Source organism: Microbacterium sp. Soil_C_42 (assembly GCF_057656735.1).
The window spans coordinates 1-57,671 of the sequence record NZ_JBDGJU010000007.1; the positions used below are offsets into that span (position 1 = coordinate 1).

General features: G+C 70.2%; 48 protein-coding genes. 33 read left to right on the forward strand and 15 right to left on the reverse strand.

Going from position 1 to position 57,671, the window contains the following annotated elements:
* Positions 1–62, forward strand: a 62-nt coding sequence (locus AC3A46_RS06410) for a GMP synthase (glutamine-hydrolyzing) (protein WP_487664499.1), incomplete at its 5' end; no start/stop codon positions are given.
* Between the two features lie 43 nt (positions 63–105).
* Positions 106–1,458: a glycosyltransferase gene (locus tag AC3A46_RS06415; protein ID WP_487664371.1), complete on the forward strand. Its 1,353-nt coding sequence runs from the start codon at positions 106–108 to the stop codon at positions 1,456–1,458.
* Positions 1,459–1,509: 51 nt separating this feature from the next.
* Here the strand turns inward: AC3A46_RS06415 and ligD are convergent, their stop codons facing one another.
* Positions 1,510–2,757 (reverse strand): non-homologous end-joining DNA ligase, encoded by a 1,248-nt coding sequence (ligD, locus tag AC3A46_RS06420; protein ID WP_487664372.1) that lies wholly within the window; start codon positions 2,755–2,757, stop codon positions 1,510–1,512.
* Positions 2,758–3,020: 263 nt separating this feature from the next.
* On the opposite strand from ligD, the gene AC3A46_RS06425 reads away from it, so the two are divergent.
* Complete coding sequence (locus AC3A46_RS06425; RefSeq protein ID WP_487664373.1) at positions 3,021–6,146, forward strand: S8 family peptidase; 3,126 nt, start codon at positions 3,021–3,023, stop codon at positions 6,144–6,146.
* A gap of 117 nt (positions 6,147–6,263) precedes the next feature.
* Here the strand turns inward: AC3A46_RS06425 and AC3A46_RS06430 are convergent, their stop codons facing one another.
* The 7 genes from AC3A46_RS06430 to AC3A46_RS06460 form a co-directional block, all read right to left on the reverse strand.
* Positions 6,264–6,683 carry a hypothetical protein gene (locus AC3A46_RS06430; protein ID WP_487664374.1) on the reverse strand — a complete coding sequence of 140 codons (420 nt, stop codon included), beginning with the start codon at positions 6,681–6,683 and terminating at the stop codon, positions 6,264–6,266.
* A gap of 92 nt (positions 6,684–6,775) precedes the next feature.
* Positions 6,776–9,811: an alpha-mannosidase gene (locus tag AC3A46_RS06435; RefSeq protein WP_487664375.1), complete on the reverse strand. Its 3,036-nt coding sequence runs from the start codon at positions 9,809–9,811 to the stop codon at positions 6,776–6,778.
* A gap of 25 nt (positions 9,812–9,836) precedes the next feature.
* Positions 9,837–10,733 (reverse strand): carbohydrate ABC transporter permease, encoded by an 897-nt coding sequence (locus AC3A46_RS06440; protein WP_487664376.1) that lies wholly within the window; start codon positions 10,731–10,733, stop codon positions 9,837–9,839.
* A 1-nt stretch (position 10,734) separates the two neighbouring features.
* Positions 10,735–11,670 carry a carbohydrate ABC transporter permease gene (locus AC3A46_RS06445; RefSeq protein WP_487664377.1) on the reverse strand — a complete coding sequence of 312 codons (936 nt, stop codon included), beginning with the start codon at positions 11,668–11,670 and terminating at the stop codon, positions 10,735–10,737.
* 7 nt (positions 11,671–11,677) lie between these two features.
* Positions 11,678–13,030: an extracellular solute-binding protein gene (locus AC3A46_RS06450; protein ID WP_487664378.1), complete on the reverse strand. Its 1,353-nt coding sequence runs from the start codon at positions 13,028–13,030 to the stop codon at positions 11,678–11,680.
* 107 nt (positions 13,031–13,137) lie between these two features.
* Complete coding sequence (locus AC3A46_RS06455; protein ID WP_487664379.1) at positions 13,138–14,355, reverse strand: ROK family transcriptional regulator; 1,218 nt, start codon at positions 14,353–14,355, stop codon at positions 13,138–13,140.
* 110 nt (positions 14,356–14,465) lie between these two features.
* Complete coding sequence (locus AC3A46_RS06460) at positions 14,466–15,389, reverse strand: Bax inhibitor-1/YccA family protein (protein WP_487664380.1); 924 nt, start codon at positions 15,387–15,389, stop codon at positions 14,466–14,468.
* Between the two features lie 155 nt (positions 15,390–15,544).
* On the opposite strand from AC3A46_RS06460, the gene AC3A46_RS06465 reads away from it, so the two are divergent.
* The 3 genes from AC3A46_RS06465 to AC3A46_RS06475 all read left to right on the forward strand — a co-directional run bounded on the left by AC3A46_RS06465 (position 15,545) and on the right by AC3A46_RS06475 (position 18,820).
* Positions 15,545–16,555: a glycerophosphodiester phosphodiesterase family protein gene (locus AC3A46_RS06465; RefSeq protein WP_487664381.1), complete on the forward strand. Its 1,011-nt coding sequence runs from the start codon at positions 15,545–15,547 to the stop codon at positions 16,553–16,555.
* Positions 16,556–16,694: 139 nt separating this feature from the next.
* Positions 16,695–17,726: an ABC transporter ATP-binding protein gene (locus tag AC3A46_RS06470; protein WP_487664500.1), complete on the forward strand. Its 1,032-nt coding sequence runs from the start codon at positions 16,695–16,697 to the stop codon at positions 17,724–17,726.
* Positions 17,723–18,820, forward strand: a complete 1,098-nt coding sequence (locus AC3A46_RS06475) for an ABC transporter permease (RefSeq protein ID WP_487664382.1) — start codon at positions 17,723–17,725, stop codon at positions 18,818–18,820. Before AC3A46_RS06470 ends, AC3A46_RS06475 begins: the two co-directional genes overlap by 4 nt.
* A 36-nt stretch (positions 18,821–18,856) precedes the next feature.
* On the opposite strand, the gene AC3A46_RS06480 is transcribed toward AC3A46_RS06475, so the two are convergent.
* Positions 18,857–19,432 carry an NADPH-dependent F420 reductase gene (locus AC3A46_RS06480; protein ID WP_310248942.1) on the reverse strand — a complete coding sequence of 192 codons (576 nt, stop codon included), beginning with the start codon at positions 19,430–19,432 and terminating at the stop codon, positions 18,857–18,859.
* A 95-nt stretch (positions 19,433–19,527) separates the two neighbouring features.
* Between AC3A46_RS06480 and AC3A46_RS06485 the strand changes: the two genes are divergently transcribed.
* On the forward strand, positions 19,528–20,013 hold the full coding sequence (locus AC3A46_RS06485) for a MarR family winged helix-turn-helix transcriptional regulator (protein WP_311292798.1): 486 nt from the start codon (positions 19,528–19,530) through the stop codon (positions 20,011–20,013).
* 341 nt (positions 20,014–20,354) lie between these two features.
* Positions 20,355–21,545: a glycosyltransferase gene (locus tag AC3A46_RS06490; protein WP_487664383.1), complete on the forward strand. Its 1,191-nt coding sequence runs from the start codon at positions 20,355–20,357 to the stop codon at positions 21,543–21,545.
* Between the two features lie 149 nt (positions 21,546–21,694).
* Here the strand turns inward: AC3A46_RS06490 and AC3A46_RS06495 are convergent, their stop codons facing one another.
* The gene (locus AC3A46_RS06495) at positions 21,695–22,480 is read right to left on the reverse strand and encodes an alpha/beta fold hydrolase (RefSeq protein WP_487664384.1); all 786 of its coding nucleotides are present in this window, start codon (positions 22,478–22,480) and stop codon (positions 21,695–21,697) included.
* 346 nt (positions 22,481–22,826) lie between these two features.
* Positions 22,827–23,876, reverse strand: coding sequence for a LacI family DNA-binding transcriptional regulator (locus AC3A46_RS06500; protein WP_487664385.1), 1,050 nt, complete (start codon positions 23,874–23,876; stop codon positions 22,827–22,829).
* Between the two features lie 106 nt (positions 23,877–23,982).
* On the opposite strand from AC3A46_RS06500, the gene AC3A46_RS06505 reads away from it, so the two are divergent.
* The 5 genes from AC3A46_RS06505 to AC3A46_RS06525 all read left to right on the forward strand — a co-directional run bounded on the left by AC3A46_RS06505 (position 23,983) and on the right by AC3A46_RS06525 (position 30,276).
* Positions 23,983–26,076 carry a beta-galactosidase gene (locus AC3A46_RS06505; RefSeq protein ID WP_487664386.1) on the forward strand — a complete coding sequence of 698 codons (2,094 nt, stop codon included), beginning with the start codon at positions 23,983–23,985 and terminating at the stop codon, positions 26,074–26,076.
* Between the two features lie 44 nt (positions 26,077–26,120).
* Positions 26,121–27,473, forward strand: a complete 1,353-nt coding sequence (locus AC3A46_RS06510) for an ABC transporter substrate-binding protein (protein WP_487664387.1) — start codon at positions 26,121–26,123, stop codon at positions 27,471–27,473.
* Between the two features lie 106 nt (positions 27,474–27,579).
* Positions 27,580–28,539 carry a carbohydrate ABC transporter permease gene (locus AC3A46_RS06515; protein WP_487664388.1) on the forward strand — a complete coding sequence of 320 codons (960 nt, stop codon included), beginning with the start codon at positions 27,580–27,582 and terminating at the stop codon, positions 28,537–28,539.
* Positions 28,536–29,453 carry a carbohydrate ABC transporter permease gene (locus AC3A46_RS06520; protein ID WP_487664389.1) on the forward strand — a complete coding sequence of 306 codons (918 nt, stop codon included), beginning with the start codon at positions 28,536–28,538 and terminating at the stop codon, positions 29,451–29,453. The genes AC3A46_RS06515 and AC3A46_RS06520 overlap by 4 nt, the downstream gene beginning before the upstream one ends.
* 163 nt (positions 29,454–29,616) lie before the next feature.
* A complete protein-coding gene (locus AC3A46_RS06525; protein WP_487664390.1) occupies positions 29,617–30,276 on the forward strand; it encodes a TetR/AcrR family transcriptional regulator in 660 nt (219 codons plus the stop codon).
* A gap of 90 nt (positions 30,277–30,366) precedes the next feature.
* Here the strand turns inward: AC3A46_RS06525 and AC3A46_RS06530 are convergent, their stop codons facing one another.
* Positions 30,367–31,899: an ABC transporter substrate-binding protein gene (locus AC3A46_RS06530; protein ID WP_487664391.1), complete on the reverse strand. Its 1,533-nt coding sequence runs from the start codon at positions 31,897–31,899 to the stop codon at positions 30,367–30,369.
* A 158-nt stretch (positions 31,900–32,057) separates the two neighbouring features.
* Between AC3A46_RS06530 and AC3A46_RS06535 the strand changes: the two genes are divergently transcribed.
* The 15 genes from AC3A46_RS06535 (at position 32,058) to AC3A46_RS06605 (ending at position 50,575) form a co-directional block, all read left to right on the forward strand.
* Positions 32,058–33,089 (forward strand): Gfo/Idh/MocA family protein, encoded by a 1,032-nt coding sequence (locus tag AC3A46_RS06535; RefSeq protein ID WP_487664392.1) that lies wholly within the window; start codon positions 32,058–32,060, stop codon positions 33,087–33,089.
* Complete coding sequence (locus AC3A46_RS06540) at positions 33,089–34,009, forward strand: TolB family protein (RefSeq protein WP_487664393.1); 921 nt, start codon at positions 33,089–33,091, stop codon at positions 34,007–34,009. The genes AC3A46_RS06535 and AC3A46_RS06540 overlap by 1 nt, the downstream gene beginning before the upstream one ends.
* Positions 34,009–34,476 carry a heme-degrading domain-containing protein gene (locus tag AC3A46_RS06545; RefSeq protein WP_487664394.1) on the forward strand — a complete coding sequence of 156 codons (468 nt, stop codon included), beginning with the start codon at positions 34,009–34,011 and terminating at the stop codon, positions 34,474–34,476. Before AC3A46_RS06540 ends, AC3A46_RS06545 begins: the two co-directional genes overlap by 1 nt.
* 127 nt (positions 34,477–34,603) lie before the next feature.
* On the forward strand, positions 34,604–35,002 hold the full coding sequence (locus AC3A46_RS06550; RefSeq protein ID WP_487664395.1) for a carbohydrate kinase family protein: 399 nt from the start codon (positions 34,604–34,606) through the stop codon (positions 35,000–35,002).
* Positions 35,003–35,048: 46 nt separating this feature from the next.
* Positions 35,049–35,864: a polyphosphate kinase 2 gene (ppk2, locus tag AC3A46_RS06555; RefSeq protein WP_487664396.1), complete on the forward strand. Its 816-nt coding sequence runs from the start codon at positions 35,049–35,051 to the stop codon at positions 35,862–35,864.
* Positions 35,865–36,091: 227 nt separating this feature from the next.
* Positions 36,092–37,138 carry a LacI family DNA-binding transcriptional regulator gene (locus AC3A46_RS06560; protein ID WP_487664397.1) on the forward strand — a complete coding sequence of 349 codons (1,047 nt, stop codon included), beginning with the start codon at positions 36,092–36,094 and terminating at the stop codon, positions 37,136–37,138.
* Between the two features lie 131 nt (positions 37,139–37,269).
* Positions 37,270–38,631 carry an ABC transporter substrate-binding protein gene (locus AC3A46_RS06565; RefSeq protein WP_487664398.1) on the forward strand — a complete coding sequence of 454 codons (1,362 nt, stop codon included), beginning with the start codon at positions 37,270–37,272 and terminating at the stop codon, positions 38,629–38,631.
* A 66-nt stretch (positions 38,632–38,697) separates the two neighbouring features.
* On the forward strand, positions 38,698–39,732 hold the full coding sequence (locus AC3A46_RS06570) for a carbohydrate ABC transporter permease (protein WP_487664399.1): 1,035 nt from the start codon (positions 38,698–38,700) through the stop codon (positions 39,730–39,732).
* The gene (locus AC3A46_RS06575) at positions 39,729–40,619 is read left to right on the forward strand and encodes a carbohydrate ABC transporter permease (RefSeq protein WP_487664400.1); all 891 of its coding nucleotides are present in this window, start codon (positions 39,729–39,731) and stop codon (positions 40,617–40,619) included. The genes AC3A46_RS06570 and AC3A46_RS06575 overlap by 4 nt, the downstream gene beginning before the upstream one ends.
* Positions 40,616–41,350 carry a hypothetical protein gene (locus AC3A46_RS06580; protein ID WP_487664401.1) on the forward strand — a complete coding sequence of 245 codons (735 nt, stop codon included), beginning with the start codon at positions 40,616–40,618 and terminating at the stop codon, positions 41,348–41,350. The genes AC3A46_RS06575 and AC3A46_RS06580 overlap by 4 nt, the downstream gene beginning before the upstream one ends.
* Complete coding sequence (locus AC3A46_RS06585) at positions 41,347–43,470, forward strand: glycoside hydrolase family 36 protein (RefSeq protein ID WP_487664402.1); 2,124 nt, start codon at positions 41,347–41,349, stop codon at positions 43,468–43,470. Before AC3A46_RS06580 ends, AC3A46_RS06585 begins: the two co-directional genes overlap by 4 nt.
* Positions 43,463–44,362, forward strand: coding sequence for a family 43 glycosylhydrolase (locus tag AC3A46_RS06590; RefSeq protein WP_487664403.1), 900 nt, complete (start codon positions 43,463–43,465; stop codon positions 44,360–44,362). Before AC3A46_RS06585 ends, AC3A46_RS06590 begins: the two co-directional genes overlap by 8 nt.
* Entirely contained in the window at positions 44,359–45,360 is a 1,002-nt protein-coding gene (locus AC3A46_RS06595) for a hydroxyacid dehydrogenase (RefSeq protein WP_487664404.1), read from the forward strand. The genes AC3A46_RS06590 and AC3A46_RS06595 overlap by 4 nt, the downstream gene beginning before the upstream one ends.
* Positions 45,361–45,385: 25 nt before the next feature.
* Positions 45,386–46,966: a glycoside hydrolase family 43 protein gene (locus tag AC3A46_RS06600; protein ID WP_487664405.1), complete on the forward strand. Its 1,581-nt coding sequence runs from the start codon at positions 45,386–45,388 to the stop codon at positions 46,964–46,966.
* Positions 46,967–47,083: 117 nt separating this feature from the next.
* Positions 47,084–50,575 carry a hypothetical protein gene (locus AC3A46_RS06605; RefSeq protein WP_487664406.1) on the forward strand — a complete coding sequence of 1,164 codons (3,492 nt, stop codon included), beginning with the start codon at positions 47,084–47,086 and terminating at the stop codon, positions 50,573–50,575.
* A gap of 55 nt (positions 50,576–50,630) precedes the next feature.
* Here the strand turns inward: AC3A46_RS06605 and AC3A46_RS06610 are convergent, their stop codons facing one another.
* The 3 genes from AC3A46_RS06610 to AC3A46_RS06620 all read right to left on the reverse strand — a co-directional run bounded on the left by AC3A46_RS06610 (position 50,631) and on the right by AC3A46_RS06620 (position 52,606).
* The gene (locus AC3A46_RS06610; protein ID WP_487664407.1) at positions 50,631–51,113 is read right to left on the reverse strand and encodes a hypothetical protein; all 483 of its coding nucleotides are present in this window, start codon (positions 51,111–51,113) and stop codon (positions 50,631–50,633) included.
* 57 nt (positions 51,114–51,170) lie between these two features.
* Positions 51,171–51,638, reverse strand: a complete 468-nt coding sequence (locus AC3A46_RS06615) for an Hcp family type VI secretion system effector (protein WP_487664408.1) — start codon at positions 51,636–51,638, stop codon at positions 51,171–51,173.
* A 107-nt stretch (positions 51,639–51,745) separates the two neighbouring features.
* Positions 51,746–52,606: an O-acetyl-ADP-ribose deacetylase gene (locus AC3A46_RS06620; RefSeq protein WP_487664409.1), complete on the reverse strand. Its 861-nt coding sequence runs from the start codon at positions 52,604–52,606 to the stop codon at positions 51,746–51,748.
* A gap of 56 nt (positions 52,607–52,662) precedes the next feature.
* On the opposite strand from AC3A46_RS06620, the gene AC3A46_RS06625 reads away from it, so the two are divergent.
* From AC3A46_RS06625 to AC3A46_RS06645, 5 genes are all read left to right on the forward strand, one after another.
* Positions 52,663–53,340: a response regulator transcription factor gene (locus AC3A46_RS06625; RefSeq protein ID WP_487664410.1), complete on the forward strand. Its 678-nt coding sequence runs from the start codon at positions 52,663–52,665 to the stop codon at positions 53,338–53,340.
* Positions 53,333–54,628 (forward strand): sensor histidine kinase, encoded by a 1,296-nt coding sequence (locus AC3A46_RS06630; protein ID WP_487664411.1) that lies wholly within the window; start codon positions 53,333–53,335, stop codon positions 54,626–54,628. Before AC3A46_RS06625 ends, AC3A46_RS06630 begins: the two co-directional genes overlap by 8 nt.
* Positions 54,629–54,684: 56 nt before the next feature.
* The gene (locus AC3A46_RS06635; RefSeq protein WP_487664412.1) at positions 54,685–55,455 is read left to right on the forward strand and encodes a PepSY domain-containing protein; all 771 of its coding nucleotides are present in this window, start codon (positions 54,685–54,687) and stop codon (positions 55,453–55,455) included.
* A 94-nt stretch (positions 55,456–55,549) separates the two neighbouring features.
* Entirely contained in the window at positions 55,550–56,212 is a 663-nt protein-coding gene (locus AC3A46_RS06640) for a YoaK family protein (protein WP_487664413.1), read from the forward strand.
* Positions 56,213–56,354: 142 nt separating this feature from the next.
* Positions 56,355–57,383 (forward strand): NADPH:quinone reductase, encoded by a 1,029-nt coding sequence (locus tag AC3A46_RS06645; protein WP_487664414.1) that lies wholly within the window; start codon positions 56,355–56,357, stop codon positions 57,381–57,383.
* Positions 57,384–57,671 lie beyond the last annotated feature (288 nt).

Sequence of the window (57,671 nt, forward strand, 5' to 3'; positions counted from 1 at the left end):
ACGTCAATCGCGTCGTCCTCGACGTCACCTCGAAGCCGCCGGGGACCATCGAGTGGGAGTGATCGTCTGACGGATGCTGCAGACACGCTGCCCGAGGCTGACTACGTGCTGCTGGGCAGCCGGGTGGCATTGGGGCTCGACGGCGGGTTCGCCGTCGCCGTCCCCTCGCGACTGCGCCTGCTCGCGTCGGCGGGAGCGCCGGATCCGCTGCAGCTGAGCGTCGACGGGGCCTCGCCCGAGGTCCACGCCGCGCAGCGGCAGGCGTTCGTCGACGCCGGTCTGCTCGACAGCACGGCCTCGGCCCGCAACCTCTTCGACGACATCGTCGCGGATCCGTCGTGGCTCTTCGCCGCCGGCGAGCCGCACACGGACGGCCCGTTCGAGGGCGAACAGCGGGTGATCGCGGATGGTTCGGGCTCGGAGATCGTGTCGCTTCCGGTGTTCCGCGACAACCCGACGTGGCACCTCACCGACGCCCCGCTCGTCGTGCACGCCCCCGACGGCGACCGTGTGCTGCGGGGCTTCCGCGGTCTCTATGCCGCCTGGCTCACCCACCTCGCCGACGAGCGGCGCGCCGCGGCCGCAGACCCCGACCGGCTGCTCGTGGTGATCTTCGAGTCGCGCCAGATCGGCGAGGCCCTCGTCGACTGGGACGACCCGCGCGTGCGGCTCGTCCACACCGTGCACAACTCGCACCTGCCCGAGCCGTACGACGACCCCGACGCCCCTGTCACCGGCATGTGGCAGCGGTGGCTGTCGACGTTCGACCGCTACGACGCGGTGCTGTGGCCGACCGCCGCGCAGCGCGACGAGGTGGCCGCGCGGTTCGGCGACCCCGGCACGTTCCACGTCGTGCCGAACACGATCGAGCTCGGCACCCCACCGCCGGATGCGACGTCCCGCGATCCGCACCGCGTCGTCATGCTGAACCGCCTCGCCCCGCAGAAGCGCGTCGACCTCGCGATCCGGGCCTGGCAGCGGGTGGCCGAGGCGATGCCCGAGGCGCGGCTCGACGTCTACGGCGACGGCCCGCTGCGCGGCGAGCTGCAGGGGCTGATCGACGAGCTGGGGGTCGCAGCATCCGTGACCCTCCACGGAGCCACCGCCGATCGCGACGCGATCTTCGACCGAGCCGCGCTGTTCGTCACGTCGACGGCGTTCGAGGGCCAGGGCCTGTCGATCGCCGAGGCGCTCGCCCGTGGGCTGCCGGTGGTGTCTTTCGACGCGCGCTACGGCCCGCGCGAGGCGATCGCCGACGCCGGCATCGTGGTGCCGCCGGGCGATGTCGACGCCTTCGCAGACGCGATCGTCGAGCTGCTGACCGACGGCGACCGCAGGGCTGAGCTGTCGTCCCGCGCACGGACCGCCGCCGCTGCGTTCGCGCCCGACGCCGTGCGTCCGGCGCTGGTCGCTGCGCTCCGCGCGGCGGTCGAGAGTCCCTCGCGTCGCGTCCGGTAGCCGCCGCGCTCCGCCGTCGGGAATGGAATGGATGCCGCGACGCGAACGGGATCAGCGGTCGAGGAGCGGACCGGGCCAGGTCTTGCCCGCCCACGGGTCGTAGTCGGCGAGAAGGTCCTCCTGCGGCGGCCGCTCGGCCTCCGGCACGTGCTGGAGGTTGACGCGCACGCGGTACCAGAGCGAGCTCGAGCCGCGCATGCCGTCGATCAGCACGTCGGCGGGATGCAGCTGCTCCACCACGGTCGGGTGCGTGCTTTTCCACGCGTCGAGAGCCTGGACCGCCTCGGGCTTGGTCTTCGTCCGCGCGATCTCGATGAGCGGCATCGTCGACTGTCGCCGGCCCGAGCCGTCGCCGCCGCGCGGCGGCTTCTCAGCCGGTCCCAGCTCCTCGGCGAGCCGCAGCAGCCCATCGAGGGTGCCGACCGCGTCGTCGATGCCGACGTGGGGGTCGCCGATCTCGGCGTACCGGCCGGGCACGGTGAGCACCGTGAACTCGGCCGGACGCCGCTCGCGCACCTCGTCCCAGTCGAGCGGGGTGGAGACGCGTGCGTCGGGCAGCGGGCGGATCGAGTACGCGGATGCGACGGTGCGGTCCTTCGCGTTCTGGTTGAAGTCGACGAACACGCTCTCGCCGCGTTCCTCCTTCCACCATCGGGCGGTCGCGAGCCCGGGCGCGCGGTTCTCGACCTCGCGGGCGAGGGTCTCGGCGGCCAGGCGCACCTGCTTGTAGTCCCACTGCGCAGCGATGCGGACGAGGATGTGCATGCCGCGCGAGCCGCTGGTCTTCGGCCAGCCGACGAGTCCGACGTCGTCCAGCACCTCGCGGGCGACGAAGGCGACGTCGACGATCTGCGACCAGTCGACACCCGGCATCGGGTCGAGGTCGATGCGCAGCTCGTCGGGCTGGTCGAGGTCTTCGGCGCGGACGGGATGCGGGTTCAGGTCCAGACACCCGAGGTTGACGACCCACGCGAGGCCCGCAGCATCCCGGATCACCGCCTCTTCGGCAGACGTGCCGCGCGCGTACTGCAGAGTCGCCGTGTCGATGAACTCGGGGTGATTCTCGGGGACGCGCTTCTGGAAGAACGGCTCCTGGTCGATGCCCCGCGGGAAGCGCTTGAGCACCATGGGGCGCCCGCCCGCGCCGCGGAGCGCGCCGTCGGCGACCGCGAGGTAGTAGCGGACGACGTCGAGCTTGGTGATCCCGGGCTCGGGGAACACGACCTTCGTCGGGCTCGAGATGCGCACCTCGTGCCCGGCGATCTCGAGGATCTCGGCTTCCGACTTCGCGGGCGTCACCCGGCCAGGCTAGCGACGGCCCTGGACATCGACCAGAGGAGCGATGTGAGAACGGAGGTCGTCGACGATGCTCGCGGTGAGATCGATGCGCATCCGACAGCAGAGACGACGGCCGCGCCGCATGCGTCGATTCGAGCAGTCGGAGGCCTCGCGACTGCGTTCTCTGCTCAACCTGGGAGTTTCCTGTTGACGTTTTGGTGAATCCCACCTAGCGTGCCGCTCACAACCCTCGCGGCCCCACACACGAGAAGGCAGGACCTCCCTTGTTCCGACGTCCCCTGGCGGTGGTCGGCGCGCTCGCGCTGGCCATCGCGACCCCCACCGCGGCCATGGCCGCGGCACCGGAAGACGACCCCACACCGAAGCTCGAGCAGTCCGAGGCCCGCGGACCCGTCGGCACCTCCTTCCGCCCGCACAGCGTCGGCGCCGACGGACGCGTCACCGTCATCGTCGAGATGGCGGGGGACCCCACCGCGGTCGCCGAGGCCAAGAAGGGCAGCGACCTCTCGAAGTCGGAGCGCGCCGCCATCAAGCAGTCGCTGAAGACCGCGCAGGACGCCATCGGCGGAACCATCGAGCACAAGGGCGGCCGGATCCAGGCCAAGATGCAGTCGGCGTACAACGGCATCCAGGTGTCCATTCCCGCGGATCAGGTCGACGCCGTCGCGGCGCTGCCCAACGTCGTCGCCGTCCACCCGGTCAAGACCTACACGCTCGACAACGCCGTCTCGGTCCCGTTCCTCGGGGTGCCGGGCGTCTGGCAGGACACCGGCTACACCGGGGAGAACATCAAGGTCGCGATCATCGACACCGGCGTCGACTACACCCACGCCAACTTCGGGGGCGTCGGCACGACCGAGGCGTACGCGGCGGCGCGGGCAGCCGAGACCCAGCCGGCGGATCCGGCGCAGTTCGGCCCCGACGCGCCGCGGGTGAAGGGCGGGTGGGACTTCGTCGGCGACACGTACAACGCCGACCCGGACTCGGAGGACTACCAGCCCGTCCCCATGCCCGATGCGAACCCGCTCGACTGCAACGGGCACGGCAGCCATGTCGCCGGCACCACGGCGGGAAGCGGCGTCGCGGACGGCGAGACCTACGCGGGCCCGTATGACGCGAGCACGCCGGGCCAGACCTTCGACATCGGACCGGGCGTCGCGCCGCAGGCCGATGTGTACGCCCTCCGGGTCTTCGGCTGCGGCGGCTCGACCGATGTGGTCGTTCCCGCCATCGACTGGGCGGTCGACAACGACATGGACGTCATCAACATGTCGCTCGGCTCGCCGTTCGGCCGCGGGGACGACGCCGACGAGGTGGCCGCGGCCAACGCCGTCGGCGCCGGAGTGGTCGTCGTGAAGTCCGCCGGGAACGAGGGGCCGAGCCCGTATCTCGCCGGCAACGGCAACGGCGTCGTCAGCGTGGCGGCCGTCGACAGCACGGAGAGCTTCCCCGGCGCGACGATCACCGTCGACGGGGTCGCGATCCGCGCGATCAACGCGAACGGCGCCGTGCTGAGCGGTCTTCCCGCGATGACGGTCGTGCGTCTGACCGACGACCCCACCACCTCAGGCGAGAACGAGGCCCTGGGATGCTCGGTCGCTGCGTACACCAAGGCGGGGGTCGTCTCGGGCGGTAACCAGCTCGCCGTCTCGACCCGGGGCACGTGCGCGCGGGTCGCGAAGGCGGTGTTCGCCCAGAAGGCCGGCGCGGCGGCAGCCGTGATGATCAACTCGACCAACGACTTCCCGCCGTTCGAGGGCACGATCACCGAGAACCCCGACACGGGCGAGCAGTACACCGTCACCATCCCGTTCCTGGGCGTGCGGTCGTCCGACGGGCCGAAGCTCGTCGACGACCGGCCGGCCACCGTCGTTCCGACACCGCTCGCCAACCCGGGCTTCCGCGGCTACGCGTCGTTCAGCTCGAGCGGGCCTCGCAGCGGCGACAGCGCGCTCGGCGTCGACGTCGCGGCTCCCGGCGTCTCGATCGTCTCGACGGGCGTCGGCACCGGCAGCGGCCCGGCCACCCTCTCGGGCACGTCGATGGCGGCACCCCACGTCGCGGGCGTCGCGGCGCTGGCCGTGCAGGCCCACCCGTCATGGTCGGCGGCCGAGGTGTCGTCGGTGCTCGTGGCGACGGCCGATCCCGAGGAGGTCGCCGGTCAGAACCCCGTTCGCGGCGGAGTCGGCCTCGTCGACCCCGCCCAGGCGGTTGCGCAGAACGTGACGGCGACCGGCGACTCGTTCAAGACCACCGACGGGCGGCTGCGCGAGACGGCGCTGAGCTTCGGATTCCAGGAGAGCGCCGGCGCATTCCAGGGCACGAAGACGGTCACGCTGACGAACCACGGCAGCGAGGCGGTCACCTACGACGCCACAGCGCAGGCCTCGGCGCAGTCCGAAGCCGCCACGGTCACCGTCAGCCCGGCGCAGGTCACGGTGCCCGCCGGCCGATCGGCGAAGGTCACGGTCACGCTCAGTGCGGCGACCGCGGCGGCGGGCAGCTCGGCGGCGGGAGGCTTCGCGTTCTCCGAGTTCTCGGGCGACGTCGTGTTCACGTCGGCCGCCGACACGCTGCGCGTCCCGTACCTGCTGGTGCCCCGGTCGACGACGGATGTCTCGGCCCAGGGCGACCTCAAGGTGACCAAGAAGTCGCAGCCGGTCGACGGCGAGGTCTCGGTAGAGCTCACCAACAAGAAGGCCTCCTTCGCCGCGGGTGCGTCGTTCTACACGTGGGGGCTCGAGGACGGCAAGGACGCGCCGAAGTCGTTCGCCGACACCGGCTACGACCTCCGCGCGGCGGGCGTCCGCTCGTTCCTGTACAACGAGGACTTCGGCCAGCTGGTGGTCTTCGCGCTGAACACCCACGACCGGTGGTCCAACGCCGCGAGCAACCAGTACGAGGTGCACGTCGACACCGACCGCGACGGAGAACCCGAGTGGATCGTGTTCGCGGCCGACGGCGGTCTGGTGACGGCCGGCTCGGTGAACGGCATCACACAGGTCTTCGCCTACGACGTGGAGGCCGAAGTCACGTACGCCACCGGCTTCAACGCCTCTGCGCCGACCGACAGCAGCACGATCCTCCTGCCCGTGTTCGCGGCCGACCTCGGGCTCACCGAGGAGGCGGGCACGTTCGACTACGCCGTGCAGGCGTCGTCGCTCGTGAACGACGGCTCGGACGTCATGGACGGCGTCGCGACCTGCAACCCGTTCACCCCGGCGCTCGGCAACAGCCAGTCGGCATCGGTCCCGGTCGGCGGCACCATCCCGGTGCCCGTCGCGGTGGACGCCGAGGCGTTCACCGAGCAGAAGCCGCGGGGGGTGATGGTCGTCGTGCTGGACAACCCGGCCGGTGCGGGCGAGGCGATCCTGGTCAAGGCCAAGTAGCGCACCGCGCACCGCGCAACCGACAGAGGTGGCGTCCCGTCGCAGGGCGGGGCGCCACTTCGTCGGCACGGACGGAGACGGATGCTGCCGCCCCCGGCGGCAGCATCCGCTTCCGGTTCAGCGGGTGCAGAGTCTGGGCGAGTCGGTCGTACCGAACCGGTAGTCGTAGGTCGTGCCGTCGACCTCGACGACGACCCGCATGCCGTCGACGATCGCCTGCGTGTAGGAGACGCCCGGGGACGGGCAGCCGAGGGCTCCGTTGTTCCACGTGACGGCGTGGGCCGAGACGAGTTCGGGTGGGCCGGTGACGCCGCGCGCGGCGAGGTCGGCGACGATCGCGTCCCAGCGGGCGGGTGGGACCTGCACCGCCTCGCCGGTCGGCTCGATCGGCCCCCGCGGTGTCGGGACCAGCGGCGGCTCGGCCGATGCCGAGGAGGACTGCGGTGAGGACGGAGTCGTCTCGGTCATGGGCGCTCCCGTGCATCCGGTGAGGCAGAGCAGCACCACAGCGCCCACCGCCGCGAGTCGTCGAGCCATGCCACTCCTCGAATCGTGTTCAGCCTAAGCGCCGTGCCGGCAGAACAGAACGGCCGCCCGGAGCGCCGGGCGGCCGTTCTGGGCGCGGCGCGTCAGCTGTCGAGGCGGGCGAACCTCAGCGTCACGATCTGGAACGGGCGCAGGTCGAGGCGCACCGCATGGTCCTCGACGGCCACTGCGTCTGCCGGCACCTCCCGCTCCAGCAGGTCGACCTGCCGCACGTCCTCGACCGCGAACCCGGCCGTGAGCGTTGCGTGCGCGCGCGCGCCCAGCGCCTCGTACAGGCGCACCACGACGTCGCCGCTGCCGTCCTCGGCGAGCTTCACAGCCTCGACGATGACGCCCGGACGGTCGATCGCGATGAGGGGCTCGATGGCTTCGGCCTCGGTGCGCGCGACCCGCCGCGGCGCCAGATTGAAGCGGTACCCTTCGGCGATCGCGTCGGTGACGTCGGCGCCCACCACGAGGCCGACGCGCAGCTGATGGCGGCCCTGGTCCTGCATCGGGTCGGGGAACAGTGCCGCGCGGATGAGCGACAGGCGCGCGATCGTGATCGTGCCGCCGCGCTCGTCGCGCTGCTCACGGGTGATGTCGTGCCCGTACGTGGAGTCGTTCACGATCGCGACGCCGAAGTCCGGCTCGGCGACGCGGATCCACCGGTGCGCGACGGTCTCGAAGCGCGCGGCATCCCACGACGTGTTCGTGTGCGTCGGACGCTCGACATGACCGAACTGGACCTCGGAGGCGGCTCGGTCGGCGTGGAGGTCCAGCGGGAAGGCGAGCTTCAGCAGCTTCTGCTTCTCGTGCCAGTCGAGCTCGAACGCGAAAGAGACCACACGGGAGCCCTCGGCGAGGCTGATGCGCTGGGTCACCGTCGAGTCGCCGAAGCGCCGCTGGACGACGACGGCCGCGCCGTCCACCCCGATCGAGGCGACCTCGGTGAGGTCGCGCACGGTCCTGCGATAGTGCACGTCCACGTCCCACGCGTCCCACTGCGTCGGGGTGTCGCGGTGCAGCTGCAGCAGGCCTGCGGCGCGCCCGGGCGGCACGACTTCGCGGCCCGTCGCGAGGTCGACGGCCGAGACGACGAGCCCGCGCTCGTCGACGGTCGCGCGCACGGTCCCGTTGTCGAGGACCCATCCGCTGCCCTCCGCCACCGGCGTCACCTCGACGGCGGCGGTCTCCGGCCCGGCGCCCAGCGACACCACGCCGTCGCGCACATGCGGTGCGGCGTTGGCGACGAGCGTGTGCGTGCCCTCGCCGGCCAGGGCGCGCAGGCTGTCGGCGATGATCTCTTCGAGCTCGCGCGCGACCCACGCGTAGTTGCGCTCGGCGTCGTGATACACCCAGGCGATCGACGAGCCGGGCAGGATGTCGTGGAACTGCTGGAGCAGCACCGTCTCCCACGCGCGCTGCAGCCGCTCGGACGGGTACGGGATGCCGCACCGCACGCTCGCCGTCGTCGCCCAGAGCTCGGCCTCGCGCAGGAGGTGCTCGCTGCGGCGATTACCTTGCTTGGTGCGCAGTTGGCTGGTGTAGGTGCCGCGGTGGAACTCGAGGTACATCTCGCCCGACCACACCTCGGGGTCGGGGTACTCGGCCTCGGCGGTCTCGAAGAAGCGGCGCGGCGTGCTGTGCACGACGCGCGGCGACCCCTCCAGCGACCCGGTGCGGGCGATTGCGGCCGTCATCTCACGGGTGGGGCCACCACCGCCGTCGCCGTACCCGTAGGGCAGGAGCGACACGGTCCCGTGCCCCTTGTCGGCGAAGTTGCGTTCCGCGTGGGCGAGTTCGGCCGCCGTGACGCGCGAGTTGTACGTGTCGACCGGGGGGAAGTGCGTGAACAGGCGCGTGCCGTCGATGCCCTCCCACTGGAACGTGTGGTGCGGCATCCGGTTCGTCTCGTTCCACGAGGTCTTCTGCGTCAGGAACCAGCGAGCACCTGCGGCCTTCGCGATCTGCGGGAGCGCGCCCGAATACCCGAACGAGTCGGGCAGCCACACCTCGGGGGTATCGAGGCCGAACTCGCGCAGGAAGAAGGACTTGCCCGCGACGAACTGCCGGGCCATCGCCTCGGAGCCCGGCATGTTGGTGTCGGACTCGACCCACATGCTGCCGACCGGGATGAATCGGCCCTCCGTGACGCGGGCGCGGATGCGCTCGAAGAGGTCGGGGTAGACCTCCTTGATCCAGGCGTACTGCTGGGCGCTGGAGGCGACGAAGACGAAATCGGGGTCTTCGTCCATCAGCGACAGCACATTCGAGAACGTGCGCGAGACCTTGCGGACCGTCTCGCGCACCGGCCACAACCAGGCCGAGTCGATGTGCGCGTGACCCACCGCGTGCAGCGTGTGCGCCGAGGCCGACGCGGGGCTCGCGAGCACGGGCGCCAGCACGGCCCGGCCGTCGGCCGCCGTTGCGGCGACGTCGTCGGGATCGACGGCGTCGATCATCCGCTCCAGCGCGACGAGGATGTCGGCTCGCCGCGGCGACCCTTCGTCCAGCTCGACGGCGAGGCCCTGCAGCGCGAGCGTGTCGGCCAGCAGGTCAGCGACCTCCAGGTCGCGCAGCCGCAGCTCGAGCTGCCGCAGTGTGTAGATCGGGTCCTCGCCCGCCGTGGCGGGGTCTCCGACGGGCGTCGGGGCGAAGACGAAGAGGCTGCCGACGTCGGGGTTGGACGCCGCCTCGATGTACACGTCCACCTCGCCTGCCTCGCTCACGGCCTCGGAGACCGAGTTGTTGAGCGGCGCGATGCCTCGCAGCGGGTGTCCCGCGGTGCTCCACACCATGGCTTCGCACTGGAAGCCGGGCTGGCCCGCAGTGAAACCGAGATCGACGACGAGCTCGGGGCGCGTGCGCGCCGGCAGGGTGCCGTCAGCCTTGCGCCATTCCGCCGGCACGACACCCTGCACGCGGAACCACGTCGTGCCCCAGGGGCGGCCCCACGACTCGCCGGCGGCGATGGGGGAGTACTCGGCCGCCGCGGCGGTGTCGAACGGGACGGGCTCGCCGGGGGCATCCCACCGAGTCGCTTGCAGGGGAGTCGACGCGCAGTAGAGGTTCGGCCGGAGACGCTCGGCGACGAAGCGATCGACGCGAAGAACGGCGAGAGAGGAACGGTCGTGCATACCTGTGCTTTCGGATGAGCGGGCGTCAGCCCTTGACGGAACCGGCGAGTGCGAACGACGCACCGGAGAGCTTCTGGACGATGACGTACAGCACCACCATCGGCGCCGCGTAGAGCACCGAGTAGGCGGCGAGCTGACCGTAGGCGACGGTGCCGTACTGCCCGAAGAAGTTGAAGATCGAGACGGCCGCGGGGAACTTGCTCGACGTGAACAGCAGCACGAACGGGACGAAGAAGTTGCCCCACGCACCCGTGAACACGAAGATGAACACCACGCCGATGCCGGGCCGCATGAGAGGCACGACGATGCGCGCAAGCGCCTGCATGGATCCCGCACCGTCGACCCACGCCGCTTCTTCGAGCGAGATGGGCACCGAGTCCATGAAGTTCTTCAGCATCCAGATGGCCATCGGCAGTGACGTCGCCGCCATGAAGAGGATCACGCCCCACGTCGAGTCGAGAAGCCCGAACGACACGAAGAGGGCGTAGACGGGCACCATCATGGCGGTCAGCGGCAGCCCGGTGCCGAACAGGATCGCGTACATGAACGGCTTCTGGTACCGGGCGTTGTAGCGCGACAGCGGGTATGCGGCCAGCAGTGCCAGCATGACGGTGATGAGTGCTGTGCCGAGCGAGATCACGATGGAGTTGAGCAGCGGCTGCCACGCGAGCTCCCACGTCATGATCTCGGTGTAGTTGGCGAGCGTCCACGTCTCCGGCAGACGCATCGACACCGTTGCGTCGCCGTCGAACGAGGCGAACACGACCCACAGCAGCGGGACGAGGAACAGCAGCCCGATGAGAGCGAGAAGGATGGATGCGGTCGCCGTGTGCGTCCGCTTGCGCGGGGCCGACACGCTCAGCGAGCGGCGCCCGGTGACGATGGTGCGGGTCTCGGTCTGGGTAGCGATCTGCGTGGCCATGTCAGTCGACCTCCGGCTTGAGAGCGCGGATGTAGATGATCGAGAACACCGCGCCGATGAGAAGAGTCACAGTGGCGATCGCGGTGCCGTAGCCGACCTGTGCGAACTTGAACGCCTCCTGGTAGGCGAGCACCGGCAGGGTCGCGGACGACGAGCCCGGGCCGCCTCCGGTCATGACCCAGATGAGGGTGAACACGCCCAGCGTCTGCAGCGTGGTGAGCAGCAGGTTGGTCGAGATCGAGCGGCGGATCACGGGCAGGGTGACGCGAGTGAACCGCTGCCATGCGGTGGCGCCGTCGATGGTGGCCGCCTCCATGAGATCGGGTGGCACCTCCGCGAGCGCGGCGTTGTAGACCATCATCGAGAAGGCGGTCCCGCGCCAGATGTTCGCGAGGATCACCGACAGCATCGGGAAGTAGAAGAGCCACGCGGTGTTCTCGAGCCCGAACCAGCCGAGTGCGACGTTGAGCGTGCCGTCCTTGGCGAAGAAGGCGTACATCGCGAAGGCCGCCACGATCTCGGGCAGCACCCAGGCGAGGACGACGACGCCGCTCACGAGGGACTTCAGAGGTTTGACCGAACTGCGCACGAGCACTGCGAGCAGCATTCCGAGCACGTTCTGGCCGATGACGGCCGACGCGAGCACGAAGACCACGGTGAGCACGAACGAGTTCCAGAACTCGGCCGAGCCGAACAGCTCGACGTAGTTGCCCAGTCCGATGAACTGCGGGTTCGCCGCGCGCGGGCCGGTCAGGGCGCGGTCGGTGAGGGATCCGTACAGCGAGTAGATGATCGGCCCGAGCATGAACGCGGCCAGCATGAGCACGGACGGAACGAGCGGCAGGAGTCGTGAGAGCGAGCGGCCGGGGCGGCGCCACGACCGGGGAGCGGATCCCCGGTCGCGGCGCGCCAGACCGTCGGCGGTGACGGTGGTCATCGTGCGATCAGCCGGCCTGCGTGTTCTCGTCGCCGACGATGCCCACGAGCGACTCGTCGTACGTCTTCTGCGCTTCCTCCGGCGAGGCCTGCCCGGTGATGACGGACTCGGTCGCGACGGGGATGTTCGACGAGATCTGCGAGTAGTCCGGCGTGGCGGGGCGGAAGTGCGTGTAGGCCACGAGAGACGAGAAGAACTCGAACGACGCGTTGTAGTCGAGGTACGCCTGGTCGGAGGCCACATCGGAGCGCACCGCGATCTGCCCGGCCTCCTGGTGGTAGGTGAGGGCGTTCTCGGGCGTCAGGGCCTGGGCGATGAAGTCGAACGCGGCCTGCGGGTCGGACGCGTGCGCGCCGACGGCCAGAGTCCAGCCGCCCGACATCGAGACGAACCCGTCGCCGTCGCCATCCTGGGTGGGCATCGCAGCGAGGCCGAGGGTGTCGTTCCACTCCGGCCATTCGTTGTCGCCGGAGATCCAACCGCTCGGCAGCCACGAGCCGTCGATCGCGATCGCGAGCTTGCCCTGGGGGAGCAGCTCGTTCTGCACCTTCGAGCCCCACGCCGCGTCCAGCGCGTCAGCCGGGTCGGGCCCGAGGCCCTCTTCGAACGCGGTCTGGTAGAACGTGAGCGCGTCCAGGAACCCGGCGGAACCGGTGACCCACTTGTTCGACGACGTGTCCATCAGTTCGTCGTCGGTGCCGTACAGCAGCATCTCGAAGCCCTGCATCGACGTGGCCTCGCCCTGCGCCTTTCCGGCGTAGATGTTCAGCGGGATGACGTCGGGGCTTGCCTTCTTCACCGCGCGCGCCGCGTCGAGGATGTCCTCCCACGACTCGGGCTGCCAGTCGGCGGGCAGCCCCGCGGCCGCGATCAGCTCCTTGTTGAAATAGATGCCGCGTGTGTCGGTGCCGAGGGAGACGCCGTACGTCTTGCCGTCGTCGCCGAGGCCGGCCTGCTTGGCGCCGTCGTCATACAGGCTCCAGTCGTCCCAGTCGGCGAGGTAGTCGTCGATGGGCTGCAGGTAGCCGGCGGCGGCGTCGGAGCGGATCTGGAACGTGTCCTCGTAGATCACGTCGGGCGCGGTGTCGGCTGAGCCGTTCATCAGCGCCAGCTTGGTGAAGTACTGGTCCTGCTCGGCCTCGATCGGAACGAGCTCGACCTTGCGATCGGGGTACTCCTCCTCGTACTCGGCCTTGACCGTCTGCATCAGCTCGTCCATCGCCGTGAACGACGCGGTCTTCTGGTAGGCGATGCGCAGCGTGTCGCCGCCGGCGCCTGCGTCGCCGCCCGCGCAGCCGGTCAGCCCGATGGTCAGGCTGCCGATCGCAAGGACGCCGAGCCCGATGGCCGATCTCTTCATGAAAGCTCCTTTGCTCACTCTTGAGGGATGCGCAGACCTCGCGCAGGTGTTAGTCAAACATATTTAATAAATGTGTCAAGGGTCGACCCCGCGCCGAGAGGTCGTCTTCAGGAGCGAGCGATCATGAGGTCCGACGCGCGGGCGGTGAACGCGCCGTCGAGGACGAGGGATGCCGCACCCGCGGCGGCCAGGTCGGTCCCGAGTCCCGCCTCACGCAGCACGAGCGGCCGCGTGGTGGCGATCTGCGGCACGGCGGGGAGCGCGGTCTCGATTCCGGGACGGAGTGCGTCGCCGAGCCTGCTCCACACCGGTCCTCCGATCACGAAGGTTCCCGCGTCCAGGATGTTGTTCAGCAGCACGATCGCCCTGGCGAAGATGCTCGCGGTCCGATCTCGCACTTCGAGCGCCCGGCGATCGCCGTCCGCGATGCGGGCGCGCAAGTCGTCGATCGCACCCCACACCGCGGTCGGCGCGACCACGGGCGAGGAGGTGACGCCGGCGTCGAACAGCAGGCGCTCCGGCGCGACTGAGACGCCGAGACATCCACGCCGGCCACAGGGGCACTCTGGCCCGTCGGTTCCCATGAGCAGGTGGCCGATATCGCCCGCGTTGCCGGTCCGGCCCCGTACGGCCTCGCCGTCGACGGCCATGCCGAGGCCGATCCCTGCGCCGTAGTACACGAGCGCGGCGTCATCGAGCGCATGGTCCGCGTCGGCCCAAAGCTCGCCGACCATGGCCGCCACGACGTCCTTCTCGACGACCACCGGATAGTCGGTGGCCCGGGCGAGCAGCTGGCGCAGGCGTGTGTGGTGCCAGCTCGGCAGCAGCGGCGGCGTCAGCACGGTCCCGGCATCGTGGTCGATCGGCCCCGGGGCGGCGACGCCGATGCCCAGCACGCGATCGAGAGGCACCTCGGCAGACTGCAGCAGAGCGTTCGAGTCGCGGGCCAGCGCAGCGATCAGCGCGTCGGACTCGGTATCGGCGGCAGGCGGTCGCTCCATGTGGGCGACGACGCCGCCCGAGAGATCGACGACGACGAACGTGTCGACGGAGGGATCGAGATGGATGCCGACGGCATACCGCGCCGTCCGGTTGAGCTGCAGCGGCGTGCGGGGCTTTCCGCGGCCCGCCACGACCGGGTCGCCTTCGACGACGAACCCTTCGCCGGCGAGCCGGCGGGCGACGTTGCCCAGGGTCTGCGCCGACAGCCCGGTGCGCGCCGCGAGCTCGATGCGGCTGAGCCCGGAGGGCGAGCGCCGGATCAGGTCGAGCACGAGGGTCTGGTTGTAGGTACCCACCGCGGGCATGTTCGATCCGCGCTTCATCGCTCCTCCCCCCTGTCTCAGCGCAGGTTACCCGCAGGAGGCCCGGGAACGCGAAGAGGCCGCCCGGGAGATCCGGGCGGCCTCTTCGAACCGAAGCGAAGCGCGGGGCGTCAGTTGTTGCCGCGCGCGATCGCGAGGATGCGCAGGATCTCGAGGTACAGCCAGACGACGGTCACCATGATGCCGAACGCGCCGAGCCAGCCGAACTGGCGGGGAGCGCCGTTGCGCACGCCCTGCTGGATCTGGTCGAAGTCGAGCACGAGCGAGTAGGCCGCCATGATGACGACGAAGACGCCGATGAGGACACCCCACGGGATACCGAAGAGCGGGCTCTCGTTGCTCAGCATGCCGAACGCGCCACCGGCGATCGGCACGTTGAAGAGCATCAGGAAGATGTTGATCAGCGAGAACACCAGGTAGCCGATCATCGCGATCATGAAGACCTTGGTGGCCCGCTTCGACGCGCGGATCTTCCCGCTGGCGAACAGGGCGAGGGTGACGCCGACGACGGCGAAGGTGGCGAGCGTCGCCTGCACGACGATGCCGGGCCACAGGAACTCGAAGAAGGCCGAGATCGCGCCGACGAAGAGACCCTCGAAGGCGGCGTAGCCGAAGATCAGTCCCGGGCGGATCTTCTTGCGCGACGTGAAGATCACCGCGAGCGAGAGAACGAAGCCGCCGAGCGCACCGATCATCCAGGGGAGGATCGACGGGTCGGGGTTCGCCGGCGTCACGCCCGCCATCGTCCACACCCAGCCGACGGCCGCGGTGACGAGGAGGATCGCGAAGAGGCCGACGGTCTTCCAGATGGTGTCTTCGTACGACATGCGGCCCGTCTCGACGGCACCTGCGGACGGTGCCGCGTACATGCCTTCGAGCTGCGCCTGGGCCGCAGCATCCGTTCCGGCGCGCTGCGCCGTCGCGAACTGCGACTGCCCGCCCAGGTTCGCCGCCTGCGAACCGCCGGGGTAGGTCTGAACGGCCTTCGGGTCCTGGAAGGCCGGGTTGTTGAACGCGGGGTTGTTGAGGGCCACTGCTCTCACACTCCAATGTCAAGGGAATCCCAGCACGATGCTGTTGATCAACACTATCCGACGGGCCGTGACCGGGCACGGGTTCGTGCTGTGAGAGGACTATGAACGGTCCCATGCCCCCGGGCGTCTCGGGCGCTCCTGGTTACGCTGAAACGGTGCCCCGTCGTCATCCCCTCGTGATCGGACACCGCGGTGCGCCCGGCTACCGGCCCGAGCACTCGCGCTCGTCGTACGCGCTGGCCTTCCAGATGGGCGTCGACGCGGTCGAGCCCGACGTCGTGGTGTCGAAGGACGGTGTGCTCGTCGTGCGCCACGAGAACGAGATCTCGGGGACGACCGACGTGGCGGCCCGCCCCGAGTTCGCGGACCGTCACGCGACGAAGTACGTGGACGGCGCCGAGCTGACCGGCTGGTTCACCGAGGACTTCACGTGGGACGAGCTGTCGACGCTGCGATGCCGCGAACGGATCGCGGACGTGCGGCCCACGAGCGCGAGCTTCGACGACGAGCAGCCGGTGCTGCGGCTGCGTGACGTGCTCGACGCGGCGCGCGACGCCTCGCTCGAGTTCGGCCGCGAGATCGGCGTCGTGCTCGAGATCAAGCACGCGACGTACTTCGCGTCGATCGGGTGGGATGTCGCGGCGCTCGTCGACGCCGAGCTCCGCGAGGCGGGCTGGGCGTCGGGCGCGCTGCCGCTCACCATCGAGTCGTTCGAGTCGACCGTGCTGTTCGCGCTTCAGGAACGCGGCATCCGCGGGTCGTACGTGTATCTGCTCGAGGACGCGGGGCGTCCGTTCGACCTCTTCAGCGCACACGGCAAGGCGTCGCTGACGTACCGGCAGACCGCCGCACCCGAGGGGCTCGACGGGCTCGTCGGGCGCGTGGACGGGATCAGCGTCGACAAGCGCACCATCCTCCGCCCCGACCGGCTCGGGCGCACCGCCGGCCCGTCGGGCGTGGTCGCCGACGCGCACGACCGCGGGCTGCGCGTGTTCACGTGGACGTGCCGTCCCGAGAACCGGTTCCTGATCGGACAGTTCCGCACGCGCGGCGGCCCGGCCGCGTTCGGCGAATGGGAGTCCGAGTGGGCGGTCATCCGCGAGGCCGGCGTCGACGGCGTCTTCGTCGACCACCCCGACCTCGGCGTGGAGTTCTTCCGCGCCTGAGCTCGTCGCCGCGGCGCGAGGGTGGGATCGTGCGGGACGACTCGCGGGCTCGTCGACGGGATGCCGCGCGACTTGACACTCGAAGTCTCTTCAAGGCTCGGCGCGCCGACGCCGGGTCGCTAGGGTGGGGCGCGTGAGCATGCCGAGTCCGGCCCCTCAGGCCCCCGGAATCCCCGCCGAGCCCGGCATCGTCGTGCAGGGCGTGCGGCGCGCGTTCGGCGAGGTGCAGGCCGTCCGCAACGTCACCCTGAGGGCTCACGCCGGCCGGGTCACCGGCCTCGTCGGCCCGAACGGCTCGGGCAAGACCACGCTGCTGCTGATGCTCGCGTCGCTGCTGGCGCCCGACGCCGGATCGATCCGCATCGACGGCGTCGACCCCGTCACCGACCCGCAGGCGGCCCGGGCGCTGCTCGGCTGGATGCCCGACGCGCTCGGCGCCTGGAACTCGCTCACGTCCCGCGAGACGCTGGCGGTCACCGCGAGGCTGTACGGGATGCCGCGGGCCGAGGCATCCGTGCGCGCCGACGCCCTCTTGGGCGAAGTCGGCTTGATCGACCTCGCCGACGCCCCCGCCCGCGTGCTGTCCCGCGGGCAGAAGCAGCGCCTCGGACTCGCGAGGGCCCTCGTGCACGACCCGCGCGTGCTGCTGCTCGACGAGCCGGCCTCGGGTCTGGACCCGCAGGCCCGCATCGACCTGCGGCTGCTGCTGCGGCGGTTCGCCGCCGAGGGGCGCACCGTGCTGGTGTCGAGCCACATCCTGTCCGAACTCGAAGAGGTCGTCGATGACGCCGTCTTCCTCATGGCCGGCGTGACCGTCGACCCCGCCCGCGTCGAGGCGGCCTCGCGCCGTGCGCGCCCTTGGCGGGTGCGGCTGGCGGGGGCCGAGGCATCCGTCGCCGTCGCGCAGGTGGCGGGCGCACTGCGGATTCCGGCAGAGAACCTCGGTGTCGACCGCCGCGACGTCGTGGTGTCGTTCGAATCGGAGGATGCCGCGGCCGTGGCGCTGCGCGACCTCGTCGGCGCCGGACTCGACGTGGTGGAGTTCGCGGCGGCGCAGGGCGCCCTCGAGCGCACGTTCCTCGACCTCGGCGACGGACGACCGCCCCAGGCCCCACCGCCGTCGTCCGAGCCTCCGGCACCGGCCGAGGACGAGAGCGAGGCGACGTCGTGAGCGGTCAGCGACTCGGCACCATCGTCGGCCTCGAGCTGACGCAGCGCACCCGCAGCATCGCCTGGTACGTGCTGCTCGGCGTCTTCGCCGTGCTGCTCGCGATCGTGACCGGGCTCTCGTTCCTCGCGTGGGGGTCGGCGTACCGCCCCGGTGGGGCGATCTACTCCACGATCGTCTACATCACCCTGCTGCTGGTCGTGCTCGTCTCGCCCACGCTGAGCGGCAACGCGATCAACGGCGACCGGGACGCCGCGACCCTCGCACCCGTCCAGGTCACGCTGGCGAGCACCCTCGAGATCCTGATCGGCAAGTTCCTCGCCGCCTGGGTCACGGGCCTCGCGTTCGTCGCGGTGTCGGTGCCCTTCCTCGTGATCGCGATCCTCGGGGGCGGGGGAGCACCGGCGACGATCACGGTGTCGCTGCTGGTGCTCGTCTTCGAGGTCGGCATCATCTCGGCCATCGGGGTGGCCCTCAGCGGCATCCTGTCGCGTCCCCTGTTCTCGGTCGCGACGACGTATCTCGTGGTCGCGGCGCTCGTCGTCGGCACGCTCATCGCGTTCGCACTCGTCGGCATGACGATGCGCTCCGAGGTGACGAGCCACTTCCGCTCGATCGAGTACGACCAGTACACGGGCGACGGCTACCCGTGCCTGCCCGGCGAGACGCCCAGCGACGAGAACCCCTGCGACGACGACATCGAGGTGCGGTGCGGTGAGTGGGAGACGTCGACGCACGAAGTCCCGCGGCTCGACCGGGTGTGGTGGCTGCTCGCCGCGAATCCGTTCGTGATCCTCGCCGACGCGACGCCGACGCAGTACGACGAGTACGGCAACCCGAACGACCTGTTCGGCCAGATCAAGTTCGGCGTGCGGGCGGCTCAGCAGCCGCCCGAGCTCGAGCAGCGCTGGGACGACTGCACACCCGGGTCCGAGGGCGACCAGCGCACGCCGGCGGAGGTCGTCGACCAGTCGACGCCGAGCTGGTTCGTCGGCATGACGCTGCAGCTGCTGCTTGCGGCGGGTCTGATGTGGTGGGCGTGGGCGCGGACACGCACCCCCGCCGGCCGTCTGCCGGCGGGGACGCGCATCGCCTAGGAGCGGGTGTCGGGCCCTCGCTTCGCTGGGCTGGGGTCAGCGCACGAGCGCGAGGCCGCCGGTCCAGCCGATCTGCTCGCCCACGGCGAGGGTCAGCTGGAGGAAGCCGATCGACTCGAGCTCGTGGGCGCGGGACAGTGTGCCGGCGTCGACGGCCACGAGTCCGCCCGCGGTGATGGCGGCGATGAGGCCGGCCTTGGCGTCGGCGTCGTCGCCCGCCACGAGCACCGTGGTGGTGGCGTCGCCCTCGCGCCCGCTCACGAGCGTCGCCGCGAAGTTGGTGTTGAAGGCCTTGAGCACCTTCGCCTCGGGGAGCGCGGACTGCAGTTCCGCGGCCGCCGAGCTGCCGGCGGGCACGACGAGGGCGTCGAAGGTCGAGAAATCGAGCGGGTTCGTGATGTCGACGACCGTCTTGCCGGCGAGCTGCGGGCCGTAGGCGGTGGCGATCTGCGCGAGCGCCGGGTAGGGAACGGCGAGCACGACGATGTCGCCGTTCACGGTGGCGCCGGTGTCGGCGCTGCCGATGTGCTGGATGTCGGCGCCGCCGCGGGCGAGCACACCGCTGATGGCCTGGCCCATGTTGCCGTTACCGAAGATCGTGATCGTGGTCATGGCTGTTCTTCTCCTGTCGGACGAATTGCTTGTAGCTTCAAGCATCTGAGGGAAGACAACTCGCTTGTCGCCACAAGTATTCCTAGAATCGGAGAATGAACAGGCCGCGGTTCTACACGGGCGACGAGCAAGACACCTGGGTGCCGTTCGCCGCACTCCTCGAACTGCTCCCACGCGAACTCGACGCCCAGCTCCTGCGTGACGAGGACCTCACGCACTTCGACTACTTCGCGCTGTCGATGCTGTCGAACGCCGACGACCACCGCCTCCAGATGAAGGAGCTCGCGTCGATGACGAACGCGACGCTGCCGCGTCTGTCGCACGTGATCTCGCGGCTCGAGGCGCGCGGCCTCGTGCGACGGGAGCGCAACGCCTCCGACGCTCGCGCGACCGACGCCGTCATCACCGCGGACGGCCGCCGCAAGGTGCTCCAGGCGACACCGGGCCATGTCGAGACCGTGCGCTCCCTGCTGCTCGACGTGATCACGCCCGAGCAGGCGGAGCAGCTGCGGGAGATCACCGCCGCCGTGCTCGCCCGGCTCGACCCCGACGGCCGGATGGCGGCGAGCCGCCCGCGCTGACCCGCCAGCCCTGAGCCGCCCGCCCTGGGGCGCCGCGGTGCGCCGGGCCGCCGCCGCGAGCGTTCACATCGCGTGCTCTCACCGAGAGCACGCGTTGTTCGCGTCCATATCGCGTGATCTCGGTGAGAGCACGCGATATGGACGAGGGGGAGCGCACAGACGCGCAACTCGAAGACCCCGCGTGCGTCGAGCGTTCACCCGATGCACCCCGGCTGTTCATCGACATCGAGGCGCGCGGCCCCGACGATGGATCGACCGGCACCGGCGCCGACAGTGACCGGCCGGAACGAAGGTTTCCGGCATCCGATCCGTCCGTCGTCCCTCCACCCGAGAGGTGCCACATGACCCTTCGCGTGCTGTCCTTGTACGAAGGCTTCTTCGCCGGCGGGGCGAGGATCCTTCACTCCGACGTCGTCGCCGGGCTCCACGCCGGTGGCGAGCAGGCCCATGCGGCGCTGTCGCTGTCGGCGCAGGCGCGCCGGGACGCCACCGTCCAGTTCGCCCACGACGACCCTCGCTACCGGCGGCTCGCCGCGGCGGGCGTCGAGATCACTGCGCTGGGCGGCACGGCCGGCGCGGATCCGATGGACCCATCCTCGTTCCGCGAGCTCGACCTGCACCGCGCCGCCGAGGCGATCTCGCAGGCGGATGTCGTGCTCTCGCTCAAGGAGCAGCCGCTCGGTCTGCTGCTGGCGTTGCGCGCCCACGGGCTGATGCCGTCGGTACCCGTCGCCGCCTGCCTCCACCGCTCGGATCCGACCCACTCCGGACCGGCGCTCGGATGGCTCCGCGAGGCGGCCGAGACCGGGCTGCTCACCGCCACGATCTCGTGCGCGCGCTCGACTGACGAGGCCTACGCACAGCACCTGCCCTTCGGCCTCGATCGGCGGGTCGTGCCGAACGGCATCGACATCGACGTGTTCGGTCCGGCCGCCGACGACGTCGAGAGCAGCGCGCTGCGCGTGAGCCTCGGCATCCCGCTCGATGCTCCCGTGGTGCTCCTCGCCGCCCGGTTCGATGCGATGAAGGACCCGGGGCTGTTCCTCCGCGCGGCCGCGCGCCACGCCGCAGCGCGGCCGGATGCGCACTACGTGCTGTGCGGCGCGGGCATGACCCCTGACAACGCGGGCTTCGCTTCGCTGATGACGGATGCTGCGGCCCCGCCCGGGCGCGTGCACGCCCTGGGCATCCGCGGCGACATGCCGGCGCTGTACCGGATCGCCGACATCGTCGCGCTCACGAGTGCGTTCGGGGAAGCATCGCCGCTGTGCCTGCTCGAGGGGGCGGCGTCGGGCGCGACGCCGGTCACCACCGACGTCGGCGACGCGGCGCAGAGCGTCGAAGGGTTCGGGCTCGTGACACCGCGCGATCCCGACGCCATCGCCGCCGCCTGGGAGGCCGTGCTGCACGATCGGGCGAGCCACCGCGATGCCGCGCTCGCCGCCCGCCCGAGCCTGTCGCGCGGCCGGATGATCGACGAGTACCGCCTGGCGATCGAGAGCCTGGCCGAGCGGCGCCGCCTCGCGGCGTGATGGTCGTGGCGTGAGGGGCGGGGTCGACGTCTGCGCCGCGCTCGGGGGGTTTCGCCTCTGCGTGTCGACTCGCAAGCTCGCTCAACGACCGCGTCCCTCGCTCGCTCGACGACGGGAGGCGGCGTCCGCGACACGTGAGGGTCGCTCGCTCAACCCCCGGGAAGGAGGCGTTCGGCCAGGACACGCGCCGTCGCACCCGGGTCGGGGCGGTGCATGACCGACTCGGGGACGACGACGAGCTCGGCGCCGTCGATCTCGTCGGCCAGGCGGTCGGCGGCGGTGGTCAGCATCGGAAAGGTCTGGGCTCCGCGCAGCACGGTGACCGGGGCTGAGACCGAGAGCATCTCTGCGCTCGGCGTCGACGCGGCGCGCACGAGGTTGGTGTCGTACACCGTGGACTGCGCGAGCGGGACGAGGCCCGCGAACTGGTCGCTCGCCCGGATCTGCTCGACCATCTCGCGCGGCAGGCCGACGCCCTCGAGCTGGAAGGTCACGATCGCGTCGTCGGCGCGGCCGTCGTCGACGAGGGCCTGCAGGCGCTCGGCGAGGTCGTCGGCCGGCTCGTCGGCGCCGAACCGCAGCGGCGGCTCCGACAGGAACAGCGCCTGCACCGGAACCCCGCGGGATGCGGCGAACAGCGCCAGCACCGCGCCCGACGAGTGCCCGAGCACGGCCGCATCGCCCCCGGCCCCGTCGATCACCGCGGCCAGGTCTTCGACCTCTTGCTCGGGCGCGGAGTCCCGCGCGTCTCCGCTCGAGCCGCGCGCGCGGCGGTCCCACGTGATCGCCCGGAAGCCGGCATCCGCCAGGGCCGTCGCGAGTCCCGCCGCATCGGCGGCCGTCGACATGGCGCCGTTCACGATCACGACGGTGGGTCCGTCACCGCTCTCGTCGTAGGCGATGGGGGTTCCGTCGGCAGAGGTCACGATCTTCATGGGCGCCAGCCAACCACCGGCGTCCGACATGCGACAGGGGCGCAGCATCCGTCGCCCGTCCGATTCAGCGCGACCGGATCGCGAGGAACCGGATCGGCACCTCGATGAGCTCGACGGGACCGTGCGCGGCCTCGCCGTCGCGATCTCTCGCAGCATCCCCGCGAGGCCACTCTTCTGCTCCGCAGTCACCTTTGGCGGTCGGAGCGTCCGAAAGGCCGCCGAAAGCGACTGCGGAACATCAGGAGAGCCCGGCGCGGGTGCACAGGGTCGGAGGATTTCGGCGACACGCCGGCGACGGATGCCTCGCCGCGGCGTGTCGCGCATTCTCTCCGTTTCTGTGCTCGCGTCAGCGGGCCGGGGCCGGGGCCGGGCCGGAGGATTCTCGCACCACGACGTGCGGGATGTCGATGGGCACGGGGCGCGCCGGAACCCCCTCGATCTGGCCGATGAGGGAGGCGACCGCTTCGCGGCCGCGCGCGACGTGGTCGACCCGCAGGGTGGTGAGCGGGGGATCGATGTAGGCCGACTCGGGGAGGTCGTCGACGCCCACCACGCTGACGTCGGCGGGAACACGGAGACCGCGTCGCTTGAGGGCGAGGATGGTGCCGATGGCCATCTGGTCGTTCGCCACGACGTACGCGGTCGCGTCGGGGAGATCCGCGAGGCCGGCGATGGCGTCGTAGCCCGATCGGGCGGACCAGTCGCCGGTGAGCTCGCCGGCGTGGACGAGGCCGAGGTCCTCGACCGCCGCGGCGAACGCGCGCGCCCGATTGCGGCCCGCGGACCAGTTCGCCGGCCCGGCCACGTGGGCGAGTCTGCGGTGCCCGAGGTCGCGGAGGTAGGCGATGAGGGCCGGCATGCCGACGCGGGAGACGTCGGTCTTCGCCAGGCGGGTGTCGTCGGCCTCGCTGTGGACGTAGGTGGGCATCGTGAAGTGCGCGGCCTCGAACGCGTGGACCATCTCGTCGGTCGACGCGAGGGCGAGGACCCCGGCGAGGGTGTTCGGCCCGATCAGTGCGAGCGACTTCGCGATCGAGTCGCGGTCGTGGGCGTCGAGGGAGATGACGTCGAGCACGTAGCCCGCCTCGCGTGCTTCCATGGTCGCGCCGTGGGCTGTGAGACTGGGGCCCGTCTCGGACTCGTCGTGGACGAGAGCGCCGATCCGGTGGGACCGCCCAGACTTCAGGCTGCGTGCGGACAGGTTCGGCTGGTACTCGAGCTCGACGAGTGCTGCCTCGACGCGCGCCTTCGTCTCGGGGCGGATGCCCGGGTAGCCGGTGAGGAATCGGCTGACCGTCTGGTGCGACACGCCGGCCGCCTGTGCGACGTCGTAGATCGTCGCGGCGCGCGCCGACGTCGCAGGCGTCCCCAGTTGCGGCGGGGTCTCTTTGCTCACGATTCCCGATTGTCCCTTGACAGCGCGTTGTTATCGGAAACATACTAACTCCGCCCTGATGTTTTCGGAAACATCGAACACCCTCTTGACGACAACGGAGTCCCCGATGCATCTCGACCGATCCGGCATCCTCTTCGGCGCCGCGTACTACGCGGAGTACCACCAGAGCGACCGCGTCGATCAAGACCTCGACCTGATGAAGCAGGCCGGGTTCACGGTCATCCGGGTGGGCGAGTCGGTGTGGTCGACGTGGGAGCCCCGCGACGGCGAGTTCGATCTGGAGTGGCTGCAGCCGGTGCTCGACGGCGCGCACGCCCGTGGCATCGCCGTGGTGCTCGGCACCCCGACGTACGCCGTTCCGCCGTGGCTGCAGACCGCCTACCCCGAGATCGCCGCCGACATCCGCACCGGCGAGCCGATGCCGTGGGGCGCTCGCCAGGAGGTCGACTACTCGCACCCGGCCTTCCGCTTCCACGCCGAGCGCGTCATCCGCGCCGTCGTCGGCCGGTACGCGTCGCACCCGGCGGTGATCGGCTACCAGGTCGACAACGAGCCCGGCATGGTGCTCTTCCACAACCGCGGCTCGTTCCAGCGGTTCGTGCGCCGGCTCGCGGCCCGGTACGGCGACGTCGAGACGCTCAACCGCGAGTGGGGGCTCACCTACTGGTCGCACCGGCTGTCGGACTGGTCGGACCTGTGGACGCCCGACGGCAACTCGCTGCCGCAGTACGACCTCGCGTGGCGTCGCTACCAGGCCGAGCTCACGACGGAGTTCATCTCGTGGCAGGCCGAGATCGTGCGCGAGTACTCGACCCCCGGGCAGTTCGTGACGACGTGCATCGCGTATCCGCGCCCGGCGCTCGATGACGAGAAGCTCGTCGAGGCGCTCGACGTCACGGCGGGCAACCCGTACTACGCGATGCAGGACCACCTCGACGCGACGATGGATCTGGCTCCGGTCACGCCGTGGACGACGAGCGGCGTCCCCGCGATGTTCCGCCAGGCCGACCGCTTGTTCTCGTCGAACCAGGCCCGCTTCCTCGTGACCGAGACCGACGCCCAGTCCATCGGCGGGTCGGAGTTCAACCTCCCGCCCTATCCCGGGCAGCTGGCGCAGGCGGCGTTCGCGTTCGTCTCGCGCGGGGCGGCGATGATCGAGTACTGGCACTGGCACACGCTGCCGTACGGCACGGAGACCTACTGGGGCGGCATCCTTCCCCACAGTCTCGAGCCGGGTCGCGTCTACCGTGAGCTCGCGGCCGTCGGTGCGGACTTCGCCGCCATCGGCGACCTCCTCGACGGCTACGAGCCCGATGCCGACGTGGCGATCCTGTGGTCGAACGACTCGCGCTTCGCCCTGGAGTTCTTCCCGACCTTCCCCACGGCGACGGGACAGCCCGATCGCACCAGCTACACGCGCATCTTCGACGCGTACTACCGCGGTGTCATCGACGGCGGCGCACAGGCGCGGGTGCTGCATCCCGATCAGGCGCTCTCCTGGGGCGCGAAGGATCTGGCCGCACGGTTCCCCGTGCTCATCGCGGCCGGCTTCTACGTCGCGACCGACGCCCAGCTCGACCTGCTGCGCGAGTACGCCGCCGCCGGCGGCCACCTCATCGTCGGCATCCGCACCGGCTACGGCGACGAGGAAGCGCGGGCGCGCGTCAGCGTGGCTCCGGCGCGGCTGACGGATGCTGCGGGCGTGAGCTACGAGGAGTTCTCGAACCTGCGCGACCCGCTGCCGGTCACATCGTCGTCGGGAGACCTCGCTCTGTCGGATGCCGCGGCGGCGACCCTGTGGGCGGACGGGCTTGTGCCGGCCGATGCCGACACCGTCGTGCGCTACGTGCACCCGCGCTTCGGCGACTTCGCGGCGGTGACGAGCCGGGAGCACGGCGATGGGCGCATCACCGTGGTCGGCACGGTCCCCTCCGCCGCACTGGCGGCCGACCTCGTGCGCTGGGCCGTGCCGACGACCGTCGCCGACGCGATCGCCCCGGAACGGGCGCTTCCGGTCACGGTGAGCTCGGGCGCGCTCCCGGACGGCCGCCGTGCGTGGTTCGTCTTCAACTGGAGCGGCGAACCGCAGGCGTTCACGCCCGCCGTCGACCTCGCGGACGCCGTCACGGCGGAGGAGCTCTCCGCCGGCACCGAGATCTCCCTTCCGGCGTGGTCGACACGCTGCCTCATCGGAAGGTGAGCACCCAAGGGATCACGCGATCCCACCGAGAAGAAAGAGCAATCATGAAGAAGGCACGCAGAACAGCAGCGACGCTGACCGTGGGCGCGGCCACGGTCGCGGTGCTCCTCACGGGCTGCGCCCCGAGCGGCAACGACGGCGGCGGCGAGCAGGGCCCGATCACGCAGGATCAGATCGACGAGGCGATGAGCACCCCGACGGAGCTCACCTTCTGGACCTGGGTTCCCGACATCCAGAACGAGGTCGATCTCTTCGAGGAGAAATACCCCGACATCTCGGTGAAGGTCGAGAACGTCGGCCAGGGCCTGGCCCACTACCAGAAGCTCCGCAGCGCGATCGAGGCGGGCGAGGGCGCCCCGGATGTCGCGCAGATCGAGTACCAGTACATCCCGTCGTTCGTGCTTCCCGAGTCGCTCCTCGACCTCACCCCGTACGGCGCGGACGACCTCGCAGACGACTACGTCGGCTGGGCGTGGAACCAGGTGTCGCCGGGGGATGAGGTGTGGGCGATCCCGCAGGACGTGGGGCCGATGGGCAACCTGTACCGCGAGGACATCCTCTCGGCGGCGGGCATCACCGAGGCTCCGGCCACGTGGGACGACTACGCGACCGCCGCGAAGGCCGTCAAAGACACCACGGGCTCGTACATCTCGAACCTCGGCGCGACGCAGGCCGGGCAGATGATCGGGTTCTTCTGGCAGGCGGGCGTCAAGCCGTTCGGCTACGACGGTGAGGAGACCGTGACGATCGACGTCAACAGCGACGACGCGAAGAAGGTCGCCGACTACTGGACCGGCCTGATCCAGGACGACCTCATCTCGACCGACGTCGACTTCAACGACAACTGGTACCAGGGCCTGGCCAGCGGCAAGTACGCCGGATGGCTGACCGCCGCGTGGGGCCCGATCTTCCTTCAGGGGACGGCCGCCGACACCTCTGGGCTGTGGCGCGCGGCGCCGCTGCCGCAGTGGAGCGCCGGCGAGGAGGTCTCGGGCAACTGGGGCGGCTCGTCGGACGCGGTGCTCGCGTCGAGTGAGAATCCGATCGCCGCGTACGAGCTCGCGAAGTTCATCAACAACGACAAGGAGTCGGCGATGATGCTCGCGACCGAGCAGTTCCTCTACCCGCCGCAGGTGTCGGTCCTCGAAGACCCGGCATTCGCCGACCAGGAGTCGGAGTTCTACGGCGGCCAGCAGGTGAACAAGCTGTTCGCGGAGATCTCCACGACCGTCGACACCGACTTCCAGTGGCTCCCCTTCATGGACTACGTGTACTCCACCTATGAAGAGACCATGGGCACGGTGATCGCGGAGAAGGGCGACATCAGCGCCGCCCTCGACACCTGGCAGGACCAGCTCGTCACGTACGCAGAGGACCAGGGCTTCACCGTCGAGTGAGCCCGAAGGGTGCCCGCCCGGCGCGGGCACCCTTCGCCTCGGCCGATCGCACCGCCTCCGTGGTGCGATCGGGCGGTCCCACAGCATCCATTCGAAAGGAGACCCCGTGGCGAACGCATCCGCACTGCCGGCCGCGCGTCCCGCAGTGCCCGAGAAGAAGCGGCGCACGAGCCCCGCCAAACGCAAGCAGTACCGCGCCGCCTATCTGTTCCTGCTGCCGTTCTTCGTCGTGTTCATCACGATGCTCGTCATCCCGCTCGTCTACGCGGGGTACCTGAGCCTGTTCGAGAGCAAGCTCATCGGCGGCGAGGTGTTCGCGGGCCTGAACAACTACGTCCGGGCGCTGACCGATCCGCAGTTCTGGGCCGGCCTCGGCCGGGTGGCGCTGTTCTTCATCGTGCAGGTGCCGATCATGCTCGGCCTCGCCCTGTTCTTCGCGCTCGCGCTCGACACGTTCCTGGCGCGGGGATCGAAGGGCATCCGGCTGCTGATCTTCATGCCGTACGCCGTTCCGGCGGTCGTGGCGACGCTGATGTGGGGCTACCTGTACGGCCCGGACTTCGGTCCGATCGCCCAGATGGCGCGGGCACTGGGACTCGGCACCCCCGACTTCCTGTCGGCCGAGAACATCCTCGGCTCGATGATGAACATCGTCACGTGGGAGTTCGTCGGCTACAACATGATCATCATGTACGCCGCCCTGCGCGCGATCCCGGGTGAGCTGTACGAGGCGGCCGAGATCGACGGGGCGGGCCAGTTCCGGCTGGCGTGGAGCATCAAGATCCCCGCCATCCGCCCGGCGATCCTGCTGACGGTGATCTTCTCGGTGATCGGGTCGTTCCAGCTGTTCGCCGAGCCGAATCTGCTCAACATCATCGCCCCCGACGCGATCACCATGGGCTTCACGCCGAACTACTACGCGTTCAACGTCGCCTTCATCAACCAGGAGCTGAACTACGGTGCGGCTCTCGCGTTCCTGCTCGGAATCGTGATCGCGATCGTCTCGTACTTCGTGCAGCTCGGATCCGAGCGATCCGCGCGCCGTGAGCGGAAGGGGCTGGCATGACCTCCACCGAGACCCGCACGCTGCTCACCGGGGAGCGGCTCGACCGCCCGTCGACGTCCTACAGTCGCTCCCGCCGGCGCAGCTGGCTGCTGACGATCCTGCTGTGGCTGTGCGTGCTGTACTTCGTGCTGCCGCTGTGGTGGCTGTTCGTGTCGTCGACGAAGGACAACTCCGCGCTGTTCTCCACCTTCGGGCTGTGGTTCGGAGGCGAGCTGTCGCTGTGGGACAACCTGCAGACGCTGTTCACGATCCGCGGCGGCCTGTTCACCCGGTGGCTCATCAACACGGTGGTGTACTCCGTGACCGCGGCGGTCGGCGCGACGCTGCTGTCGGCGATGGCGGGCTACGCCTTCGCGAAGTACGAGTTCCCCGGCAAGAAGGTGCTCTTCAGCGCGACCCTCGGGGCGATCATGATCCCGCTGACGGCTCTCGCCCTGCCGACGTACCTGCTGTTCGCGCGAGCCGGGCTGACCGACACCCCGTGGGCCATCATCATCCCGTCGCTCGTCAGTCCGTTCGGGGTGTACCTCATGCGCGTGTACGCGGCCGACGCGATCCCCGACACGCTCATCGAGTCGGCGCGCGTCGACGGAGCTGGCGAGTTCCGCACGTTCTGGCAGGTCGGCTTCCGCCTCCTCGGACCGGGGCTCGTCACGGTGTTCCTCTTCTCGCTCGTCGCGACGTGGAACAACTACTTCCTGCCCCTGGTCATGCTGAACTCCTCGGAGCTATATCCGATCACCGTCGGCCTCGCCCAGCTCCAGGCGGCGGCCTCCGCAGGCGGCGGTACGCAGGCGCTGTTCTCGACCGTGATCACCGGCTCGTTCGTGTCGATCCTGCCGCTGATCATCGCCTTCCTGTTCCTGCAGCGGTACTGGCAGTCGGGCCTTGCCACGGGAAGCGTGAAGGGCTGATCGCGCGCGGATGACGGATGCTGCGCCGCAACGCCGTGCGGGAGGCTGGATGCGCCGGCCTCCCGCACTCCTGCCCGGGCTCGCCTCGATCGCAAGACCCTCGGGGCCGGTCCTCCCGGTCTCGCAGACGCACGCGGCAGCGCTTCGCCCATAGGGTGGGCATATGAGGCAACCGTCGTATGCGAAGGGCATGGCGCGGCGCGACGAGATGCTCGCAGCGGCGATGCACGCCATCGCGAGGGCCGGTTTCCGGCGGCTCAGCCTGCGCGAGATCGCGCGCGAGAGCGGCGTGGAAGCCGCGCACCTCGTCTACTACTTCGGCTCGCGCGACGGACTGCTCAAGGCTGTCATCGAGAGATGGGATGCCGACACCCAGGCTGCGCGCGCCGTCGAGGCCGTGCCCGACCGGCCTCTCGACTTCCTCGTCGAGCATGTGCGTCTCAATCTGTATGTGCCCGGGTTCGTGCACCTGCTGCACTCGTTCGCCGCCGAGGCCGTCGCGCCCGACCACGAGGCGCACGCGTTCTTCCGCGAGCGCTACGAGCGCGTCGCGCAGCAGATCGCGGAGGGGATCACCGCGGAGCAGGATGCCGGCCTGATCCCGCCCGATCTCGATCCGGCGGACGAGGCGCAGCGGCTCATCGCCGTGTCGGACGGCGTGCAGCTGCAGGCGCTGCTCGACGAGCGGATCGATGCCGTCGCCCTGCTCGCCGGCGCCGTCGAGGCGCTGCGGTCGCTGGCCGACGACCCGGCGGTGCGGTTGAGCGACGAGTCCGTGCCGCAGCTGGCCTCGCTCCGCAAGGGCATCGCCGCGTCTGCGTGAGCCCCCCGAACGCTGTGCGGAGAACCGCCGAGTCGAGAACGCACACGACGGCCCCGGCGCGATGTCGCGCCGGGGCCGTCGTGCCGCTGATCAGTTCGCAGGGGAGAATCCGAACAGCGACGGGTAGGAGTTGGTCGGCCACATCGCCACGGCCGTGCCGCTGTCGTGCGCGAAGCTGCCCTGCTTGCGGTACCAGGGCGCGAACCACGCCTGATCCGTGATGTAGGCGTTGAGGTCCTTCGTGGCCTGTTCCGCCTCCTCCGGCGTGCCCAGCTGGATCGTCGAGATGTAGTCGTCGACCTGCGGGTCCTGCGAGTGGAAGGGGTTGAAGGTCGCCTCGGGGGCGATCATGAAGTTGATCAGCTGCCAGTCGGGGTTCTGCTCGAGTGACATCCAGGTGGCGGGGTACTTCGGGGCGAGCATGTCGGTGATGAAGTTGCCGACGCCGGGGTCGGTGTAGTCGACCGTAATCCCGATGTCGGCGAGCTGCTGCGCGACGAGGTCGAAGGTCGTCTGGAACGCCGGAGTCGACATCATGGCGAGGGTGAAGCCGTCGGGGTAGCCCGCTTCGGCAAGGAGCTCCCTGGCGCCTTCGGGGTCGTACTCGTAGGTGCTGTCGAGGGCCTCGTCGTAGCCGACCGATGTCGTCGGGAAGACCTGCTGCGTGAGGGTTCCGTAGCCGGCCTGCAAGACGTCCAGCAGTGCCTCGCGGTCGAAAGCCATGTTGATGGCCTGCCGCACCCTCACGTCGGCGAGCTCGGGCGCCATCGCCCCGGACCGATCGAGCAGGATGAGGCCGTGGAAGTCGAGCTCGTTGGACGCGACCTCCCAGCCCGACGCCGACACCTCGTCGATCGCGTCGTTGTTGACCAGCGGCAGCCCGTTGGCTTCGCCGGCCTTCATCGCGTTGAGAGCGGCGGTCGGGTCGTCGATGACGTTGATGGTCAGGCTGTCGTAGTGGACGGCGTCGGGGTTCCAGTAGTCCGGATTCGCCGTGTAGACGTAGGTCGTTCCCGTGACCGACGCCGCGCTGTCGAGCACGTACGGGCCCGAACCGACGGGGGAGGTCGCCGACGAAGGGTCGTCGAAACTGGACGGGGCTTGGATCAGGCCGGGGGCGATCGACAGCAGATTGATGAGGGAGGGGTCGGGCGCGGGCTGGGTGATGGTGACCGTCGTCGCGTCGACGGCTTCGAACACCTTGCCGGCGAAGGTCGCCGCCTGCGGTGCCGTGCCGTCACGGAAGCGCTCGAGGCTGGCCACCACGGCCTCGGCATCCAGTGCGGTGCCGTCGCTGAACTCGACGTCGTCGCGCAGGGTGAGCGTGAGCACCGTGCTGTCGTCGTTGTACTCCCAGTCCGTCGCCAGCCAAGGAATGATCTCTCCGGCGGCGTCCTTCTGCAGCAAGGTGTCGAACACCGCCTGGAAGAACACGCTCCGGTTGCCGTACTCGGCGCCCTGTCCGATGTCGTAGCTCGTGGGTGACGCGATCGCGATCAGCGTGAGTCTCTCCGCGCGCCCTGAGTCTCTCGAGCCCTCGTCCGCGCCATCTCCGCCGGCGCAGCCGGCGAGGGTGAGCGAAGCGACGATCGCGAGGGCTGCTGTGGCCTTCCAACGGAACATCCTTGGTCCCTTCTCGTGGAGGTGATCCGTCAGTGGACCGCCATGGCCGGAGAAGCTATCAGCTTGTTTTGAACATTGTCAAAGATTACTTCTCCGACTGCCGAGAAATCTTTTACGATGCTAAAGTCAACGCGTCGCCGATGACCGAAGGAGTGTCGATGCTGCCCAGAGCCCTGCCCGAACCGGAGCTGTTCCATCCCGAGAGGGGCGAACCGGCGCTGCGCTGGGGCGTCCTCGGTGCCGGCTGGATCGCGGGGTTCTTCGTCGCCGCCGTGCAGAAGCACTCCGCGCAGAAGGTGGTCGCCGTCGCCGCCCGCGCCCAGGCCAAGGCCGAGAGCTTCGCCCAGGCCCACAGCATCCCGACCGCTCATGCGAGCGTCGACGCGCTGCTCGACGATCCGGGCGTCGACGTGATCTACGTCGCGGCACCGCAGAGCGAGCACCTGTCGCTCGGACTGCGCGCGATCGCCGCCGGCAAGCACGTGCTCATGGAGAAGCCGCTCGCCACAAGCGCCGCTGACGCGCAGCAGCTGGTCGACGCGGCGCGTGCCGCCGGCGTCTTCCTCATGGAGGCGATGTGGACGCGGTATCTGCCGCAGACGCGGATGATCCGTCGCGTGATCGACGAGGGGATCCTCGGCGACGTCCGCAGCGTCATCGCCGACCACGGCCAGCCGCTCGCCGACGACCCGGGTCACCGGCTGCTCCAGCCTGGCACGGGGGGCGGAGCACTGCTGGATCTCGGGATCTACCCGATCCAGCTCGACTCGATGGTGCTGGGCGAGCCGTCATCGATCACGGCCGTCGGCTCGCTGACCCCGTCCGGGGTGGACGCGACCTCGACGGTGGTGCTCGGCCACGGCACGGAGCAGTCCACGCTGATGACCTCGATCCTCACGCGCACGCCGACCGTCGCATCGATCTGCGGCACGACCGCGCGGATCGACATCGAAGGGCCGTTCCACATCCCGACCGCGATCACCCTGCGCTCGCACGATCTCTTCGAAGAGCCCGTCGTCTGGCGTGACCCGACCGGGGTGGGGCTCATGGACGGGCTGGCCTGGGAGGCGACCGCCCTCGCCCGCTACGTCGGGGAAGGCCGCGCGGAGTCCCCGCTGCACACGCACGCCGAGACCGTGTCGATCCTCGCGACGATCGACGAAGCGCGCCGGCAGCTGGGCGCGCGCTGATGGGCTGGGCACGCACGCTCGCCGACGGGCAGGTCGCCCGCGTCCACGTGTACGACCTCGCGACGGGGGAGAGCACGGTGGTCCACGTCGACCGCGAGGTTCTCGTCGAGGCGCCGAACTGGACGGCCGGCGGCGACCTGATCCTCAACGGCGACGGGATCCTCTGGCGCATGCCCGCCGACGGCTCCGCATCGCCCGCTCCGATGCGGATCGAGAAGCTGCCGGAGCTCAACAACGACCATGTGCTCGCGCCTGACGGCGACACGATCTACGTGTCGGCCAACGACGGCCACCTCTACGCGGCGTCCCTCACGACCGGTGCGGTGCGGAAGGTGACGCCGGACGGCGCTGCGCACTTCCATTTCCTCCACGGGGTCAGTCCCGACGGCGAGCAGCTGGCGTACGTGGCGCTGAACCCCGCCAACGGCTGGGACAGCGGCACCATCCGCGTGATCGATGCAGCCGGGTCGTGGGATGCGGCGCTCACCGAAGGTCGCGGGCCCGACGACGGCTCGGAGTATGCGCCCGACGGCGAGTGGATCTTCTTCAACACCGAGCGGTTCACCGATGCCCCGGGCCACGCACAGATCGCCCGCATCCGTCCGGATGGCACGGGCCTCGAGCAGCTGACCTTCGACGAACGTGTCAACTGGTTCCCGCACATCGATCCCACGGGCACCCGGGCGGTGTTCCTCAGCTTCCCTGTCGGCACGGAGGGCCACCCCGCCGACCTGCCCGTACAGCTCCGGGTGGTCGATGACATCTCGCAGACGGATGCGTGGACCCGGGGTCGAGTCGCGGTCGAGCTGTTCGGTGGCCAGGGAACCATCAACGTCAACAGCTGGTCGCCCGACGGCACCCGCTTCGCCTACGTGGACTACCCGATCGCACGCGCCGGCGACGGCGAGAAGGAGGAGTGATGGAACAGGATCTCGTCGCAGCGCTGGAAGCGGGGGAGGCCGAGCTCACCTGGGATCGGTTCGGCACGGACGAAGCGTGGCGGCTGGGCAGCGCGGTGCGCGCGCTCGCGGAGGAACGCGGGCACGGAGTGGCCATCGACATCCGCCGCGTCAACGGGATGATCCTGTTCCGCAGCGCGCTGCCCGGCGTGACCGTGGATCAGGAGGACTGGATCCGGCGCAAGAGCGCGGTGGTGTTCCGGTTCGAGACGAGCTCGGCGCTGTTCGCGGCGCGGATGGCCGCCGCGGGCTACGATCCCACCGCCGTCGGGTGGCTGGCAGCCGGCGACTACGCGGTGACCGGCGGCTCGGTGCCCATCCGGGTCCGCGGAGCCGGCGTCGTCGCCGCGCTGACGCTGTCGGGGCTGTCGTCCGAGGAGGACCACGCGCTCGCCGTGGAGGGGATCCGCGCGACGCTCACGACGTGACGGCCGCCCGCGCGGCGCGCGGGCGCGGCGGCGTCGGCGGGTCGGAAGGTGGGCGCGCACGAACCTCCGCCCCGCCGCTCGGCGGTTGCGGTCTCGTCGCGGTCGACGCGGAGAGGGCGAGGGGGCGGTGCGGTCCGCGGACGTCGTGTTCGGCGGTGCAGAGGAGCTCGAGCTGCTGTTCCCCGACGTCGGCGCGCAGGCTGCTGCGCGTCGTCTGCTCGACGGCGTCGCCTCAGAGGTCGTGCTCAAGCTCGGCGCGGCCGGCGCGACCGTGTTCCGGCCCGGAACCGCCACCGATGGTCCCGGCTTCCGCATCGACGCCGTCGACACCGTCGGCGCCGGCGACGCGTTCGTCGCCGGCTACCTGAGCGGCATGCTCGCCGGTCTCGCGGTCGCAGCCACCCTGCGTCGCGCGAACACGTGCGGCGCGATGGCCTGCCTGACGCCGGGGGACTGGGAAGCCGGACCCTCACTGCGCGACGTCGAGGCCTTCCAGCGCGGCGACGCGGATCCCGTGCGCCGCTGAGCGACCCGCTCCTCGCTGCGCAGGCGTCGGGTGTACTGTCACCGAGATGAGCCAGTCGCGCCTGCCGAAGAAGGTCTACGAACGCGAATTGCGGCGACTGCAGGCGCAGCTCGTCGACATGCAGGCCTGGGTTCAGGCATCCGGCGCGCGGGTCGTCGTGATCTTCGAGGGGCGGGATGCCGCGGGCAAAGGCTCGACCATCAAGCGGGTCGGCGAGTACCTGAACCCGCGGGTCACCCGCACGGTCGCCCTGCCGACCCCGACGGAGCGGGAGAAGACCCAGTGGTACTTCCAGCGCTACGTGCCGTACCTGCCGGCGGCGGGCGAGATCGTCCTCATGGACCGCTCCTGGTACAACCGCGCCGGCGTCGAGCGCGTGATGGGCTACTGCACGAATGCGGAGTATCACCGCTTCCTCCACCAGGCGCCGATCTTCGAGCGCATGCTGGTAGAGGACGGGGTCATCCTCCTCAAGTACTGGTTCAGCGTCTCTCCTGATGAGCAGGAGGCGAGATTCCGCTCGCGGGCCGATGATCCGATGCGGCGCTGGAAGCTCAGCCCCAACGACGTGCTCTCGATCACCCGCTGGGAGGACTACTCCCGCGCGAAAGACACGATGTTCGTGCACACCGACATCCCCGAGGCGCCGTGGTTCGAGGTGCCGTCGGTCGACAAGCGCCGCAGCAGGATCAACATGATCTCCCACCTGCTGGCGAGCATCCCCTACGAGCTCGTCCCGCGTGAGGAGGTTGCGATCCCGGTCCGTCCGCAGTCCCGCGGATACGAGCGACCGCCCCGCAATCTGGAGAACTACGTGCCCGACGCCGCCGCGGAGCTGGAACGCGCGGCTCACGACGACTGACCGGGGCGGAGGCGGAGCACTCCTGCGCGCCGACCCCGCGTGCTCGCGCGATCGTGGCGTGGGCGCGATCGCATGGTCGCGACGTGGATGGGACTGGTGCGCACCGACCCGCGTCGTCGACGTGACGCGGGCTCCCTTCGCCGGCGCCTGTCCTCGGAGCCGGTCCGCCTCGGAGTCATTGTTGGATAGCGTTATCTGGTCACGCTCGCCCGTGTGAGAGGAAGTCGATGCCGAAGCCCGCCAAGCCCCCCACCCTCACCGACGTCGCGCGCCTGGCCGGTGTGTCGGTGCCGGCGGCGTCGCGTGCGCTCAATGGCGGGGTGCGCGGCAAGAAGAGCGGGTCGCCGGAGCTGCGCGAACGCGTCGAAGAGGCGGCCCGCACGCTCGGCTATGCCGTGAGCCCGGCGGCTCAGGCCATCAAGGGCGGCCGGGCGCGCACGGTGGCGTTCATCGTGGCCGACATCGACGACTTCGGCTCGGCGACCATGATCTCGGGCATCATGCACGCCGCCGAGGAACGCGGCATCTCGGTCGCCGTGCGCACGACGCGCGACGACCCGACGCGAGAGCTCGACCTCTTGACGCAGCTGCGCGGCGAGCGCCATCTCGCGGTGGTGATGGCGACGAGCCGGACGACGGATGCGGCGCGCGAGGCGGCGGTGAAGGAGCACCTCGCGGTGCTGCGGGACCACGGGGCGAAGATCGTCGTGATCGGCGACAACGAACTCGGCTTTCCCACCGTGACCGTGGACAATCGGCACGCCGCCCGCCTGCTGGCGGAAGGGCTGGTGGACGCCGGGTGCCGGCGATTCGCGCTCGTGTCCGGTCCGGTCGGTGAGATCACGGCGCTCGAGCGCGTCGGCGGCTTCGTGGAAGGCCTCGCGCACCGGGGACTCGCCGTGGACGAGGGCGACATCGTGCACACCGAGTTCTCTCGTGACGGTGGCCACCGCGCGGTGGACCAGTTGCGGCATCGACTCGGCGAGGTCGACGTCATCGCGGCCATGAGCGACGCGATGGCGGTCGGTGTGATCGCGCGTCTGCGCGATCTCGGCGTAGCCGTGCCCGGTGGCATCGAAGTGACCGGATTCGACCACGTCCCCATGCTGGGCGATGTCCTGCCGGGATTCAGCACGGTCGAGGTGCCGCTCGAGCAGTTCGGCGAAGCGGCGCTCGCTCTGGCGCTGGACGAGCCTGCCGACGGCGTCGACACGGTCGGCCTCAGCGGCACGCCGATCATCCACGGCGAGGCGATCGCAGCCGTCGATCGCTGACGCCGGGTGCGTGCCGCGGCGTTCGGGGCGGAGGCGAGGAAAGCGGCTTCCAGAAAGAGTGGCAAACGTTGTCCACTTTGAGATACTCTCTCGGTGACGGAATCGTTCCGGCACGAATCAAGGGAGATCACATGCACGACGCAACGACGCGGGCAGGGGTGCAGCGGCGCCGTTCTGCCTGGCTCGCGGGCGCAGCGGGTGTCGCCGTCGCGGCTCTCGCGCTCACCGGCTGTACCAGCTCGGGAGGCGACGGCGATGACGCCGGCACCGCTCCGAAGACCACCATCCGCTTCCTCTACGCCACCGGCGACGAGACCTGGAACTCGGTCGTGGACGCAGTGGTCGAAGCCTTCAACGAGCAGAGCGAGACGACGACCGTCCAGCTCGACCCGCTCCCGGCGGGAAGCGACTATGCAACGGCGCTGAAGACGATGGATGCCACGGGCAACTGGCCGGCCGTCGTCGACATGCGGGACACCCTCACCTACATCAACGCCGGCAAGCTCGCGCCGATCCCCGAGTCGGTCACCGAGCTCATCGAGCCGGAGGCGGTCGGCTCGGCCGAAGACGGCAACGTCTACACCGTGCCGTACAGCGCGCTCAACGGCGAGATCGGCCTGAACATCGTCTACAACAAGGACTACTTCGAAGAGAACGACCTCGAGGTCCCCGAGACGTACGACGACTTCACGGACCTCCTCGCGGACATCAAGGCCAACGGCGACGAGCCCCTGGCCACCGCGGCGGCCGAGGTCTGGCCCAGCGACCAGCTGTGGAAGCAGCTCGCCTCGCCGTACTTCGCCGAGTGGGGGGACGAGGGCGGGTTCTGGACGGCTGCCCAGAACGGCGACGCCACGATCGAAGACCTGCGCGAGCCGCTGCAGGAGCTCCTCGACATCACGAACGAGTACGTCCTCGAGGGCTGGCAGTCCACCGCGGACGCGCAGACCACGACGCTGCTGGTGAACGACATGGCCGTGATGGCGACGTCGTCCGCCGGCATCGGGCGCCTGAACGACATCAACAAGGTCGATCCGGACTTCAACGCCGGCCTGTTCATCGTCCCGGGTGAGGACGGCTCGATCAACGTGCTGAAGAACGCCGTCAACGGCGACACCGCCGGTGGCCTGGCCATCTCGTCGCAGGCGGCGGACGACGACGACCAGTACGCATCGGCGACCGAGTTCCTCGAGTTCTTCTACCAGGTCGACACCGCCAACCTCATGGAGGCGAACGGCTGGCTCGCACCGAACATCGTGGCGGCCGACGAGATCGAGCGGAACACCTCGATCCCCGGCGCCGAGGACTATTTCGCCCTGCTCGAGAGCCCGGATCTCGTCTGGTACGAGAACGTCTCGGACCTGTCGACGTTCAGCGCCTTCAACACCTTCTTCCGCCAGGCGCGGATCGAGATGCAGGACGGGCAGTCGTCGATCGACGACACCATCGCCAAGGTGCAGGCCGAGTTCGACAAGACGGTCGCCGCAGGCTGATCCACACCGGATGTCGCGGTGCCCGGGTCCGCCCGGGTACCGCGACCGGGAGCCGAGGAGGTCTCCATGACAGATCAAAGTGCTTCGCAGGGGCAGACCCAGGTCGTGGGCGCCGCCGTCCGCTTGAGCGGCGGAGGTCCGCTCGACGGAGCGCCGGAGGGCGCCCCCGACGACGTGCCGTTCGTGCCGGTCGGGCCCGAACGCGAGCAGCGCCGCACGCGGCGGTTCCGCTCCGCGCGGTGGGTCATGCTGGGCTTCGTCGCTCCGGCGCTCGTCATCTACCTGCTCATGGTGATCGTGCCGTCGATCCAGTCCCTCCAGCTGAGCTTCACGAACTGGGACGGCATCAGCCCCGACTACGAGTACATCGGCGCCCGAAACTACGAAGAGATCCTGACGAGCGGCCGGTTCTGGAACGCGGTCAAGAACACGTTGATCCTGGGGCTCGGCTCGGCCGTCATCATCAACGCGATCTCGCTCGGCGTCGCGCTCATGCTCGACAAAGTCGGTCGCTGGCAGGGCTTCTTCCGCACCGCCGTCTATCTGCCGGCGCTGGTGAGCGGCTTCATCCTCGCGACCGTGTGGAAATACCTCCTCAACTTCAACTTCGGCGCGGTGAACACGTTCCTGCGCGACGCCGGCTTCCCCGAGTGGGCTCGTGACTGGCTGGGCGACAGCTCGATCGTGGTGGGCGTCATCCTCTTCATCACGTGCTTCACGCTCGGCGGCAACACGACGCTCATCTACCTCGCGAATCTGCAGTCCGTGCCGCAGGAGCTGACCGAGGCGGCGCGCATCGACGGAGCCAACAGTCGCCAGGTGTTCCGGCACGTCACGTGGCCGATGCTCGCCGGAGCCGTCACCGTCAACATGACCCTCGCGATGATCGCGGGCTGGACCATCTTCGATCAGGTCATGGTCCTCACCGCCGGCGGGCCAGGTTTCGTCAGCGAGACCATGGCGTTCTTCATCTACAAGGTCGGGTTCGGCGAGTACCGCGCCGGCTTCGGCAGCGCCGCCGCGATCGTGCTGTTCCTCGTGGTGATCATCAGCACCGTCGCGGCGAACGCGTACATGCGCAAGAGGGAGATCCAGGCATGAGCACCGATACCGAACTCCTCGTCGCCCCGGAGCGCGCGCCGCGCCGACTTCGGACCAAGCCGAAGAAGCTCACCGCGGGACAGATCGTCGTCATGGCTGTGCTCGCCGTGCTGGTGCTGATCGTGGCGAGCCCCGTGATCTACGCGTTCCTGAACTCCTTCCGGTCATACGCCGAGATCACGGTGGACCCCATGGGCCTGCCCACCCAGTTCACCCTCGACAACTACATCCAGCTGTTCCAGCAGACGGACTACGGCGAGGCGCTGCTCAACACGCTCATCATCACGGTCGCCACCGTCGTGCTTCTGGTGGCGATCGTGCCGATGGCCGCCTACGGGATCGAACGGATCGGCGGACGGACCTCTCGGTTCCTGTACATCCTGTTCATCGCGGGTCTGATGATCCCGTTCCAGGTGCGCATGATCCCTCTCGTGAAGGGCTTCGACGACGTCGGGCTGTACAGCACGCTCACGAGCGTCATCCTGGTCCACCTCGGCGGGGCGGCGAGCTTCGGCATCCTGCTGTACTGCAGCTTCATCAAGGGCATCCCGATCGAGGTGGAGGAGGCTGCGCACGTCGACGGGGCCGGGCGTCTGCGGACGTTCTGGTCGATCGTCTTCCCGATGCTGCTTCCGGTGACCTCCGCGTTCGTGATCATCCAGGCGCTCGGCCTGTGGAACGACTTCTTCATCCCGTTGGTGTTCCTCGACTCGTCGTCGGCCGGCACGATCAACGTCGCCATCAACCGGATGGTGGGCCTGCTCACGTCGCAGTGGCAGCTGATCTACACCGGCGCGATCCTCGCCATCATCCCCTCCGTCGCGATCTTCGCGGCGTTCCAGCGCTACTTCATCAAGGGCATGTCGGTGGGGGCGGTGAAGGGATGACCGCATCGAACACAGCGTCGCGCACGGCCGGCATCGGCGCGCGGATGCGGGCGATCCTCGCACTCGACGGTCCCGTCGCCGGGATGGCGCTCACGGTCTTCCAGTACTTCCTGGTGTCGGTGTCGTTCCTCGGATGCCTCGGTCCGGCGCTCGCGTTCGCGGCGCTGGTCGGCTGGCAGCCGACGCACCTGGCGATCTGGCTCGGAGCAGCCTCCCTCCTACCCCTCGTGCCTGCGATGTACGCGCTGCTGCGAAGTACGCGGCGCCTGCTCGCCGAACGTGGCGAAGCACGGGCCGGCCGTCTGTTCTGGAGATCGTTCGCGAGCGGATGCCGCCACCTGGCGTGGGCCGCGATCGCCGCGAGTGCGGTGGTGCTGCTGCTCGCGTACGACTTCGCGTTGTTCGGCGGCTCCGACGCGATGCTGCTGTTCGTCGCGGCCTCCGGTGCAGCATCCCTCGCCTTCTTCATCGCGGTGTCGCTCGCTGCCGAGGCGAAAGGCGAACACGGCACTGTCGCGCTGGCGACCGCGGCGGCCAAGGTCATCGCCCGGCGGCCGCACGTGGTCCTCAGCTGGCTGCTGCTGATCGGCCTCGGCGTCGCGACCCTCGCGCTGCCGGTCGCCGGACCTCCGCTCGCTCTGTTCCTGCCCGCGCTCCTGGGCGTCGGCATCCACATCTGCAATGACGCTCTGCGTCTTCCCCTGATCGACGAGACGAGACACACTTCGTGACTGACGCCGCTTCCTCCACCATCGCCTCGATTCTCACCGCGGACCGGGAGTCCGTGCCCACCGACTTCCGCGCCCGGGTCGGCGCGTTCGAGCTGCGCTGGTCGGCCGATGCGCCGGCTTCGCTGAGCGTTCCGACGTCGACGCACGCGGGCCGCCCGGGTGTCGGGCTCGTGCAGGTGTTCACCGCCGTCGAGCAACGCGCCCGGACGAGTCAGGCCTACTGGCGATCGGCGCTGGGCGAGCGTCTGCGTGTCCAGGGCTCGGACGTCACGACCGACGCGGAGTCATCGCGGGCCGTCGTCGTTCAGACGGATGCGGTGAGCGGGATCCAGGTCCGCACCACGGTCACCGCCGCGATGGGGACGAGCGCCGTCCGCGTCGAGCACGAGGTGCGCAACGGCGGGCGTGCCACGGTCGTGCTGACCGCGGTGTCGTCGGCGACGATCGGCTTCGGCCGCTCGCAGGGCGACCTCGACGACATCGTGTGGGGCACGGCGGCGAGTGAGTGGCTCGCAGAGAACCGCTGGCACGAGACATCCCTGCGGAAGCTGCTTCCCGACATCTCGCTGCCGTTGCATGGGCAGGATGCGCGCGGCCACGCGGCGATCACCAGCCACGGCGCCTGGTCCAGCGGTGAGCATGTGCCGTGCGGGTACCTCACCCGCGGAGATGGTGAGGCGCTGGCATGGCAGATCGAGACGAGCGCCGGGTGGCACGCCGATCTCAGCCAGACGCGCGACGGGGGAGTGCTGTCGCTGCTCGGCCCGACCGACCTCGAGCACCAGTTCGCACACGAGCTCCTGCCGGGCGAGACCTTCGCGGTCGTGCCGGTTGCGATCGCGACATCGCCCGCCGCGCGCGATGGTGCGATCGCCGAGTTGACCCGCTACCGACGGTGGCTGCGTGGCCCCGCGCGCGACCAGGCGCTCCCGGTCGTCTACAACGACTTCATGAACACCCTCATGGGACAGCCGACGACCGAGCAGCTCCTGCCGCTGATCCGGCGCGCGGCCGACGCGGGTGTCGAGGTCTTCTGCATCGACGCAGGCTGGTTCGCCGACCCGACCATCGGTGACTGGTGGTCGACCGTCGGCGAGTGGCGCGAGGCATCCAGCCGGTTCGCCGAGGGGGGGCTGCGTCGCGTGATCGATGAGATCCGCGCGCGCGGCATGGAGGCAGGCCTCTGGCTCGAGCCGGAGGTGGTCGGCATCGACAGCCCGGCCGCGGCTCACCTGCCCGACGAGGCGTTCTTCCAGAGGTTCGGCCGACGGGTGCAGGAGGATCGCCGCTACCACCTCGACTTCCGGCATCCGTCCGCTCGTGGGCATCTCGACGCGACCGTCGATCATCTCGTCGCCGAGTACGGCATCAGCTATCTCAAGCTGGACTACAACATCAATCCCGGCGCCGGCACCGACCATCACGCCACGACCGCGGGGGATGGCCTGCTCGCACATACCCGCGCCTTCTGCGACTGGCTCGAGCGGGTGCAGCAGCGGCACCCCGCACTGCGCCTCGAGAACTGCAGCTCGGGGGCGATGCGCGCCGACTACGCGCTGCTCGCGGTGACACACCTGCAGTCGACCAGCGACCAGCAGGACTTCCGGCTCTACCCGCCGGTTGCCGCGTCCGCGCCGATGTCGATCCTTCCCGAGCAGTGCGGCAACTGGGCGTACCCGGCGCGGGGCATGAGCGACGAGGAGACGGTGTTCACGCTCGTCAGCGGACTGAGCGGGCGGCTGTACCTGTCGGGCTTCCTCGACGAGCTGCGATCTGAGCAGAGGGCGCGCATCGCCGAGGCGGTGGCGCTGCACAAGGTTCTCCGCGAGCAGCTCGCCGACGCGGTGCCGTTCTGGCCTCTGGGGCTGCCCGCGTGGGACGCGCCGACCGTATGCCTCGGGCTGCATACGACGGACGGCGACCTGCTGTTCGTGTGGGATCGGAATGCCTCGCCCGCTGCGTTCGAGCTTCCCGGCGTGCACGGCGGGGTCGATGTGCTGTTTCCCGCCGCCGACTCGGTGAACGGTCGCGAATGGCGGCTGCAGCCCGCCGAAGGCGGCCTGTCGCTCGTGACGCCGGCGGGGCTCGGCGCGCGCGTGCTTCGGGTGCGCCGTGGCTGAGCCTGCGGCGATCCGGCCCGGCCGCACGTTCGCCGACGATCGCGGACGCACGGCGCAGCTGCACGGCATCGGTCTGCAGCGCGTCGGCGACCGCTGGTACGCGTGGGGTGAGGACAAGACGGCCGGCGACCGGTTCACGGCCGTCGCGTGCTACTCCTCGCCCGACCTGGCGACGTGGGCGTTCGAGGGCAACGCTCTCACCGCCGGCGCCGGTGACATCGGCGCGGACCGCATCGTCGAGCGCCCGAAGGTGCTGCAGCGGCCCGACGGACGGTGGGTGATGCTCCTGCACGTCGACACGGGCGACTACGCGTACGCCCGGGTGGGATTCGCGATCGCCGATCGCCCGGAGGGGCCGTACGAGTACGCGCGCAGCGAGCGGCCTCTCGGCAACCTCAGCCGCGACATCGGCGTGTTCCAGCATGACGGCGTCGGCTACCTGCTGTCGGAAGACCGTGATCACGGCCTTCACATCTACCGCCTGCGCGACGACCACCTCGGTGTCGACAGCGTCGTGGCTACGCTTCGGCAGCAGGCGAACCCTGCCGTCGGCTACGAGTCGCCGACCCTCGTGCACCACGACGGCCGCTTCTGGCTCTTCGGTTCCGACCTCACCGGGTGGAGCATGAACGACAACATGTACACGAGCGCAGCGAGCCTGTCGGGGCCGTGGGAGGACTGGCGCCCGATCGCGCCACCCGGCACCAACACCTTCGAGTCCCAGGTGAGTGTCGTCATCCCGGTCGGCGACGGGTTCGTCTACATAGGCGACCGCTGGACGCCCGACGACCTCGCGGAGTCCGCGGCGGTCTGGCTCCCGCTTCGCATCGACGAGGGGCAGGTGCGCCTCGAGTGGCGCGACGCCTGGAGCATCGAGGAGCTGGGAGCATGAAGGCCGCGCTGCTGATGGACCCCACCTTGGTGCCGTTCGTCTTCGGCGAGCAGGAGACGCGGCGCCTGACCGAGATCCTCGACGTCGACATGACGGATGCCGCGACCTCCCTCGACGAGCTTTGCGACGCCGCCCACGTCGAGCTGCTCCTCACCGGCTGGGGTGTGGTGCGACTCGGCGCGGAGCAGCTCGACGCGCTGCCGGCGCTGCGCGCCATCGTGCACTGGGGCGGCGGGATCGGATTCCTGGACGAGGCGGCATCGGCGCGCGGCATCCATGTCTCCACCGCCCGTGCCGCCAACGCGATCCCCGTGGCGGAGTTCACCCAGGCGATGATCACGCTCGCCGCCAAGCACGTGTTCTGGCTCTCGCGCCGGTACAGCGCCGAGCAGCAGTTCATTGGCCGTGAGGTGGCCGCCCCGCGAGCCGGCCTGTATCGCACCACGGTCGGGATCGTCGGCGCTTCGGCGATCGGCACGCTCGTGATCGAGAAACTCGCTGCGAGCGACGTGACCGTGCTGCTGTACGACCCGTACGCCACGCCGGCGACCGCTGCGGCGCTCGGCGTCGAGCTCGTCGACGACCTCGCGGAGCTCGCGCGGCGCAGCGACATCTTGTCGATCCACGCCCCCGAGACGCCCGCGACCATCGGGATGATCTCGCGCGATGTGCTCGCGGCGCTGCGCGAGGGCGCCACGGTGATCAACACCGCGCGGGGCGGGCTCATCGACCAGGACGCGCTGGTCGCCGAACTGCGGGCCGGCCGGCTGCGGGCAGTCCTCGACGTGACCGAGCCCGATGTGCTCGAGCCGGGGCACCCGCTGTACTCGATGCCCAACGTGTTCCTCACGCCGCATCTGGCCGGCTCGATGGGCGTCGAGCTGCGACGCCTCGGCGAGGCGGCGACCGCCGAGGTCGAGCGGTTCGTCGCGGGCGAGCCCTTCGCCCACCCCACTCCGCCTGTTCCGTCGTCCTCCACGCCCGCACCCCCGTCCTGAGTCGTCTCGCGAGGAGCACCCGGTCATGGCTGTGATCCACAACCCCGTGCTGCGGGGATTCAACCCCGACCCGTCGATCCTCCGTGTGGGCGACGACTACTACATCGCGACGAGCACGTTCGAGTTCCACCCTGCCGTCCGCCTGCATCACTCGACCGATCTCGCCACCTGGTCCACGATCGGGCACGCGCTCGACGACGGTTTCGACCTGCGGGGCATCCCCGATTCCGGCGGAGTGTGGGCACCGAGCCTGTCGTACGCCGAGGGAAAGTTCTGGCTCGCCTACTCGATCGTGCGGACGATGGACGGCGACGACAAAGACATCGACAACTACCTCGTGACCGCCGATGCCGTGACGGGGCCGTGGAGCGCGCCGGTCCATCTCGGCTCTCGCGGCTTCGACTTCTCGTTCTTCCACGACCCCGACGGCACTCACTGGATCGTCGGTGTGCAATGGGACCAGCGCCCCGAGCACTCGTCGTTCTCGGGGCTCGTCGTCGAGCAGTACTTGCCTGACGAGCGCCGCACGACGGGCGAAGCCACGGTGATCCACCGCGAAGACGGACTCGTCGAGGGACCCAACCTGTATCGCCTCGGCGACTGGTACTACCTGCTCATCGCGGCGGGCGGCACCGGCTGGAACCACGGCATCACGCTCGCACGCTCGCGCGATCTGCTCGGGCCGTACGAGCGCGACGCGCGCGAGGCCGTGCTGACGACGAGAGATGCGCCGGGGCATCCGCTGCAGAAGGCCGGTCACGGTGAACTCGTGCAGACTGCGGAGGGCGACTGGCTGCTCGTGCACCTGGCGAGCCGCCCGACGCTGCACCTCGGCGAGCGTTACAGCACGCTCGGCCGCGAGACGTGCCTGCAGCGCGTCGAGTTCGACGCCGACGGCTGGCTGCGGCTCGCCGACGGCGGGCATCACGCGGCGGTCGAGGTGGTGCTCGGCTCCCCGCCGGATGAGGGCGCGGATGCCGCTCCCGGCGCCCGCGAGTGGGTCGACGAGTTCGACGGGACCGCGCTCGACTCGCGACGCTGGACGACCCTGCGCGCGCCGCTGCCGCACGACGTGGCGGACCTCGCGGCGCGCCCCGGATGGCTGAGGCTGCGGGGCGGGCACTCCACCGCATCTGTGTTCGATCAGTCCATGCTCCTCACCCGCGTCGAGGAGCACCGCGCCGAGTTCGAGTGCGTCGTCGACGCCGAGCCCCGCTCGCCGCGGGAGGCTGCTGGGCCCATCGCCTGGTACGACAGGTCGGGCTGGATCTGGCTGCAAGTCACGCACGATCGGGACAACGGCCGCCACCTGCGGGTCGTGCGGCGCGATGGCTCGACCACGACGCGATCGGCTGCTGTGGCGGTGCCGGACGGCCCGCTGAGGCTGCGGACCGTGCTGGACGGGCCGGAACTCCGATTCGCCTGGGCCGGTGTCGGGGAGGAGTGGACGGCCGTTCCCGGCGTGCATCCGGCGTGGACGCTGTCGGACGACCACGGCCCGCGCCTGCGGTTCACAGGACTCTTCGTCGGCGTACGCGCCGATGACCTCGATGGGCGTGGCTGGACCGCCGACATCGCGTCCGCGCGCCTGCGCTTCACGCCGTGAACCACTCCTGATCAGGGGTTGACGCGGACCCCGTCTTTGTGACATTCGTTAAGTGGCAAACGCTATCCATCCACCCGCGCCGTCGTCTCGTACGGCGCAGACACAGAAGAGAGATCGATGAAGATCGCACGACGACGTCGTTTCCACCAGGTGGTCGGGGCCTTCACGGCAGGGCTGCTCGTGCTCGGCGGTGCCCTCGTGGCTGCTCAGCCGGCAGCCGCGCACGCGGCGCCACCACCACCACCCGAGATCGTCCGCACCGTCAGCGACGCCGGGTTCTCGCACCCGGGCCTCGGCTTCACCGCGGACCACCTCGAGAACATGCGCACGCAGGTGCTCGCCGGGGCCGACCCGTGGGCGAGCTACTACGAGGCGATGTCGCAGACCCGGTACGCGGCGCGCGACTTCCGGGCGGAGAACGCCCAGCCCGGTACCGACACCCCGAAGAACGACGCGTACGCGAGCGCGGGCATGCGCTCCAGCGCGCTGCGCGACAGCCTGGGGGCGATGGCCCAGGCGCTCGAGTACGTGGTGACCGGCGATGAGCAGTACCGGGCCAACGCGCTCCATGTGCTGCGCACCTGGAGCAGCCTCGACCCGGCGAAGTACGCGTACTTCGCCGACGCCCACATCCACACCGGCGTGCCGCTGTACTACATGCTGATCGCGGCGGAGGTGCTGCGGGGCACCGAGCCGGTGAGCGACTCGCTCGGCGGGTACGACCTGCGGTGGACCGCCCAGGACCAGCAGCGCATCGAGGACAACCTCGTGCACCCGGTGCTCGACACGTTCCTGTACTCCCCGAACCGGCTCTGGAACCAGCATCTGTACGGCGTGATCGGCATGGTCGCCGCGGCGATCTTCGTCGACGACGCCGATCTGTACGCCGAGCGCGTCGAGTGGTTCACGGTCAACGCGGGCTACCAGAGCGAGCACGACCTGTATGGCGGAAACGTCAACGGGGCGCTCGCCTCGATCTTCCGAGAGGTGCCCGCAGACGCCCCCGGCAACACCACCGGGCAGTCCTTCGTCCAGCACATGGAGATGCTGCGCGACCAGGCACACGGTCAGGGCGACGTGGATCTGCTCGTCGCCCTCGCGCGCCTCGTCGACAACCAGGGCACGACGCTCGACCCCGTGGCCGGCACCGTCTCGGACGCACCGGACGCGGTCTCGCCGTACCGGTTCCTCGACAACCGCATCCTCGCGGGCGCCGACACGTTCGACGCCTTCATGATGGGCGAAGAGGTGCCGTACATCCCCGCGAACGAGGGCGGCGCGATCTCGCAGGCGTATCGCGGCCGACTGCAGGATCCACTCAGTGAGGCGTACCTGCAGTACCGCTACGTCGCCGGCGTCGATGTCGAGACCGAGGCGCCCCACGTCGCCGAACTCTACGAGCGCCGCGACGGGCCGCTGTACTACTACGGCTCGGGCGTTCAGAACTTCTGGAACGACCGTGGCTCGGACTACACGGGCGCCGAGTACTGGGTGGCGTTCCCGCCGCAGCTCGCCGAGGTGGAGGGCGCGGCCGCGCCACTGGCACCCAGCGCGGAGCTGTCGGCGGGAACCTTCGGCAAGGCGCTGGGCGCGGGAGCGCACGCCGACGCGGATGCCGACGGCACCGCCTTTGTGCGGCTCGACGCAGCGGCAGCCGACGCCCAGGTGGCCGTCCGGCGTGCGGTGTGGGCGGATCGCAGCAAGACCGCTCTCGTCGGGATCCGAGTGCGCAGCGACGGCGTGGCGCGCCTCGAACTCGCACGCACGGGCGGCGAGGCGCCGTTCGCCGAGGTGGTCGTCCCCGACACCGGCGGGCAGTGGCGCTACGTGTGGGTCGATCTGCACCTCGACAAGACGCCGGGCGCCGTCGGCGACAACATCGTCTTCGTCAAGGCGACCGGCGGCGACGGCTCGGTCGATGTCGCGGGTGTGCTCGCGCAGGCGAACGGCGTGCTGACCCCGCCGATCTTCGAGGACGCCCCGGCGGTCGACGTCATGGCAGTGGCAGGCGAGCCGTGGACGCGCTCCTTCGGCACGACCGACGCGTCCGGCGGCGAGACCCGCATCGAGCTGCAGAACGCCCCGGCGGGTGCGTCGATCTCCGGGAGCACGGCCAGCTGGACGCCCGCGCGTTCGGGTAGCGCGCAGCTGGTGCTCGTCGCGTCCGACGACACGGCGGTCACGGCCCTTCCGGTGGCGGTGACCGTCGCCCCGAACCGCGCCGCCGCGATCGGCAAGCTGCTCGATCGCATCGAGGGGACACGCGAGCTCTACACCGCCGCATCCTGGCAGCGGGTGGATGAGCTGCACGCGCAGGCGAAGAAGGTGCGCAACACCGCGGACTCGGCGACCTTCGCCGCCCTGCTCCAGCAGCTGGGGGACGCGGTCGACGAACTCGAGGTACTCAGCCCGCGCCTGGCGGACGGCACGCTCGACTTCTCGGGCATCGCCAGCGCACCGGGACTCACGTCGGCGCAGGTGCGTGCGCTCGTGGACGGCGACAACCAGACGTCCTGGGGCGACCAGCGCGTGGCGGGGATCGTCTTCGACTTCGGCCCGGGCTTCCGGGTCACGTCGTCGGCGTTCGGATTCCAGGCGCGAGACACCTTCCCCAACCGGGCAGAGGGCACGAACGTGTACGGCTCCGACGACGGCGCGACCTGGACGCTGCTCACCGAGCGTCCCAACGCGGGACAGGATGCCGCGATCGAATGGATTCCCGTGCGCGCGGACGTGCGCGACCAGCGGTTCCGGTTCCTCAAGTTCCAGGTCGACGAGCCGGGCGTGCCGTCCGACCCTGCGTACCCGGGCATCTGGAGCATCGCCGACATCCGGATCGACGGCGTGCGCAGCGAGGCGACCGGTGCCATGGACACCGTCTCGCTCCGGTCGCCGGACGGCGTGGCCGGCCGGGTCGTGCCCGGCGACCGCATCGAAGTGCGCATGACGGGGCCGGCAGGCAACACCGACGTGGCGGTCACCGTGCTGGGCGAACCGGCCGAGGTGACGTCGCCGGCGGCGGGCGAATGGGTCGCGACGGCGGTGATCCCCTCGAGTGCACCGGCCGGCGGGTCGGTCACGTTCGACGTCCGCTTCACCACGCCGGACGGCAGGTCGGCGGATGCGATCGCCGCGACGTCGGACGGGTCGAAGCTCTTCCTCTCGACCGACGTCGGGCTGGTGGACGACGCATTCCGCGCCGCGCGGGTGCTTCGCCCGGACGGCCTGGTCGACACAGCGTGGACCCAATACACCGCGAAGATGTTCGACGGAGACGCGGCGACGCACTCCGACACCCGTCTGAACTCCGGCACGTATGGCAACGTGTGGGACCTCGGTGCGGACCAGCGCGTCACGCTGACCGGCGCCGAGATCCTCGTCCGGCAGGACGGATACGGCACGTCCCGCATCGCGGACATGCGGCTGGAAGGCTCGAACGACCTCCAGTCGTGGACCCGTCTCACGCCGGCGGCGCCCGCGAAGACGCTCGAATGGCAGCGGTGGGCGGTGCAGGGCGATACCGGTTACCGGTACGTCCGCATCGTCAACGGCCAGATCCTCGGCGTCGCCGAGCTGCACCTGTTCGGGAGCGTGAGCCCCGCGCAGTGAGCAATCGACGGGTGGGAGCCCGCGCCTCGTGTGGGCTCCCACCCGTGTCGGGTGCTTACATCTCCCGGCTCGACGCCTCGGCGAGGCTCTCGGCCATCTTGGCGAACGACGCCTGCGCGTGGCCGCCGGCGAGGCGCGACGCGAGCGACGCGAACGCCACAGCGCCCGTGATCTGCGCCGCCGCGACATCCCACGGCTCCGGCTGCGGGCCTTCGCCGCGCGGACCGGGCAGCGGAATCGGCAGCCGCCGCGGCCAGCCGGTGCCGCACCAGTCGTCCACCACCTCGGCCACCCAGCCGGGCTGGTCCTCACCCCGGAGGTCGGCCTCGAGCACCGCTTCGGCGATGTACCCCGAGAGCTCCGAGGCCGCGAGCATCCACCGGGGCGGCAGCGGCTGCGGATTGAGCGCCACCGCGTCGAACCTGCTCGCGAGGTGCGCCCGATGGCTGTGGGGCGGGAAGACGTCGAACATCTCCGGCCTGATGCGCCCCAGCAGCGAGAGCATGCGAACAGTGCTGCTGATCTCGTTCCAACTCATCGGTGACTCCCTTTCGGATCGGTGGATTGCATTCCACGCAGCGTCACGCCGGGCCGATCACTTCTGGGCGCGCCCGATCGTGACCGCGACCGGATCGCCGAGCGAGCCGTCCGGCAGCGTCGTCTGGTAGGTCATGGTCGCGGTCGCGAACCCCAGGGTGATCTGCACGGCGGGCTCCTCGCCCGCGAACGCGGTGGTCGCCGAGGTCACGACGGCGTCCTGCAGGCGCATCGTGAAGTAGTCGCCGATCATGCCCACGCGTCGTGCCGACAGCAGCGCTTCCGGCAGACGGATGCTGCGGGCACAGGCGTCGAAGAGGCGCGGGGTCGCAGCATCCCATCGCAGCGAGACGGCGATATCGCTGAGCGTCGGCTTGCCGACCCGACCTCCGCCCGCGCCGCCGCCGGCCGGAGCGGCGTTCGAGACCGCCCAGCTCCAGCTGAGGACTTCGATGGCGCCCGGGTGCCGGTCGTCGACGACCTCGCCGGGGATCGACGAGATGGTGAGGAACTGGTCATCGGCCATCGCACACGCTTCCCGCCTGTATCCGCGATTGCCCCGCATCGCGCGGTCGCTCGCACGACCACCTCACAGATACTCCCGGCAGGCCGCCCCCGCAAGAGGGTCGGCGGTCAGCCCTCGGCGGGTTCCGGGCTGTTCGGCTGCTGCGCCGCTTCGAACCGGTCGATGAGGATCGGGATGCCCGTCTGGTGCCACCACGACGGCAGCACGTTGCCGGCCGACATGCCGTGACCGGGATCGAACTCGGGCACGTGGATGGGGTCATCGGTGTGTGCGAGAGGAACGCCGATGATCCCTTCCGCCGCCTGGACGACCATCGGGCGAAGCTCGAACCACGTGGACGGCAGGGGAGTCGCGGCGAACTCCGCGCGGAGCGCCAGCCACAGGTAGGCGTCGCCCCGCATGCCCATCTGTGCGGGCGCCCGTTCGAACAGCCGGCCGACCGAGCCCGGCTCCGTCGGCGGTGGGAACCGGCGGTGCACCTGTGGCTGGACCCGCCGATGCGTGTCTTCGCTGAACGAGACGAGCACGACCTCTTCGACGCGGGTCGGGGTCTTCGCGATCGTGCTGACCGCCGCATCGATGGCGTCGTTGAGCGGCCACGCGTACACCCCCGCGCTGATGAGGGGGAAGCCGACGCTGCGGGCGCCGATCTCGTCGGCGACCTCCAGCGCTCGTCGGTAGCAGGACTCGAGGAGCTCCCGGTCCCGCTCACCGGCCGCGTAGTTGGGGCCGACCGTGTGGATCACCCAGGTCGCCGGGAGGTCGCCGGCCGTGGTCCATCCGGCGTCCCCCGTGCGGAGTCCGTTCGGGAACCGGGCGATGCAGTCATCGAGGACAGCGCGACCGCCCGCGCGGTGGATCGCCCCGTCGACCCCGCCGCCGCCCCGCATCGCGTTGTTCGCGGCGTTCACGATCGCATCGACGCGCTGCCGGGTGATGTCGCCGTGAACGGCGGTGACCGTGACCATGTGCCCAGTCTCGCGCTTCAGGGTGGATTCAGGCGCGGCGGGCCAGACTGGAGCCGATGCGGATTCTGGTGGTGGATGACGAGGTGCGCCTGGCCGACGGCATCCGTCGGGGGCTCGAGGCCGAGGGCTTCGGCGTGGATGTCGCGCACAACGGCGTCGACGGACTGTGGCGGGCCCGCGAGACGGCGTACGACGCCATCGTGCTCGACCTCATGATGCCGGGCATGAGCGGCTGGAAGGTCTGCGAGGCGCTGCGCGCCGAGGAGAACTGGACGCCCGTGCTCATGCTCACGGCCAAGGACGGGGAGTGGGACCAGGTCGAGGCGCTCGAGACGGGGGCCGACGACTACGTCACCAAGCCGTTCTCTTTCGCCGTGCTCGTCGCGCGGCTGCGTGCGCTGATCCGCCGCGGCGGGATCGAGCGGCCGACCGTGCTCGCCGCGGGGGACCTTCGGCTCGACCCGGGAGCGCGAAGAGTCTGGCGCGGCGACACCGAGATCGCCCTCACGTCGCGGGAGTTCTCGGTGCTCGAGCACCTCCTCCGCCATCGCGGGCAGGTCCTTTCGAAGCGCGACCTCATCGCCGGTGTGTGGAACGACGACTTCGAGGGAGACCCGAACATCGTCGAGGTGTACGTCGGTCATCTGCGGCGCAAGGTCGACCGGCCATTCGGGCGCGACGCGATCGAGACCGTTCGCGGTGCGGGCTACCGTCTGGCGGCCGACGGTGGCTGAGCCCCGGCGCCGCTCGCTGCGCAGGCGCATCACCGCTTCCGCGACCGCGGTGGTCGCCGCAGCGCTGGTCATCGGGGCGCTGGCCTTCTACGGCATCCTGTCGGTCAGCATTCATGACGCCACCGCCCGCGCGGCCGAGACGCGCGCCGAGCAGCTCGCCGCCCGGGTCGACGCCGAGGGCTTTTCGGCGGTGACTGAGCTCGACGACGACATCGTGCAGGTGCTCGACGACGAGGGGCGTGTCGTCGCCGCGTCCGAGGAGGCCGACAGCGGCGACCTGCCGAATGCGGAGGGGAGCGTCTTCTACGATGACGAGCCGATGCTGGTCGTGCGCGAAGATCTGGACGACGGCACGCTCGTCCTCGCCGTGCCGGTGGAGGACGACCAGCAGACGCTCGCGACGGTGGCGCTGCTGCTGGCGATCGCCGTCGGCGCTGTGGTCGCGCTGGTCGCCGGGATCACCTGGTGGGTCGTCGGCCGCGCCCTGCGGCCGGTCTCGCGCATCCGCGCGGAGGTCGACGACATCACGGCCGACCGGCTCGACCGGCGGGTCGCCGTTCCGCCGTCGGGCGATGAGATCGCTGCGCTCGCGAGCACGATGAACCGCATGCTGGACCGATTGGATGCTGCCGCCACCGCGCAGCGCCGATTCGTGTCCGACGCCTCCCACGAGCTTCGTTCGCCGCTGGCGACGATCCGCCAGCACGCCGAACTGGCACAGCTGCATCCCGAGGCGACGTCCGTCGACGACTTCGCCGGGGTGGTCCATGACGAGGGACTCAGGATGCAGGAGCTCGTCGATGCGCTGCTGCTGCTGGCGCGACTCGACGAGCGGGCGGTGCTGCAGCGGGACGAGGTCGATGTGGACGACCTCGCGCTCGCCGAGGTGAAGCGGCTGCGCAGCGGCGGCGTCGTGGTGGATGCGTCCGGCGTCCACGCCGCGCGGGTGCGCGGCGATGCCCGCCTGCTCGGCCGGCTCCTGCGCAATCTCGCCGACAACGCGGCCCGTCACGCGCGAAGTGCGATCGCGATCGGCGTGATCGAGCGCGATGGGCAGGTGCTGCTGACCGTCGACGACGACGGCGCGGGTATCGCTGGGGAGGAGCGTGAGCGCGTCTTCGAGCGATTCGTGCGGCTCGACGAGGCGCGTGCGCGCGATGCCGGCGGCAGCGGGCTGGGGCTCGCGATCGTGCGCGCGATCGCGGAGGCCGAGGGTGGCAGCGTGCGTGTCGAGGACTCGCCGCTGGGCGGCGCGCGGTTCGCCGTCGTATTGCCGGCGGCATCCTGAACGACGCTTCAGCATGCTTCAGGTCTGCTTCAGCGACCGCTCGGCACCATCGAAGCATGGACGACAAGAACAGCACCCCCGAGACTTCCCCCGCTGCAGCGCAGCCCGCCGACGATCGTCAGCCCGAGGCGCTCGCCTCCGCTCCGGCTCCGGCCCTGACCCCGACCCCGGCTGCCGCCGCTCCCGCCCCGAAGCGCAGCCGCACGCGCGGCTGGCTGATCGGCGGCGGCGCGGTGCTGGCGGCTGCGATCCTCACCGGTGGCGGCATCGCCCTCGGCGCGGAGATGGCTGATGAGGCGGGCGACCTCGCCGCGTCGGCGTCGTCCGACTCGAGCGACGACGACTCGCGTGACACCGACGACTCGAGCGACGACACCGCCGGCAGCACCGGCGGTGATGTGTCGAACCTGGGCACCGACTCCGCCGACGACCTGGTCGCGATGATCGACGCCGCATCCGCCGCTGGCGAGGGCGAGCCCACGTCGATCGACCTGAAGCGCGACGGCAGCGCCGAGGTGACGCTCGAGGCCGCCGACGGCTCCGAGACCGAGGTGCGCGTCGATGCCGGCGGGGAGGCATCCGTCGTCTCCACGGAGTCCGCCGACGACGACGGCGCCCCGCAGCACGTGCTCGACGCCGACTCGATCGCCGCGATCGTGGACGCGGCGCTCGCCGAGGCCGACGGCCGCATCGTCGAGATCGAGGCCGACGACGACAGCACGTCGCCCTGGGACGTCACGGTACTGACCGCTGCAGGAGACTTCGTCGAGCTCGATCTGGACGCCCAGTTCGCCGTGGTCGCGACGGGGACCGACAGCGACGACTGAGCGCGGGTGGAGACGGCGGCCGCTCACCAGGGCGGCCGCCGTCCGTCGTCCCGTCGGCGTTCTCGATGGCCGCACGGTCGCTACGCTCGCTGTCATGGTGAGAGGCCTGAGCAGGAGAGGGCTCGCGGCGGCTGTGGTGCTCGCGGGCCTCGCCGGATACGTCGACGGCTTCGCGTTCGTCTTCCTCGGTGGCTACTTCGTCTCGTTCATGACCGGCAACACCACCCGCGCGAGCGTCGACCTGTCGCAGCTCTCGCTCGTGAGCGCGGCGTTCGCCCTCACGCTGATCGTCGCGTTCGTGGTGGGCGTGATGGCGGGGACACTCGTTCCCGGCGATCGCGCCCGCGGGCAGCTGCGCGTGCTGCTGCTGATCCTCGGCCTCGTCTGCGCCGCCGCGGTCCTCGCCGGATTCGAATGGCGGTGGGCGACGGGATGCTGCCTCGCCTTCGCGATGGGCGCGCTCAACACCGTCTTCGCCCGAGGTGGCCAGGTCGCGTTCGGCGTCACGTACATGACAGGCGCCCTGGTGAAGGTCGGGCAGGGTCTCGTCGGGGCGATCCGTGGCCAGGCCGGAACGGGGTGGCCACGGCATCTGCTGCTGTGGGCGTCGATCGCCTCCGGCGCCGTCCTCGGCGCCGCGGCGTTCGCCTGGATCGGGCACGGTGCCCTCTGGATCATCGCGGGCGCACTGGCCGTGCTTCTGGCGATCCGTTGGATGGCATGGGCCCGCCCCACGCGCGCCGGATCTGGGGGCTGACACCCGCACTCCTGAAGAACCCGGCCGGCGGGATGCGGCGAGTCTTCGGCGGGGGAGCGCGCTGCACCGCATTCGACGGGGCCGGTCTCGACATCGACGTGGATCGGAAATGCCGACGACAGCGGACGCGTTGGCCTGTCGCATGCGATCGATCGTCTACTCCCGCACCGGAAGCTCGTCCGTCCTCTCGCTCGCGGAGCGCGAGCCCGTGAACCCGGGGCCGGGGAAAGTGCGCGTGAAGGTGGCCGTCTCGGGCGTGAATCCGACGGACTGGAAGGCGCGGGCCGGGAGCGGAGCGACGCCGGCGTTCGACGAGGTCGTGCCGAATCAGGATGGTGCGGGCGTCGTCGACGCCGTCGGCGACGGTGTGACGGAGCTCGTGGTCGGCGACCGCGTATGGCTGTATCTCGCCCAGCATCAGCGCCCCACCGGCACCGCTCAGGAGTACACCGTGGTCCCCGTCGAGCGAGCGGTGAAGCTGCCGGACGGCGTCGGCTTCGACGTGGCGGCGAGCCTCGGTGTGCCTGCGATGACGGCGCACCGGGCGCTCACGGTGCACGAGTTCGGACCCGCGCGGCTGGCGCCGGGTTCGCTCGACGGACGTGTCGTGCTCGTGGCCGGGGGAGCGGGTGCGGTCGGGCATGCCGCGATCCAGCTCGCGGTCTGGGCGGGTGCGACGGTGATCGCGACGATCTCGAGTGAAGAGAAGGCGTCGCTCGCGCGTGCCGCGGGTGCGCACCACATCGTGAACTACCGCGATGAGGATGCCGCCGACTTGATCGCCGCGATCGCGCCGGGCGGCGTCGACCACATCGTCGAGGTGTCGATCGCGCAGAACGCCGGTCTCGATGGTCAGGTGGTCGCGAATCACGGTTCGATCGCGTACTACGCCGACAACGGCGGCGAGGAGGCAACCATCCCGGTGCGGCCGACCTTCGCGAAGAACGTGCGCATCCAAGGGCTGCTGCTGTACACGGTCGGCGCAGCCGCCTTGGAAGCCGCCGCCGAGGACATCACCTCCGCACTGCGCGACGGCGCGCTCCCCGTGGGTGAGGAGGCGGGGCTTCCGCTGACGTGGTTCTCGCTCGAGGAGACCGCGACGGCACACGATGCCGTCGAGCAGGGTGCCGTCGGCAAGGTGCTCATCGACGTCGCGGGTTCGAACCGCTGAGGACGGATGCCGCAGCGCCGCCCGCGGAACAGGGTGGGGCAGGGCGCGACGCGCACCGCCGGCGAGGTCGGTGACAGTCCGTACCCGCGGCCCGGTGATCGTTGCATCGCGCCCCGCCGCTACCCGGCGGGGATGAGTCTTCGCGGCGCTGACCTCGGAGCCGCGGCCGCGGGAACTTCGCCCGCACCGGTCGGGCCGCATGACGATGGAAGTCGCGGTCGGTTTCCGTTCCGGCGGAATCCCCGGTAGCCGGAGTTCGCACCCGTCGAGGAGTGGATCGACCGCAGC

Bases quoted from the DNA above. Each gene is read 5' to 3' on its own strand.
- AC3A46_RS06490 (WP_487664383.1), top strand. From the start codon at position 20,355: ATGACCCTTCGCGTGCTGTCCTTGTACGAAGGCTTCTTCGCCGGCGGG.
- AC3A46_RS06580 (WP_487664401.1), top strand. From the start codon at position 40,616: ATGACCGCATCGAACACAGCGTCGCGCACGGCCGGCATCGGCGCGCGG.
- AC3A46_RS06625 (WP_487664410.1), top strand. From the start codon at position 52,663: ATGCGGATTCTGGTGGTGGATGACGAGGTGCGCCTGGCCGACGGCATC.
- AC3A46_RS06595 (WP_487664404.1), top strand. From the start codon at position 44,359: ATGAAGGCCGCGCTGCTGATGGACCCCACCTTGGTGCCGTTCGTCTTC.
- AC3A46_RS06455 (WP_487664379.1), bottom strand. From the start codon at position 14,355: ATGAAGCGCGGATCGAACATGCCCGCGGTGGGTACCTACAACCAGACC.
- AC3A46_RS06440 (WP_487664376.1), bottom strand. From the start codon at position 10,733: ATGGCCACGCAGATCGCTACCCAGACCGAGACCCGCACCATCGTCACC.
- AC3A46_RS06480 (WP_310248942.1), bottom strand. From the start codon at position 19,432: ATGACCACGATCACGATCTTCGGTAACGGCAACATGGGCCAGGCCATC.
- AC3A46_RS06535 (WP_487664392.1), top strand. From the start codon at position 32,058: ATGCTGCCCAGAGCCCTGCCCGAACCGGAGCTGTTCCATCCCGAGAGG.
- AC3A46_RS06640 (WP_487664413.1), top strand. From the start codon at position 55,550: ATGGTGAGAGGCCTGAGCAGGAGAGGGCTCGCGGCGGCTGTGGTGCTC.
- AC3A46_RS06645 (WP_487664414.1), top strand. From the start codon at position 56,355: ATGCGATCGATCGTCTACTCCCGCACCGGAAGCTCGTCCGTCCTCTCG.
- AC3A46_RS06435 (WP_487664375.1), bottom strand. From the start codon at position 9,811: ATGCACGACCGTTCCTCTCTCGCCGTTCTTCGCGTCGATCGCTTCGTC.
- AC3A46_RS06605 (WP_487664406.1), top strand. From the start codon at position 47,084: ATGAAGATCGCACGACGACGTCGTTTCCACCAGGTGGTCGGGGCCTTC.
- AC3A46_RS06525 (WP_487664390.1), top strand. From the start codon at position 29,617: ATGAGGCAACCGTCGTATGCGAAGGGCATGGCGCGGCGCGACGAGATG.
- AC3A46_RS06445 (WP_487664377.1), bottom strand. From the start codon at position 11,670: ATGACCACCGTCACCGCCGACGGTCTGGCGCGCCGCGACCGGGGATCC.
- AC3A46_RS06570 (WP_487664399.1), top strand. From the start codon at position 38,698: ATGACAGATCAAAGTGCTTCGCAGGGGCAGACCCAGGTCGTGGGCGCC.
- AC3A46_RS06450 (WP_487664378.1), bottom strand. From the start codon at position 13,030: ATGAAGAGATCGGCCATCGGGCTCGGCGTCCTTGCGATCGGCAGCCTG.
- AC3A46_RS06530 (WP_487664391.1), bottom strand. From the start codon at position 31,899: ATGTTCCGTTGGAAGGCCACAGCAGCCCTCGCGATCGTCGCTTCGCTC.
- AC3A46_RS06495 (WP_487664384.1), bottom strand. From the start codon at position 22,480: ATGAAGATCGTGACCTCTGCCGACGGAACCCCCATCGCCTACGACGAG.
- AC3A46_RS06520 (WP_487664389.1), top strand. From the start codon at position 28,536: ATGACCTCCACCGAGACCCGCACGCTGCTCACCGGGGAGCGGCTCGAC.
- AC3A46_RS06610 (WP_487664407.1), bottom strand. From the start codon at position 51,113: ATGAGTTGGAACGAGATCAGCAGCACTGTTCGCATGCTCTCGCTGCTG.
- AC3A46_RS06485 (WP_311292798.1), top strand. From the start codon at position 19,528: ATGAACAGGCCGCGGTTCTACACGGGCGACGAGCAAGACACCTGGGTG.
- AC3A46_RS06430 (WP_487664374.1), bottom strand. From the start codon at position 6,683: ATGGCTCGACGACTCGCGGCGGTGGGCGCTGTGGTGCTGCTCTGCCTC.
- AC3A46_RS06600 (WP_487664405.1), top strand. From the start codon at position 45,386: ATGGCTGTGATCCACAACCCCGTGCTGCGGGGATTCAACCCCGACCCG.
- AC3A46_RS06505 (WP_487664386.1), top strand. From the start codon at position 23,983: ATGCATCTCGACCGATCCGGCATCCTCTTCGGCGCCGCGTACTACGCG.
- AC3A46_RS06635 (WP_487664412.1), top strand. From the start codon at position 54,685: ATGGACGACAAGAACAGCACCCCCGAGACTTCCCCCGCTGCAGCGCAG.
- AC3A46_RS06565 (WP_487664398.1), top strand. From the start codon at position 37,270: ATGCACGACGCAACGACGCGGGCAGGGGTGCAGCGGCGCCGTTCTGCC.
- AC3A46_RS06545 (WP_487664394.1), top strand. From the start codon at position 34,009: ATGGAACAGGATCTCGTCGCAGCGCTGGAAGCGGGGGAGGCCGAGCTC.
- AC3A46_RS06615 (WP_487664408.1), bottom strand. From the start codon at position 51,638: ATGGCCGATGACCAGTTCCTCACCATCTCGTCGATCCCCGGCGAGGTC.
- ppk2 (WP_487664396.1), top strand. From the start codon at position 35,049: ATGAGCCAGTCGCGCCTGCCGAAGAAGGTCTACGAACGCGAATTGCGG.
- AC3A46_RS06540 (WP_487664393.1), top strand. From the start codon at position 33,089: ATGGGCTGGGCACGCACGCTCGCCGACGGGCAGGTCGCCCGCGTCCAC.
- AC3A46_RS06575 (WP_487664400.1), top strand. From the start codon at position 39,729: ATGAGCACCGATACCGAACTCCTCGTCGCCCCGGAGCGCGCGCCGCGC.
- AC3A46_RS06560 (WP_487664397.1), top strand. From the start codon at position 36,092: ATGCCGAAGCCCGCCAAGCCCCCCACCCTCACCGACGTCGCGCGCCTG.
- AC3A46_RS06620 (WP_487664409.1), bottom strand. From the start codon at position 52,606: ATGGTCACGGTCACCGCCGTTCACGGCGACATCACCCGGCAGCGCGTC.
- AC3A46_RS06470 (WP_487664500.1), top strand. From the start codon at position 16,695: ATGCCGAGTCCGGCCCCTCAGGCCCCCGGAATCCCCGCCGAGCCCGGC.
- AC3A46_RS06510 (WP_487664387.1), top strand. From the start codon at position 26,121: ATGAAGAAGGCACGCAGAACAGCAGCGACGCTGACCGTGGGCGCGGCC.